The sequence below is a fragment of the Kitasatospora sp. NPDC048286 genome (assembly GCF_043201735.1).
GTDB lineage: Bacteria > Actinomycetota > Actinomycetes > Streptomycetales > Streptomycetaceae > Kitasatospora.
Map to the genome: position 1 here is coordinate 176312 of NZ_JBICZE010000003.1, position 57297 is coordinate 233608.

The following is a 57297-nucleotide window of genomic DNA, read 5'->3' on the forward strand; positions in this document are numbered from 1 at the left end:
CGTACGCCGTGTTTCCCGGCGCCGGCTCAGCCGGCCTCGCGTAGCTCGCTGTTCCTGGAGATGGCCGCTGCCCGGACATCTAGCAGCGCGAGCAGGACCGGTGGGTCGAGGGCGCGCACGGGGCGAAGGTGCAGTTCGAGGGGATCCACCGGGACGTTCGTCCGGATCTCGATGGGGCCGACCGAGCCGACGGAGGCCTCGTCGGTGAGGACCTCCTCGCAGGAGGCGGGGACGGAGTGCGCGAGCAGGTACCAGGTCCCGGCCGGCACGTGTTCGAGGAGGAAGGAGCCGGGGCGGGGGAGCACGGCGCAGGCGGCCGGCCGGCCCTCGGGGATGCGGGTGCGGAAGAGTCCGACGAAGACGCGGCCGAGTCGTTCGGCGTCGCACGCCCGTATCTCGCCGCGGACGGTGGCGAGTTCCGTCGGCTGGTTCCAGCGCCGGGTGTCGAGTTCGATGTGGTTGGTGAAGCCGCGTAACTGGCGGAACATCGTGGGTGAGGTGCCGACGCTGCTGGCGAACCGTGAGCTGAAGGTGCCGACGCTGTTGTAGCCGACGCGGTGGCTGATCTCGGTCACGGTGCAGTCCGTCTCGAGGAGCAGGCGCTTGGCAGCCTCGATGCGAATGGCGGACAGGAAGCGTCTCGGTGAGACGCCGGTCACCCGCTGGAATTCCCGGGAGAAGTGGAATTTACTGTAGATGGCCGCCTCTGCCATATCGTCTATGGTCAGTAATTCGCCGATGTTCTCGTGCATGATCTCGATGGCTCGGGCCACGGCTTCTTCGATTGCGGGTTTCAAGGTGACTCCAGATTCTCGCTGTACCCGGTGGACGACGGAAACTTCGCTCCGGCACTGCGTCCCGTGACGCAGCCGATCGGGGGGAGGAGATTCGGCTGCCGGAGCGTGCGAGGTATCCCGGCTCCCTTCGTTAAAGTGCCAGTGACACTGCGTGTTGTCGCGATTGCGATTGACGACCGTAGCAGGTGGACATGACAAGTACAACGGTGTGTTCACGCCCTTATTCGGCAAAGTCGAAGGGGGAGATACTCGCCGGTATATGTTTGAAATATCGCAGCAATTGAAGAGGTGTGGCGGAGGGGGGGACGACGTGGCCGTGGGTGGTGCGGATGGGGCGGGCGAGGCGCCAGTTACTGATGTGACGAACGTGCCGGGCCGGTGCCCGCGGAAGTCCTCCCCGGATCACGGCGGTTCCACCCCTCAATCCGCGTCGGTCGCCGAGTCCACCTCCTCCCGGAGCCGCTCCGCGGAGGCCGACACCGAGCTGACGGCGGCCTCCCGGGTGTCGCCGACGGCGACCATCAGCCCCACCAACTGCGCCTCCAGCAGGCTATCGGCGTTCCAGGGCTCGGTCAGGTAGTCGCCGAGCTCCAGAACGACGAGACCGTGAACGGCGGACCACATCTGGTGTGCGACCAGGTCGGCGTCCGCCGCCCGGAACCGGCCGGCCTCGATGCACCGGGCGGCGCACTCGGCCACGCCCGCCAGCGTGTAGCGGCCGTATTGCCGGTCCTCCTCGCCCAGTGAGAAACCGGCCAGTGAGGACCCTCCGAACATCACCGCGTACAGGTGGGGGTTGGCCAGCGCATTGAGCCGGTACGCACGACCCAGCAATGCCAGGTCGCTCACCGGGTCGTCGCTGAACTCCACCAGGGTGAAGTAGTGCTGGAGCCGGGCGAACCCTTCGTGAACCATGGCGCGCACCAGGCCGCGCATTCCGTTGAAGTGGGTGTACAAGGCCATCGTGGAGGCGCCGATCTCGCTCGCGATGCGACGGGCGGACAGCGCCTGCGGCCCTTCCTCCGCGAGCAGCCGGGCGGCGATGTCCACCAGCGCCGGACGGGTGCTGGGATCCGTGTGACGCGGACTCATTCCTTCAGTCAAGCAAAATGCCGTTATCCCAGGGCGGTTCGCGCCCACAACCCTCGGATCCCCGCACAATGCGAGAAGCAGCCCTTCGCTCGCCGGGCATAGCTTTCCAGTCACTCAGCGCGACATTCCAGGGCCCACCGGCGGCCGGAGAACAGCCGGGAAGATATGTCGAGGGCCCTCGCGCGATCACCCCACCCTTGGTCAACGGAGGTCGCTCTTGTCCACCACAGCCCCCGGCCGGACCACCGGCGCCACGCTGCTCCTCTCCCTGGGCAGCCTGATCGTGTTGGTCTCCTCGGCATTCGCCTTCCACCATTCCTTCGCCATGGATCCCTCGATGCCGATGGCCCACATGCCGGCCGACGACGGCCGGAAGCTGCACGGCATGGCACTGGCGGACATGCCGGAGATGTTCACCGCCCTCGGCGGACTGCTGCTCGTGGTGGCCGGCGCCGCGCTGCGCGGGCGGCCGAAATCCGTCGAGGCCGACTCCGGGTCCGGGCGGCGCGGCCGGCTGCTGGTCGCCGTCATCGGCACGGCCGCCCTCACCATCGACATCAGCAAGACCTCCACCCTGGGCTTCGTCATCCCCGGCCTGCGGGCCGAGTACGGGCTCGATCCCCGCACCGCCTCCCTGCTGGCGGTCTGCGGGCTGACCGGGACGGCGGCCGGGGCGCTGCTGTTCGGCGTGCTCACCGACCGGATCGGCCGGCGCAGCTCCTACCTGATCGCCACCCTCGGCTTCACCGCCACCAGCATGTGCGGCTCGATGCCCACCTTCGAGGGGAATCTGGTGATGTGCGGCCTGATGGGCCTGGCGGTCGGCGGCCTCGCCCCGCTGCTCATCACCCTGCTCACCGAGACCGCCGGCGGAAAGGTCCGCGGCTCCGTGGTGGTGGCGCTCTCCGTCGTCGCCACCGCGGTCGGCTACCTGGTCGCCGCCGGCTCGGCGCTGTGGCTGGAGCCGGTGTTCGGCTGGCGGATCCTCTGGCTGATCGGCGCCCCGACCGGCGCCGTGCTGGCCCTGCTCACCCCCTTCGTCCCCAACCGGGTCTCCGCGCCCGCCCCGGCGGCCGCGCCCGCCCCGGCGGCCGCGCCCGCCCCGGCGGCCGCGCCCGCCCCGGCGGCCGCGCCCGCCCCGGCGGCCGCGGACGCCCCGGCCGTCCGGCACCTGCCCAGGTCCTCCCGGGCCCTCACCCAGGGCCTGCAGCGCGCCTTCGCCACCCTGATCGGACTGCTCACCTTCGGCCTCACCACCTGGGTGCCGAGCCTGGCCAGGATCGGCGGCGTACCGGTGCACACCGCGAACCTGATGCTCACCGTCGCGGCGATCGTGATGATCCCGTGCGCCCTGCTGCTGATGCTGGGCTACCGCCGCTTCGGCCCGACCTCCATGGCCGCGGGCCTGGCCACCGCAACCGCCGTGCTGCTGCTGGCGCTCACGGCCAGCGGCGCGGTGGCCGAGGTGGGCTGGATCGCCGCGGGCGCGCTGGTGGCGGCGCTGTTCTCGGTGAACTCGATGGCGGCGATCTTCCTTCCGATCGCGGCCGACCTGGCGGAGCCGGAACGGCGCGGCCGGACCACCGGGTGGGTCTCCCTCTTCAACCGGCTGGGCGGCCTGATGGGGCCGCTGCTGCTGGCGAGCCTGGTCTCCTCGGCCTCCGCCGTCCTGGTGGCGGTCTCCGCCCTCGCCCTGCTGTGCGGCGCGGCCGCCTGGTACATCAGCCGCCGGCACCGCCTGGCGCTGGCCACCCTCGAACCGGCGACCGACTGACCGGCGACCGACCGACCGGCGGGCCGCCCGCGGGCCGCCCGCCGGTCGACCGCGGGGCGTCCGGGCGCACAGCACGAGCAGAGAAGCCCGCCGATCTCGGCCCGGCCGATACTGGGCAGGCCCCCGAATCCGACGCTCCGCAAAGCGAGTCGAGACGGCGTCGGCATCCGGACCCCCTGACGGAAGGAAGAGGCATGCCCGACTCACAGGACGTGATAGCCGCACTGGCGGCGGACGGCGACGCCGTCGAGGCCCTGGTGGCGGACCTGGCGGACGCCGACTGGGCGCGGCCCACCCCGGCGCCCGGCTGGACCATCGCCCACCAGATCGCCCACCTCGCGGCCACCTTCAAGCTGGCGGGCACCGCCGCGGCCGATCCGGAGGCGTTCAAGGCGATGGCCGCGGGCGTCGGGCAGGACTTCGACGGTGCGGTGCAGCAGTCCCTCAAGCCCTACCTGGCGCCCTACCTGGCGTCCGGCGCGCCGAAGGACCTGCTGGAGCGCTGGAACGCCGAGCGGAGGACCGCCGAGCAGGCCCTGGCGGCCGTCCCGGCCGGTCAGCCGGTGCCGTGGCTGGTCCGCCCGCTGCCGGCGCCCGTCCTGGCCGCCGCCGGGATGATGGAGCTGTTCGGCCACGGCCAGGACATCGCCGACACGCTCGGGGTGCACCGCGAGCACACCGACCGGCTCCGCTACCTGGTCGAATTCGCCGTCCGCACCTGGGACTTCGGGTACCAGGCGCGCGGACTCGCCGCCCCCGCCACGGAGTTCCGCTTCGAGATCACCGCTCCGTCCGGCGCCCGCTGGGAGTTCGGCCCCGCCGACGCCGAGCAGCGCGTCAGCGGCCCCGCCGTCGACTTCTGCCTCCTGGTGACCCGCCGCCGCCACCGCGACGACCTCGCCCTGACGGCCGACGGCAAGGACGCCGACGGCTGGCTCGACCTCGCCCAGGCCTACCGCGGCCCGGCCGGCGAGGGCCGCACTCCGGGCCAGTTCCGCCCGTCCGGGAACTGACCGCCGTACCCGTCCTGAATCCGTAGAGAGGGGACCTTCATGGCCACCCGTACCGACGAATGTGCCGTGGTTCTCGGCGGAAGCATTGCGGGCCTGCTGGCGGCCAGGGTGCTCTCCGAGTCCTATCCGAGGGTCGTGATCGTCGAACGCGACAAGATCCTCGGGGTCCGCGGGCCGCGCCGCGGTGTCCCGCACGGCAACCACGCCCACGGGCTGGTGGCCCGCGGCCACCAGATCATGGAGTCGCTGTTCCCGGGCCTCACCGACGAGTTGATCGCCGCAGGGGTGCGGCCCGGTGACTTCAGCGGCGACATCCGCTGGTACTTCAACGGGCTGCGGCTGCGCCCCGCCCGTACCGGCCTGCCGTCCGTGCCGGCCACCCGGCCGGTGCTCGAGTACCACCTGCGCGAGCGGGTGCGGGCGCTGCCGGAGGTGTCGTTCCTGGAGGAGCACGACGTCGTCGCCCCGGTGACCGACGCCTCCGGGCACCGGGTCACCGGGGTGAGGGTGCAGCAGCGCACCCCCGGAGCCGAGGAGCGGACGCTCTCCGCCCACCTGATCGTCGACACCACCGGCCGCGGCTCGCGCACCCCGCTGTGGCTGGCCGACCTCGGGTACCAGGCGCCCCCCGAGGAGCGGATCGAGATCGACCTGGCGTACACCACCCGCCACTACCGCCTGGAGAAGGACCCGTTCGGCAGCGAGATCGCCATCATCCCGGCCGCCACGCCCTCGCACCCGCGCGGGGGGTTCTTCTACCGGGTGCCCGGCGACGACAACCAGGTGGAGCTGTCGGTGACCGGGATCATGGGCGACCACCCGCCCACCGACCCGGAGGGGTTCGACGCCTTCGTCCGTTCGCTGCCCGCCCCCGAGATCCACGAGGCGATCCGCGACGCCGAACCCCTCGACGAACCGCTGCGCTTCCGCTTCCCGGCCAGCGTCCGCAGGGACTACAACCGGCTGGAGCGCTTCCCCGCGGGGCTGCTCGTCATGGGTGACGCGGTCTGCAGCTTCAACCCCGCCTACGCCCAGGGCATGACCTCGGCGGCGCTGCAGGCGCTGGTGCTGCGGCGGCACTCCGCGGGGCGCCGGCTGCCGCGCCCCCAGGACTTCTTCCGCGAGGTCGCGCGGGAGATCAAGACCCCCTGGGAGTCCGCCGCGGTGTCCGACCTCGGCTACCCCGGCGTCAAGGGCCGGCGGACCGCCCAGACCAACCTGGTCAACCGGTACGTCGCGCTGGCCCAGCGGGCGGCGGTGCACGATCCCCGGGTGACCGACGCACTGGTGCGGATCGCCGGACTGGTGGCCTCACCGCAGTCCCTGATGCACCCGCGCACCCTGCTGCGGGTCCTGCGGGCCTGCCGCCGCCCCGTGCCGCCCTCGGCCTTCGGATCGCCGACTTCCTGAAGCGGACGTCGGCGATCCGATTGGGAGGGAAGACACTTCTTCGCCACTATGTCGAGAGCGGCGCGTCGGCGCCGACGAAGTAGTGGAGGGGGGCGCAGCAGGCGCCTCACGTCGCAGGGAGCGGAACCATGAAGTACCTGATCATGATGTACCCGAACGCCGCGGTCCTGGACGCGATGTCGGAGGAGGAGCGCAACGCCCTCTTCCAGGGGCACGGCGGGTTCATGGAGAAGATCAAGGCGAGCGGCGAGTTCGTCGGGACCCTGGCGCTGGCCGGCATCGACCAGAGCGCCGTGGTGAGCGTCCGGGGCGGTGTGCCCGCGGTGACGGACGGTCCGTACGCCGAGGCCAAGGAGTACATGGGCGGAATCTACGTCATCGACGTCAAGGACGCGGAGCGCGCCCGCGAGGTCGCCGCGATGATCCCGGACGCCGCGGTCGAGGGCCTGGGCATCGAGCTCCGGCCGGTCGTCTACAGCGATGGTTTCTCTTCCTGACCGGTCGCCCGGGGGCCCTCGTGGCCCCCGGGCTTCCGGCTCTTCCGTGTTCTCACCCGTGCCGGCGGGTGATCAGGTCTGGAGCTGGGGCTCCGGGTCCGTGCGGTCGGGTGCGCGTCGGGCCGGTGGCCGGCCCCAGCGGCGCATGGCCGGCACCTCGACGGTCTTGTGCAGCACCCAGGCGAGCGCCACGCAGAGCGCGTAGAGGCCGAGGATGAACAGGATGGCGACGGGTGTGGAGAACGTCGTCGGGGTGTATCGGCCCGCGTAGCCCACGAACTGGCCCGAGAACGCCGCGTGCGCCGCGAAGATCACGGTGATGTGGATGATGTAGAAGGCGAAGGACAGCTCGCCGAGCCACATCATGAAGCGCCCGTCGAGGATCGTTCCCCTGCCGGAGCGGTCACCGGAGGCCAGCGAGCCGATCAGCAGCGCGGCCGGGATCGGGTAGAGCGCCGCGACCATGAAGACGGCGGGCAGGTGGGCCAGCAGCAGGAAGACGGCGAGGTTGAGCAGGACGGCCGGCAGGACGCGGATCCTCGGCCACCGCCCGTCGGCGACGATCCGGGCGAGGAGCATGCCCATCACGAACTCGATCGTCCGGACGGGCGGGAAGAAGCACAGCGCCCACATCTGGGGCCAGGACCCCGCGGGGTAGAAGCTCGGCGGGTACCCCGAGAGCAGCGGCTGGCTGATCACCGGGATCAGGGCGGCGGTCACGCCGAGGCCGATCAGCCAGGGCCACAGGGCCCGCTGGTCGAGCCGCCGGACGAACCGGAGCAGCAGCGGGAACAGGGCGTAGCACAGCAGGTCCACCGTGAGGGTCCAGCTCGGCCCGTTGAACTGGTACAGCATCAGGTCCTGGGAGGGCCACCAGGTCTGCACCAGGAAGAGGCCGGCGATGGCCGGGACCCATCGGACGGTGTCGCCCGCGGCGGCGAACTGGCTCAGGGCGAGGACCGCGATCAGGGCGTGGGACGGGCCGATGCGCATCAGTCTGCGCCGCCAGAAGTCGACGGTTCTGCGGCCCGGTCTGGCGGACCAGGTGAGGACGAATCCGCTGAGGACGAAGAAGACCGAGACCGCGAGGAAGCCGACCCGCCCGTTGCCCGTCAGGGTGTTGAAGGCGGAGTGGGCGGCGGGGTCCGAGAACACGGGGAGCAGGAGCGCGTGGTTGGCGAAGACGAAGACGACGGCGACGGCCCGCAGGCCCTCCAGCGACGGCAGCGTCATCGCAGGGGTGGGTAACTGGGATTTCACGGCAGTCCCTTCTCCGGGGTGGAGAACGCTCGGACGGTGCCGCCCGGTCTCTCGGCCGGTACGCGGCACCGGGCGGCGCCGGGCGGCACCGCCGGCCCCTACGTCGAACGGGGGCGGGGGGATTCGACACCGTCGTCCTCCTTCTTCCTCAAGTTGCGCCGGGGCGGCGGGAGTTGCCGGATGCGCCCGGAACGGACCGACGGCTGTGGCCGGGGCTTTCTGCCCCGGCCACAGCCGTCGGTCGTCGCGGTGGGTGGTGCGGTCAGCCGGTCGCGGGGACGGAGTCCTCGCTGCCCTCGGTGGGGGCCTCGGCCGCCGGCTGGCCGGTGGGCGGCACGTGCCGGAGCAGGGAGGTGACCAGGGCGGCGGTGGCGACCAGCAGGACGCCGGAGATGGTCACCACGGTGTGGAGCTCGGAGGCGAAGGCCGCCCGGGCGGGCGTGAGGAGGGTCTCGGCGACCTGGGCGGACAGCGAGCCGGCGGCCTCCGTCGCGCCCGCGAGGGAGTCCTTCGCCGTCCGGACCGCGTCGGCCGGCAGGCCGTCCGGAAGGCTGAGGGTGCCGCGGTAGACGGCGGTGCCGATGCTGCCCAGGGCGGCGATGCCGAGGGCGAACCCGAGCTGGCCGCTGGTCTCGTTGAGCGCGCCCGCGGAACCGGCCTTCTCCTGCGGCGCGGAGCCCATGACCAGGCCCATGCCGAGGGTGACCATCGGGCCGGAGCCGAGGAAGACCACGGCGAAGCCGGTGATCAGCACGACCGGGCTCGTTCCGGGCTCCGCCATGGTGATCACCAGCATGCCGACCGCGGCGAGGACCAGCCCGCCGCCGATGACGTACGCCGGGCGGAAGCGCTGGCCGAGCTTGGGAGAGATGCCGAAGCTGATCGTGTTGGCGAGGATCGCCGGCAGCATCCACAGGCCCGAGTGGAGCGGGTCGCGGCCGTACACCAGCTGCAGCGTCTGGGTGACGAAGAACATCACCGCGCCGGTGAGCATGGTGCCGAGGAACAGGCTGACCAGGGCCGCGGAGAAGGCGCGGCTGCTGAACAGGCTCAGGTCGAGCAGCGGGTTCGGCAGCTTGCGCTGGCGGTGGACGAAGAGGATGCCGAAGCCGATGCCGACCAGCACGGCCGCGATCGACAGCGGCTGCCAGCCGTCCTTGGCGATCTCCTTCAGCCCCCAGATGGCGAGCAGGACGGCCGCCATGGACTCCAGCGCGCTGATCGGGTCCAGGCGTCCGGCCTCGGGGTTGCGGAACTCGGGCAGGAAGGCCGGACCGAGCAGGAGCAGCAGCACCATCGGGGGGACGCCGAGCAGGAAGGCCGAGCCCCACCAGAAGTGGTCGAGCATGGTGCCGCCGATGATCGGGCCGATGATGGCGCCGGCCGAGAAGCACGCGCCCCAGATGCCGAACGCGGCGCCGCGCTGCTTGGGGTCCTGGAACATGGTGGTGATCAGCGAGAGCGTGCCCGGCGCGAGGGTGGCGCCGGCGATGCCGAGCAGGGCGCGCGAGGCGATCAGCATCTCGGGGCTGACGGCGTACGCGGAGGCGACGGAGGCGAGGCCGAAGGCACCGGCACCGATCAGCAGCAGCCGGCGCCGTCCGATGCGGTCGCCGAGCGACCCCATGGTGACGAGCAGGCCGGCGAGCATGAACGAGTAGATGTCGGTGATCCACAGCTGCTGCACACCGCTGGCGTGCAGGTCCTCCGACAGGCTGGGCAGGGCCAGCAGCATGACGAAGACGTCGATCGAGACCAACAGGGTGGGCAGGGCGAGGACGGCGAGTCCGATCCACTCTCGCCGTCCGGCCCGGGGCGCGGCCTCGCCGGGGGACGTGGTGTCGCTCATTACGGGGGTCCTTCCGCATTCTCGGGGCACTCGGCATCCGCGGGTGCCGTCACACCGGTACGTCGGACCCGTCGACAAGGTCTCGACATCTCCGGCGGAAACTCCGGCGCAGCGGCGTCATCTCGGCTTGGATGTCGAGGGCGGGCCGCCTGTGGCGACGTCTCAGGTGCAGAGCACCAGCCGACCGCGCGAAGGACCAAGGAATGATGGTATGAAATACATGCTTCTGATCCATATGAACCCGGTCATCTGGGACGGTCTGCCGGAGCGGGAGCGGAACGAGGTCTACTCCGGGCACGCCACGTTCCAGCAGAAGATCCTCGACTCCGGTGAGATGGTGACGACCCAGGCCCTCGCCGATCCGTCCGCCAGCGCCACGGTCAGAGTCCGCGACGGGCGGCCCGCGGTCACCGACGGCCCGTACGCGGACACCAAGGAGTTCCTGGCCGGCTACTACCTGGTCGACTGTGCGTCGAGGGAGCGCGCAGTCGAACTGGCCGGCCAGATCCCCGATGCCCGGTACACCGGCATCGAGGTCCGCCAGGTCGTCTTCGAAGCAGATGCGGAGAGTTGAGCCGATGAACCGTGACGCCCGGGTCGAGGGCCTGCTCCGATCGCTGGCACCGCAGGTCCTCGGCGCGGTCGTCCGCCGCTACGGACACTTCGACGCCTGTGAGGACGCCGTCCAGGACGCCCTGCTGGCGGCGACCGTCCAGTGGCCCGACCAGGGCGTCCCCAACAATCCCCGGGCGTGGCTGATCACCGTGGCCGCCCGCCGGGTGATCGACGGGCTGCGCAGCGAGCAGGCCCGCCAGCGCCGTGAGGCCACCGTCGCCGCGCTCACCCCGACCGACGAGACGGTGACGCCCGGCCCCGGCGAGGAGCCCAAGGCGGCCGAGCACGACGACATGCTCACCCTGCTCTTCCTGTGCTGCCACCCCTCGCTCACACCCGGCTCGCAGGTCGCCCTCACCCTGCGGGCCGTCGGGGGTCTGACCACCGCCCAGATCGCGCACGCCTTCCTGGTCCCCGAGGCGACCATGGCCCAGCGGATCAGCCGGGCCAAGCAGCGGATCAAGGCCACCGGCTCGTCGTTCCGGATGCCTCCGCAGAGCGAGCGCGAGGAACGCCTGGCGGTCGTGCTCCAGGTGCTCTACCTGATCTTCAACGAGGGCTACACCACCACCAGCGGCCCCGACCTCCTGCACCCCGAACTGGCCCGCGAGGCGATCCGGCTCAACCGTGAACTGCACCGGCTGCTGCCCGGGGAGGGCGAGGTCGCGGGCCTGCTGGCGCTGATGCTGCTGACCGACGCCCGCCGCCCGGCCCGCACCCGGCCCGACGGCAGCCTCGTCCCGCTCGCCGAGCAGGACCGCTCCCGCTGGGACCAGGCCGCGCTCAAGGAGGGGCTGGCGCTGATCGCCGAGACGCTCCCGCGGATGGTGACCGGGCCGTACCAGGTACAGGCGGCGATCGCGGCCGTGCACGGCGAGGCCGCGCGCGCCGAGGACACCGACTGGCCGCAGATCACGGCCCTGTACGAGGTGCTGGAGCGGATGTCCCCCGGCCCGATGGTGCGGCTCAACCACGCGGTCGCCCGCGCGATGGTCGACGGCCCGGCGGCCGGGCTCGAGATGCTCGCGCCCCTGGAGGCCGACGGCCGGCTCGCGGGCCACCACCGGCTCGCCGCCGTCCGCGCCCATCTCCAGGAGATGAACGGCGATCCGGCGGCGGCCCGGGAGAGCTACCGCGAGGCCGCCCGGCAGACCGGCAGCCTTCCCGAACGCCGCTATCTGGAGGCCCGCGCCGAGGCGACGAACAACCAGTGACGGGCCCGCCGGTGACGGACCGGCCGATGACGAGCCCGGGCCGCTGAGGCCCGCCTCAGCGCAGGCCGCCGCGCGGGCGCGGCATGAGCGCCAACAGCACGGTCATGCCGAGCAGGGCCCGCAGATCGGGGCCGATGTCCCGGCCGGCCGCCCGCTGCTGCTGCGCCAACTCGTGGGCCATCCGCAGCAGTTCGGAGTCGGTACGGGGGACCAGCTCCGCGACGGCGGACAGCGTCACACCGGCGAGCAGACAGGTCATCACGCCGTGCCGCCACCGGACCTGGTCGAGGTGCAGGGCCGCGAACGGGCCCATCGCCGCCGCGATCAGCAGCGGGTCCCTGCTGCGCAGGCCGTCGGCGACCAGCTCCAGGCCGAGCCGCGTGCAGGAGGCCGGCAGCATCGCCAACGCCCGTAGCACGCCACGCTGTTCGGCGTCGTCGCCGCGGCGGTAGAGCCGCTCGACCTCGTCCTCCAGGAGCCCGGGGGGCAGCACCTCGGCCAGCACCGTGAGCAGCCGGGCCCTGGCCCGGTCGTCGACGGTGCCGAAGACCAGGCCCTGCGGGTCGGCCTCCGGCCGGACGGGCCCCCGGCCGACCGCCCGGCCGACCAGCGAGAACTCCTCGTGGACGGCGGTGGGGCGCTGCCGGATGCGGCGTTCGGCACCGGCCAGCCAGCCGTTCTCCGGTGCGTGCAGGATGGCCACCGAGCCCCCTCGCGGGATGTCGGTGGCAGGCCAGGGATGTTCCTCGTGGTACTGCATGATCGACGGTCTCCGAATCGTGGACGACAGCGGTGCAGCCGTGGGCAGCAGCTGAACGGAAACGGTTTGTCCGGTGGCCGACTGGTGCCCGGCGGGCGGCGGTTGGTGCGCAGGCCTCAACCGCGGTCGGCGATGCTCGCTATGAAACAGCGGGGCGCGGAGCACGGTCAAGAACCGCCGCGGGGCCGCGAACCGGCCGGACGATCACGGGGGAGCACGCGTTCGCGCAGGTCGCGGCAGGCGCCAGGAGGCGCGGAGGGGGCCCGGAGCGGGCACAGGGAGCCCCGTGGACACCGCACGACACGAGAAGGGAGGCGTGCGGGGCCTCCCGCGGGGCGCCTGGTGCCGGGCGGCCGTCGGGACGGCGTCCACTCCGTCCCGGCGGCCGCAGCAGCCGGCATCTCTGCCCTGCACTTGGTAGTCGAAGCCGACGACGCGTCATCGACATCCGCGGGCAAGATTCTTCGGACTTCTCTCGAAGCCGCCGCCGGGCCGCCGCCGGGCCGCGACCGCGCCACCGCAGGGCCCCGGCACGACGAAACAGCGGTCACCGGCGCGGCGGTGGTACCTGCCGTGCCGGTGACCGCTGTGCTGCCCGAGGGGCGCTCAGAGCCGCTGCAGCGCCTTGCGGTCCACCTTGCCGTTGGCGGTCAGCGGCAGGGTGACGACGAACCGGACGTCCCGCGGGTACTTCTGCGGCGACATCCGGGCGCGGACGAAGTCCTTCAGCTCGGCGGCCGAGACCTCCGCGCGGGTGACCACGTACGCCCTGGTGAGGGTGAGGCCGTCCTCCTCGTAACCGACGACCGCGCACTGGTCCACGGCCGGGTGGTTCAGCAGGCAGTCCTCGATCTCGACCGGCGCGACCCAGACCCCGTGGACCTTCAACAGGTCGTCCGCCCGGCCCCGGTAGTAGAAGAAGCCCTCCTCGTCCCGGGTGAAGAGGTCGCCGGTGCGCACGGTGTGCTCCGCGGGGAAGGTCACGGCCGTCTGCTCCGGCGCCTCCCAGTAGCCCGACGCGGCGGTCTCGCCCACCACCTGGAGGACTCCGAGCTCGCCGTCCGGCAGCGGGTCGCCCTGGTCGTCGACCACGTTCACCCGGTACCCCGGCACGACCTTGCCCAGGCTTCCGATCCGGGCCTCACCGGGCCGGTTCGAGATGTAGGCGTGGTAGACCTCGCAGGAGCCGATGCTGTCGGTCACCTCGACGCCGAAGGTGTCCAGCCACCTGCGGTGCAGTTCGCCCGGCAGCGCCTCGCCGGCCGAGATGCAGAGCCGGAGCGAACTCAGGTCCCGGGTGCGGGCGTCGGGGTGGTCGACCATGGACTTGATCATGGTCGGCACGTTGACCAGGACGGTCGGCCGGTGCCGCTCGATCAGGTCGAAGATCCGCTCCGGCGTGCTGCGCTCCGGGAAGACGACCCCGGCGGCGCCGACGCCGAACGGGAACAGCACCGCCGTGTCCCGCGAGTAGCCGAAGAACAGCTTCGGCACCGGCAGCACGACGTCGTCCGGGCGCAGGCCGAGGACGCCGCGGGCGTACCAGTCGAAGCTCAGCACCGGGCTGCGGGCCGGCACCGGGACGGCCTTGGGCGCGCCCGTGCTGCCCGTGGTGAACTTCCACATGACGATGTCGTCCCGGTCGACGTCCACCGCGGCCAGCTCGTCCGACTGCCCGGCGAGCAGCGTCTCGTAGTGCAGCTCGCCCTCGCGCAGCTCCTCCGGCGCCAGGCCCATCACCAGGAGGTTGCGCTCCCCGGCCTCGCGCAGGGCGGCCACCGTCGCCCGGTCGACCAGCGTGAGCGAGGGCTTCACGTAGTCGAGGTAGTACCGGTAGTCCTTCGGGTGGAGGTAGCTGTAGACCTCCGCGGTGACGGCACCGATCTTCTGCACGCCGTACCAGGCGGCCACGTACTCGACGCCGTCGCTCAGCGCCATCATCACCCGGTCGCCGCGCCCGATGCCCAGGCCGCGCAGCAGGTTGCCCACCCGGTTGGCCAGCGCGCCCAGTTGGGCGTAGGTGGTGCGTCCGGTGTCGGTGATCAGCGCGGTGCGCTCGCCGTCGTTGCGGTCGACGAACCAGTCGGCGATGTTGAGTCGCTCCGGTACGTCCGCGTACCGCATCGGGCCCTGTGGCCCGGATGTCCCCGTCTCGGTCATTTGCCGGACCCCACCAGGTCGCGCAGCCGCTCTGCGGGGCGCTCGATGAGGTAGTGGCTCACCGTCGCGAACAGCACGCTGCCCGCGAGGACGAAGACCAGCAGCTCCCAGAAGCCCACCTTGCCGACGAACGCGCCGACCGGCATGGCGTGGTTGTCGAAGATGCTTCCGTTCTTGAACCAGGCGTGGATCATCGGCAGGTGCCAGAGGTAGATGCCGTACGACATCCGCCCGAGGAAGCGCACCGGCGGGTTGCCGAGCACGCCGTCCATCAGCCGCGAGCTGACGCCGGGGACGGTCAGCGGCAGCACCACCAGCATCGCGAAGAGGATGGTGAGGACCTGGACGGTCAGCTCCTGCGCCAGGGCGCCGTAGGTGCCGGTTCCCGGGATGCCGAAGGGCTTGGGGATGTTGAGCAGGAACACCACGCCCGCGCCGAGCCACCACAGGTTGGGCCGCGCGGCCACCATCCGGAAGAGGGCGGGCGGCTGGGACGTCGTCTCGGCGTAGGCCAGCAGCGCGGCGAGCGCCATGCCTCCGGCGAAGAAGCTGAAGGAGCCGAAGGGGAAGAAGGAGTAGTAGAAGACGTCGGCCTTCATGGCGGGCAGGTACGCGAAGGTGGTCCAGCCCAGGCTGGCCAGCGCGACCAGGGCCAGCGGCAGGGCGATCCGGCGGGCCCGGCGGCTCGGGTCGGCGGCGCGGGACGCGTACTTCTGGACGAGCCAGCCGATGAGCGGCAGGCTCAGGTAGAACACCAGTTCCGTGGGGACCGTCCAGGTCGGCTCCAGGCCGGCGATCCAGTCCATCGGGTTCCTGGTCAGCACGAAGTGCACCATCAGGAACGGCTTGAGTACGTACCAGGGGCCGTCGATGTTGTCGAAGTCGATCAGCAGCAGGACGGCCAGGACCATCGCCCAGTAGCCCGGCACGATCCGCAGCGCCCGCTTCCAGAGGAACGGGAGCGTGGCGGGTCGCCGGGTCCCGGATATCGTGGCGCGCGCGAACGGGCGGAACAGCAGCAGACCAGACAGCACGAAGAAGGGCGACAGGCACACCTCCAGGCCGTTGGCCAGCACGCTCCACAGGTCATGCCCCGGCTCGGCCATCGAGTGGCTGACGTTGGCCTCGTACGCGACGTGGTACGCGAGCACGCCGACGGCGGCCAGCCCGCGCAGCCCTTCGAGGGTCGGAACCCTCTTCGTCTTCTGTGCCCCCCCGGCGATACCGACGGATCTCTCTGTCACTGCCATGCGTGTGTCCCCCTCTGGTGACTGTGTTCCGGTGTTCGGGAGCCGTCGAGGGCCGGGCCGCCGAGGTGGCGACCCGGCCCGACCAGAGGTCTCAGTTGGCGGCGGCGTGCTGCGCGACCAGCTCGCTGAGCTGGTCGACGGCGGAGGCGGGGCCGGGGAAGAACCGGTTCTTCGTCAGTGCGAAGGCGATGCCGGTCTCGGTGTCGGCGTAGGCCGTGCTGCCACCCATGCCCGGCATGCCGAACGTGGTGAGCGTGTCCTGCGGGTTGGCACCCGGCCGGCCCAGGTTGTAGCCCAGCGCGCGCGGCAGCGGGAAGCCGATCATCTGGTCGACGTCGGCGGTGGCCACGGCCGTGACCTCGCGCAGCCGCTCGTCCGAGATCAGCCGGACGCCGTCGACCTCGCCGAGCAGCGCGGCGTACATCCGGGCCACGGCGCGGGCGGACATCGTGCCGCCGGAGGGGATGTCCGAGCCGAGCACCAGCGGGTGGTTGCCGTAGTCGGCGCTCGGGGTCACGGCCGCCGGGGTGGCCTTGAACAGCGGCATGTCGGCGGGCATCATCGCCAGCATCTCGGCGGTGCCGGGCGCGTCCTCCAGCCGGGCGAGCCGGCCGAGCTCGGACTCCGGGACGCCGAAGAACAGCTCGTCGGCGATGCCGAGCGGGCCGGTCACCTCCTCCTTGAGCACCTGGGAGATCGGCTTGCCGGTGGCCCGGCGGACGATCTCGCCCATCACGAAGCCCCAGGTCATCGCGTGGTAACCGGTCTTGGTGCCGGGCTCCCACCACGGCTCGGCGTCGGCGAGCAGGCCGACCATCCGGTCCCAGTCGGCCAGGTCCGGGATGGTGAGGTCGGACGGCACCGCCGGGACGCCGACCGAGTGGGTCAGCGCGTGGCGCACGGTCGCCTTGTCCTTGCCGTGGGCGCCGAACTCCGGCCACAGCTCGACGATCGGGGTGTCGTAGTCAAGGGCGCCGCGGTCGGCGAGGACGTGCACCACCGTCGCGGTGACACCCTTGCCGGTCGAGGCGCTGTAGAACGGGATGTCCGAGGTGACCGGACGGCCGCTGTCGGGGTCGGCGACGCCCGCCACCGCGTCCACGACCAGCTCGCCGTGCTGGTACACCGCGACCTGGATCCCCTGCTCGGCGCCGGACTCCACCATCTCGTCGATGGCCTGCTGGACGATCTTCTGCATGATGCTCATGCCCTTTCGACTTTCGCTCTGTGGATCCGGCGCCCCACGGGCACCGCTCACATGAGACATCGGTGCCGCCGTCGGGATCTCGACATCGGCCCGCCGGGTGCTCGAAGATTTTTTTCGGTTCACCCGGGTGGCGGCGGTCAGCCGGTCCAGCGGTGGCTGTAGAACTCGAAGTCCAGCGCCTGCCCGTCGAGCGCGGCGTGCAGCTCCGCGACCGCGGCCCGGGCCGCGGCCCGTACGGAGGGCACCCGGCAGTCGGCCGCCAGCCCGTGCAGCACGCGGTAGCAGTCGCGCAGCTGCCCCTCCTCCTCGGGCGAGAGCCGGGCCGCGGCGGCGGGGGAGTAGTCAACCGGCTCGTTCGTCATGGAATCGCGCTGCCTTCACTTCGAATCGGGGGAGGCTGCCGGGGTCGGCCAGCTCGACCTCGGGGCGCAGGCCGAGCTGGCGCTTCATCTCGGCGCTGATGCGCGCGCAGAGCTCGGCCTGCTCGGATCGGCGCGCGGCCGGGACGGGCCGCGGCTCGACGCGGACGACGACGGTGTCGAGCCCGCGCACCGTCCGCAGGACCGTCTGGTACTCGCTGACCTGGTCGAAGCCGCGCATGATGTCCTCGATCATCACCGGGGTGACCGAGATGCCGCGGATCTTGCGCATGTCGTCGGTCCGGCCGAGGATGCCGCCGTCGTACCAGTCCCAGTTTCGGCCGCAGCCGCACTCGTGCCACGGCCGCTTCACCACGAGGTCGTCGGTCCAGTACCGGAAGATCTGGATGCCCTCGCGGCCGAGCGCCGTCATCACGCGGACGCCCTGCTCGCCGTAGCCGACCGGCTCGCGGGTGACCGGGTGCAGGACCTCCTCGATCACCCCCGGCTCGATGATGTGGCAGCTGCCCGCCCTCGCCGGGCACTCGAACATGAAGACGGTGGCGAGTTCCGTCATCCCGGCGAAGTTGTACACCCGGGCGCCGAAGGCGTCGGCGATCGCGCGCGCGGTCGAGTCCGGGCGCGGTTCGGCGCCGGTCACCACGATCCGCACGTTCGCCTCCGCGGCCAGGTCGACGCCCATCTCCCGGGCCGTCTCCACGAGCCTCATCGCGTAGGTGGGCGTGCAGCCCAGGACGTCGATCCGCTGGTCGACCAGCAGCCGCACCCGGCTGCGGGAGTCCATCGAACCGACCGGGACGACCATGCTGCCCATCCGCTCCAGGGCGTAGTGCATGCCCCAGTAGCCCATGAACAGGCCGTACCCGAAGGCGACGCAGCCCCGCTGCCCGGCCCGCACGCCCGCGCCGTACAGGGCCGTGCACCACATGTCGACGGCCCAGGTCCAGTCGCGCGCCGTGTCGAAGGTGCGGAACGGCGGGTTGCCGCTGGTGCCGCTGGTCTGGTGGTAGCGGACGGCCAGGGCCGGATCCGTCGAGGGGATCGTGCCGTACGGAGCCGGCTCGGCCTGCTGGGCGGCGATCAGGTCGGACTTGTACACCAGCGGTACCCGCTCGGTGTACTCCTCCAGGGAGGCGATGCCCTTCGGCAGGCGCTCGCGCCAGAACGGCGAGTGCTCGGCGTGTTCCAGGGCGCGCCGCAGCTTCCGCCACTGCCACCGCGCCAGTTCCTCGCGCGGCATGGTCTCGGTTCTCGGGTTCCAGTACGGGGTGTCGGTCGGCAGGGGCGTCATGACACCACGCCGGTCTCGGTGGGCGCCGGGCGCAGCACGCAGAGGTCGGCCCAGCCGGCCGCGAGCACGGTGTGGATCTGGTCGAGGGTCCGCAGCGCGTCGTCCACCATGACCGCGATCCCGGCCTCGTTGCGTACCGCGTCGGCGAGTTGGAGGACGTCCGAGGGCTCGTCGGCGGCCCCGCGGGCCTCCAGGAGCAGCAGGTCCGCGCCGTGTTCGGCCAGCCGCCGGGCCAGCGCCACGAGCGGACCGGACCCGGTGGACCGCGGGCCGGCCGGGTCGGGGCCGAGCGCCACCGCGAGCGGGCGGGGGGAGGGCCAGGCGGCCCGCAGCGAGTCCAGTGCCGCGAGGACCCGCTCCGGCGGGCCGGCCGCGGGCTCCGGCCACGGCTCGGCGCAGAGGTCGAGCAGCAGCATCGCGCAGCCGTCGTCGACGGCCTGCCGGGCGAGCTCCCGGTAGCTCCCCGGGTCGTCCGCCAGGGGGAGCCGGCGGCAGGTCGGCGCGGCGGCCCGGTCCACCGGGCCGGGTTCCGGGTCGAGCACCAGGGCGCTGCCCAGTGTCCCGGGCGTCCCGGCCTCGCTGACCAGGCGGTTCTCCAGGTGCAGTCCGCCGATCCGCAGCGGGGCGAACGCCGGCGGCGGCGCCAGCTGCGCCTGCCGTCCGGTCGCCCGGCTGTGGAACCAGCCGTCGAAGCGGGCCGAGAACTCGGGGTCGCGGGCCGCGATGTCGGCGTGGGTGATCCGCCAGGACCGGGCCACCAGCTGGTACGCGAACTGGGTCGGCTCGAAGTCGGTGTAGCGGTGCAGGTTCTCGAAGTAGCGCTCGGACCTGCGCGCCGCCTGCTGGAACTTCTCGACCCGTGGCATCCGGGCCCGCTCGAAGCGGGCCAGGGCGTCGGTGAGGCTTCCGGAGCCCGCCCGCAGCTCGTCGGCCAGCACGATGGCGTCCTCGATCGCGAGCCGGGTGCCCGAGCCGATCGACCAGTGCGCGGTGTGGGCTGCGTCGCCGATCAGGACCACGTCGCGGTGGTGCCAGGTGGCGCAGCTGAGCTGCCGGAAGTTGGCCCAGGGCGCGCCGTTGGACCGGATCGGCCGTCCGTCGAGGTCCGCGGCGAAGATCTCCTCGCAGCGGCGCACCGACTCCTTCTCGTCCAGCTCAGGGAACCCGGCCCGCTGCCAGGTCTCCTCGGAGACGTGGATGATCATCGAGCTCCAGGGCTGCCCCGACGGGTAGCAGTACCCGTGGAAGCGGCCCCACTCGGTGTCGCGGAAGATGTAGGTGAAGTAGGGGAAGACCTTGTCGACCCCGTACCAGACGTAGCGGAACGCCGACTGTTCGAACTCCGGCCGGAAGACGTCCTCGTGGGCCCGCCGGACCACCGAGTTCACGCCGTCGGCACCGACCACGAGGTCGGCCCCGGAGTGGTCGTCGAGGCTCTCCACCCGGTGGTGGTGGTGCACCCGCGCGCCGAGCCCGGTGGCGGCGTCGCGCAGGATGGCGAGGAGGGCGGCCCGGGGGACGCCGTGGAAGCGGTTGCCGTTCACCAGCAGCCGGGAGGAGCGGTACCGGACGTCCACCGGGGTCCAGGTGGTGCCGGCGGCGACGATCGCGGCGTGCGTCGCCGGGTCCACCCGCCCCAGCTCGTCCAGTGCGCCCTCCGGGAAGACGACCCCCCAGCCGTATGTCGTCTCCGGGCCGTTGCGCTCGAAGACCCGTACGTCGTCCGCGATTTCGTACCGGCGCAGGAGTACGGCGAGGAAGAGCCCGCCGGGACCGCCGCCGATGATGTCGACCCGCATGTGTCTCACTGTTCCGTTGGGGATCCGTCAAGGATGGTGGCCGCCTTCCAGCGGCCGATGTGCTCGCGAAGCGCTTCCGGGCGGGCCGTGGGCGCCGCCCGGGACAGCACGCTGATCAGCCGGCTCCCGACCACCACGCCGGCCGCGTCCGGGGCGAGGGCCCGGATCTGCCGCTCGTCGCGGATGCCGAAGCCGACCAGGAACGGCCGGGCGGCCGTCGCGCCGAGCCGCCGGGTGAGGCGGGTGGCCTCGTCGAGGTCGAGGTCCGCCCCGGTGCGGTCGGCCAGGTTCCGGTACGTCAGGTGGGCGGCCGCCGACTCCAGCCGCCGGACCTGCGCCGGGTCGGCGGCCGGGGCGATCCCGGGGACGGCGCTGAGGCCGGCCGCCGCGACCCGCTCCAGGTCCTCGGGCCCGTCCGGGCGGGCGAGCACCAGCGCGTCCGCCCCGGCCGCGGCCGACCGCGCGAGGAGCAGGTCCCAGCCGAGGTCGGCGACGGTCTGCGGGTAGACCAGGAGCAGCAGTGGGAGGTCCGCCGCGGATCGGCGCAACTCGCCCAGCCACTCCCAGAGTTGCTCCTGGTCCGCCCCTCGGGCGCGGTCGAAGGACCGCGCGATCTCCGCACCGCGCGGGCGGGTGCCCGGAGTCGGGATGCCGAACTCCAGGATGTCCGCGCCCGCGTCGGCCGCCGCCAGGGCCAGGTCGGGCCGGTCGCCGGTCAGCGGGTCACCCAGCGTCAGGTAGATCGCCAGGGCCCGCTGTTGTGCGGCGGCCAACCGGTCCAGGCAGCGTCCGAGCCGGTCGCCGGGACCGCCGGACGAGGCCGGTGGGAGATCGTCGGACACCTCCTAGGCCCTCGCCGCGTCTCTCAGCGACCGGACGGTGGCCGCCGGGTCGGCGCTCTTGGCGATGGCCGTCCCGACGAGGATGCAGTGGGCCCCGGCGCTCGCGGCCCGGGACACGTCCGCCTCGGAGTGGAAGGCGCTCTCGGAGATCACCAGGAGGTCGTCCGGGCAGTCGGCGATCAGCTTCTCACTGAGGCTGACGGTGCCGTCGTCGAGTTCGAGCGCCGTGATGTCCCGGTTGTTGATGCCCACGGCGACCGCGCCGAGCTCGATCGCCCGCTCCAGCTGCTCGGCGTTGTGGACGCCGACCACGACCTCCAGCCCCAGGTGCTCCGCGCGGCTCTTCATCGCCCCGAAGAGCTCCGGATCGGGGACGGTGCTCAGCGAGATCTGGACCGCGTCGAAACCCGCCTCGTGCGACTCGTCCATCTGGTCCACCGTGCGGAAGAACTCCTTGCGCATCAGCGGAACCCCCGCCACCCGGCGGATCCTCCGGGCGATCGGGATGCTGCCGCCGAAGAAGTCGGGGTCGGTGGGGGTCGAGAGCGCGTCGGCGCCGCCGTCGAGCAGCACCCGGACGTAGGGCTCGAGCTGCTCGTCGGAGATCAGCTCCCCGTCCCGTGGGGACCGGCACTTGACGTCGACCATCAGGGCCGGCCGGCGGTCCCGGCGTGCGGTGGCGAGTACGTCATACAGGCTCAGGCTGTTCATGATCCTCCTCTCGGGTCGGTGCCACCACATTGTGGTCGGCCCCGGTGTGACGGACTTCTTCTGTCGTGCTGTGACGGATCCGGTCGGAGACCTTGACCCAGCGCGCCAGCAGGTCCGCCGCCGCCCCCGAGTCGACCGCCCGGGCGGCCTGCGCCAGCCCGGAGGCGAGGTCCTCCTCCAGGGATCCGGTGAAGCCGGTGTACGCGGCCAGGGCCGCGGCCGCGTTGAGCAGCACCGCGTCCCGCACCGCGCCGTGCTCGCCGCGGACCAGCCGGCGGACCGTCTCCGCGTTGGCCGCCGTGTCCCCGCCCCGCAGGTCCCGCGGCCGGGCCCGGGGGATGCCCAGCGCGACCGGGTCGAGGGTGCGCTCGGTCACCGTGCCGCCCTGGACCAGCCAGACCCGGCTGGTGGTCGTGGTGGTGAGTTCGTCCAGGCCGTCGTCGCCGCGGACCAGCAGCACGGTCGCGCCGCGCCGGGCGAACACCTCGGCCAGCAGCCGGGTCCGCTCCGGGAAGGCGCAGCCGACCAGGGCGTGCGACGGTCGGGCCGGATTGAGCAGCGGCCCGAGCAGGTTGAAGACCGTCGCCACGCCCAGGGCCCGCCGGGTCTCGGCGATGTGCCGCAGCGCGGGGTAGCACACCGGACCGAACAGGAACCCGATGCCGATCTCGGCCACGCAGCCCGCCACGGCCTCCGGTTCCAGGTCGATGGCGACCCCGAGCCGCTCCAGCACGTCCGCCGAGCCGGACCTCGACGTCGCGCTGCGATTGCCCACCTTGGCGACGGTGGCACCGGCCGCGGCGGCCACCAGCGCCGCCATGGTCGAGATGTTCACCGAGTCGGACCGGTCGCCGCCCGTGCCCACGATGTCGAGGGCACGGGCGGCGAGCCGGACCGGACGGGCGTAGCCGAGCGTCGTGTCGGCCAACGCGCCGACCTCGGCCGGGGTCTCGCCCTTCGCGCGCAGCGCCACCAGGAAGCCCGCGACCTGGGCCGGGGCCGCGGCACCGGACATGACGCGGCCCATCACCCAGGCGATGTCCTCGGCCGAGAGGTCGCGGCCGTCCAGGAGCTGCTCGATCAGCCGCTGCCAGCCGGGCACCGCCCGGCCGGCGACCGGCTGACTACGCGCCGGCAGCGCTCCCATTCCCGCCCCCCGGCTCGTCGTGCCGGGCGGCCGCACCGACGACCGCCGGAACCTCCGCCGGACGGGCCTCGATCAGCGACGACCTCGCCGAGCGGTCGATCCCGACGAACTCGAACCCGCTCTCGGTGAGCAGCCGCCGCCAGGAGCTCTCGCTCCGCTCGCGCCCCCCGAGCAGCACCAGCATGTGCAGGTCGAGCAGCTTCGCGGGGTGCGGCCGGGAGTCGTCCGGGATCACCTGTTCGAGGATGAGCAGCCGGGCCCCGGGCCCCATGGCCCGGTGACAGCTGCGCAGGATCTCCACGGCCCGGTCGTCGGACCAGTCGTGCAGGATCTGCGCCAGGACGTAGACGTCGCCCCCGGACGGGACCTCGTCGAAGAAGTCGCCGCCCACCACCCGGCAGCGCTCCCGCAGTTCGCCCCCGCCGAGCCCGGACAGCGCCTCGTCCGCCACCTTCGGCAGGTCGAACAGCACCCCGCGCAGCTCCCGGTGCCGGGACAGCAGGGTGCCCAGCAGCGTGCCGTTGCCGCCGCCGACGTCGACGACCGTGCCGACCCCGCTCCAGTCCCGGTCGAGCAGGGGCAGCAGTCGCAGCGTCACCAGCCCGGCCTGGCCCTCGTTGAAGGCGGCCAGCTCCGCGGGATGGTCGCCGAGCCAGTCGAACATGGGCTTGCCGAAGACGGTCTCGAAGGCCGCGCGGCCGGTGCGCAGCGAGTGGCCGGCCGCCGTCCACGCCTGGTACGCCTCGCCGGCCATCAGCGAGGCGAGGTGGTGCAGCGAGCCCGGCGCGTCGCGGTGCAGCAGGGCGCCCAGCGGGGTGACGGCGAAGGTACCGGCGGGCTGCTCCACGAAGAGCCCCTCGGCGGTGAGGACCCGCAGGAAGCGGTGCAGGGCGTCCGGGTCGGCGCCGACCCTGCCGGCCAGCTCCGCGGCCGGGACGGCCTCCTCGCCGAGGCTCTCGACCACCTTGAGTTCGGTGACGGTGAAGATCGCCTGGGAGACGATGTACCCCATGATCTTCCGGCGCAGCAGGCTGTTCTGGTCCTCGGGGTCGGGCATGGTGTTCTCCGTCGGTCGCGGCGGTCTCCGGTTGTGGTCGCGGGTGCGTTCCCCCGCGCCTTGCAGGTCCGGGAAGAGTGGTATCGCGGCGGTGGCCTTCAGGTAGTCGGCACCGGTGGTGCCACCGGTGCCGGGGGAGTCCTTGATGATCTTCCGGGTGATCCCCCAGTGGGTCCGCTTCATGGCGCGCCAGCTGTCGTCGAGCCGGGCCATCGCCGCGGCCACCGCCTCCAGCGCGGGCTCCCCGAGTACGGGTACCAGCTCCTGGTAGACCTCCTGGAGGGTGGGGCTCGGCACCTCGACCCGGGCGACCCTGTCGTCGGTCGCCGTACGGGGCCGCTGTGCGGTGATCCGCTCCACCTGCCGGTAGGCGCGGGACTGGATGGCGCTGCGCCCCTCGGTGTGCGCGCGGATGATCGCGAAGCCCTCGCGGGACATCGTGGTGAGCACCCGGTAGAGGATCGGGGTGCTCTCCACCCGCTCGGCCGCGGCCCCGAGTTCGGCGACCGCCGTGCCGAGGTCCGCGGACCGCAGCGCCGTCAGCGCCCGCTCCAGGCACCGGTACGTCCGCCGGTAGACCAGCTCGAAGAGCTGCACGCTGCGCACGAACATCAACTCGTCGTGGACGGGCGTGGACGGGAGCATCGAGATCTCGGCCGCCTGCCGGACGGCCTCCGGCGTCGCGTCCAGCGCCGCCTGCGCGAGCCGTCGGCCGAGCGCGGCCAGCGCCGGGTCGTCCCGGTCGAGCGTCCGGACGAACCCCGCCGGCGGCACCACGCCCCCGCGTGCCGTCGGCGCCAGTTCGGCCACCCGCGCCAGGGCCTGGGCGACCGCGTGGGTCCGCACCCGCTGCCAGTGCGCGTCCGGCGTCACCGCCAGGGCCTCGCTCTCGGCGAGCAGGAGGTCGGCCAGCAGGACGCGGATCTGGGTGTCGAGGCCCGGGTCGGTCTCCGACTCGCCGTCGGCCGCGGCCAGCCGTTCGAGCATCGGCACGAGGAGGTAGGAGTCGTAGTCGCCGTCGTCCTGGTCGAAGGTGCTCGGCAGCCAGTCGAGGAGCAGCCGCCGGCCGAGCGGCTGCCGGTGGTCCGGCGGCGCCGCCGCGGCCAGCCTCCGCTCCAACTCACGTAACGCGTCGACCAGTTCGGGGGAGGCGTAGTTCCGTCCCGCGGTCTGGAAGTGGTCGAGGATCTCCTTGAACGGGAAGCTCTCCGGTGACCCGCGCTCGCCGTCGGTCTCCAGCCCGGCGGTCCACTCGGCGAGGCGGGCCAGGGCCGCCGCGGGATCCGGTCGGTCGCTGGGGCGGGCTCCGCGGAGGCTGATTCCCGCCACGCCGGTGTGCTGCGGCCACTCGGCGGTCGGGCCGGCCGGGGTGCGGCCCTCGGTTCGGACGGACGGGGACTTGTGTTCCGATAGGTACATGCCACACCTCGTGGAATAGTGGCGGGATGGCCGCCGTGAGGTGGATCAGGGATCGGTCTCACATCTCGCTGCGGATCGCCCAGAGGTCCGGGAACACCGGCTGGTGCAGGGTGCCGCGCAGGTACGCGGCACCGGCGGATCCCCCCGTGCCGGGCTTGGCGCCGATGATCCGTTCGGCCATCTTGGCGTGCCGGTAGCGCCACTCCTGGATGAGTTCGTCGAGGTCGAGCAGCCGCTCGCACAGCTGCGCCGCCACGCCGTCGTCGCGGTAGACCCGCAGCAGCACCGACTGCACCGCCTCCGAAGGCTCCTGGGGCAGCGAGACGTCCCGGTGCAGGCGGTCCTGCGGCACCGGGTAGCCGTGCTGCGCCAGGTAGCGCAGGACGGAGTCGAACACCGGCGGCCGGGTCATGGCCGCGGTGATGGCGGTCCGCTCGGCACTGTGCCGCGGGTACTGGCTGACCATCGCGTCCCCGCGCCGGCCGAGCACCGCCTCGATCTCGCGGAACTGCGCCGACTGGAAACCGCTGCCGTTCAGCACCGACCGGAACGCGTTGAACTGGTCGGCCGTCATCGTCTCGATCAGGCCGACGTGACCGACCACCGCCCGGAAGACGGCGAGCAGCCGGTTCAGCCGGCGCAACGAGCCGCCGCTGTCGCCCTCGGACAGCGCCCGCTGCATTTCCGAGAATTCATGGAGGATCAGCTTGAAGAAGATCTCGTGCGCCTGGTGGACCACGATGAAAAGCAGCTCGTCGGGCACGTCGGTGCGCGGCCGCTGCAATGCCATGAGTTCGTCCAGTGCGAGATATGCGGAATAGTCCAGAACCGCCGTGTCTTCGCCCGTCACAACCCACATCCGATTCGAGTAGTGAATCTTGAGCTGGAATGTCCGACAGGCTAGCGGGCGGCGCCGAAGGTCAACAAGGCGAGGATGGGGAGTTCAGCAATCCGGAAGATGTGACGTGCCGTCAGGTCGGTGCCCCGCGGTCACCGTCAGGCCGGTGACCGCGGGGCACTGGACGACCGTCAGGTCAGTGACCGCAGGGCCAGGACGGTGGTCAGGACGTCCGCGTGCGAGACGTAGAGGCCGTTCAGACCGAAGCGCAGCAGGTTCGGCGGCCGCACGTCGCCGGTGATGCCGCGTTCGACCAGGGCCGCCATGAGCCGGGCCGCCTCCGGGTGGCCGAGGGTCAGCTGACTGCCCCTGCGTTCGTCCCGGCGCGGCGTCACCAGCTCGAAGCCCCGGCCCGCCAGGTGTTCGTCGACGCAGGCGATGAAGAACCGGCTCAGCGAGAGGCTCTTCCTCCGGAGCTGCCGGAGGTCGACGCCGTCGAAGACGTCCAGTGCCGCGTCCAGGGCCAGCAGCGACAGGATCGCCGGTGTGCCGATCCGGCAGCGGGCGATCCCCTCGGCCGGACGGTAGTCCGGCGTCATCGCGAAGGGGTCGGCGTGGCCGTTCCAGCCGGTCAGCGGCTGGTCGAGGTGGTCGTGGTGGCGGCGGGCCGCGTAGCCGAAGGCGGGAGCGCCCGGGCCGCCCGACAGGAACTTGTAGCCGCAGCCGACGGCGAAGTCGACGCCGTCCCGGTCCACCGCGAGCGGGACGGCGCCCACCGCGTGGCTGACGTCCCAGACCACCACGCCCCCCTCCCGGTGGGTGGCCGCGGTCAGCCGGGCGAGGTCCCACAGCTCGCCGGTGCGGAAGTCGACGGCGCTCGCGGTGACGACGGCCAGGCGCTCGCCGCAGTCGGCGAGCGCCTCCTCGAACCCGGACACCGGGGCCTCGCGCAGCTCCAGGCCGAGCATCCGGGCCACCGAGGCGGCCAGGTAGCGGTCGGTGGGGAAGCCCGCGTCGTCCATCAGCAGGATGTCGCGCCCGGGGCGCAGCCGGGCGGCGGCGGTCAGGGCGTTGAACAGCTGGACCGAGGTCGAGTCGCCGGCCACCGTCTGGCCGGGGGCCGCCCCGAGCAGCCGCCCGAGCCGGTCGCCGACCCGCAGCGGCGCGTCCCACCAGCCGTCCTCGTACCAGCCGCCGATCAGGTGCTCGCCCCACTGCTCGGCGACGACCCGGCGGACCCGCTCCGGGACGGAGGCCGGCAGCGCGCCCAGCGAGTTGCCGTCCAGGTACACCGTGTCCGGGGGCAGCAGGAACGCCTTGCGGGCGGCGGCGAGCGGGTCGTCCCGGTCGAGCTGCGCGGCGACCTCGTGCGTGGTCACAGGCCCACCTGCGCGAACACCGCGGCGCCGAGCCCGGTCGTCGGATCGGCCAGGTCGAACGGGAGGTCGAAGTGGTTGCGGTCGGCGGCGACGACCTCGCGCACCACGGCCGCGCGCGGGCCGACGGCCCGTACCAGGTCGTCGTGCTGCCGGGCGAACTCGTCCGTCTCGGCGCCGCCCCTGGCCACCACGAGGGCGGGCAGGCGCGCGGGCAGTCGCAGGATCGGGCTGAGCCGGGCCGCCGCCGCGGCGTCCAGCCCCAGTGGCGCGTTCACATAGGTGTGCCGCACCGGTTCGAGGTCGTAGACGCCGCTGAGCAGGAGCGCCCCGGCGAACGCGTCGGCCGGGTGGCGGCCGTCGGGCCGCCAGTCGTCCAGCAGCGCCATCAGGGCCAGGTGGGCGCCGGCGGAGGAGCCGCCGATGTGGACGCGGCCCGCGTCCACCCCCAGCTCCTCCGCGTGCTCCAGCAGCCAGAGCAGGCCGCGGCGGACCTGCGCGACGATCTCGTCCAGCCGGTACTCGGGCGCCAGCCCGTAGCCCAGCGCCGCGAACGCGGCGCCGGCCGGGACCAGGTCGCGGGCCGGGAAGGACGCGTCGTCCTTGCTCAGCTCCTGCCAGTAGCCGCCGTGCAGGAAAACCACCAGCGGCGCGTTCCGGGAGCCCGCCGGAAAGAAGTCCAGGGATTCCGCGGGGGCGGGGCCGTAGGGTATTCCACGGCGGACCTCGAAATCCGCCCGGGCTTTCTCGCTGTCGCCGGCGTACCGGTCCACGAAGACGTTCAGGTCGGGCACGCGGGAACTCGGCGAGTACTGCCGGTCCAGTGTGCGCTGGTCGTATCCGCGATACACCGGCGATTCCATAAGGGGCCTCTCCGTTTCTGCCCGGCGCCGCCACCGGCGCCGGGCGGGTTCGAGTTTCCGGTCAGCGCACCCGGCGCGGTCAGCGCACCCGGCGCGCGAAGGTCCGGACGTCGCCGACGAACAGCTCGGGCTCCTCCAGCGCCGCGAAGTGCCCGCCGCGCTCGAGCTCGGACCACTGGGCGAGGGTCGGCAGGATCTGCTCGGCCCACCGGCGGATCGGGCGGACGGCGTCCTCGGGGAAGACGGCCACCCCGACCGGCGCGGCGAGCGGCCACGGGCCGGCCCAGGTGCGGATGAAGTCGGCGTCCAGCCGGTTGGACTCGTAGTAGAGCTGGGCGCTGGAGCCCGCGGAGGCGGTGAACCAGTAGATCGCGGCGTTGGTCAGCAGCCGGTCGCGGGCCACCGCGTCCTCCGGGACCGTCTCCGCGGCCGTCCACTCCTTGAACTTCTCGACGATCCAGGCGAGTTGGCCCACCGGGGAGTCGGTCAGACCGTAGCTGAGGGTCTGCGGGCGGGTGGACTGGATCTTCCGCCAGCCGGCCCCGTCCTGCTCGAAGTTCGCGGCGAACTGCAGCCGGGCCAGGTCCTCCTCGCCCAGGTTCGCGAACTCGGCCGGGTCCTGCGGCGGGAAGGTGGCGAGCATGTTGAGGTGGACACCCGCGACGTGCGCCGGATCGGCCAGGCCGAGCTGGAGCGAGACCGGCATGCCCCAGTCGCCGCCCTGGACGAGGTAGCGGTCGTAGTCGAGCCGGTGCATCAGCTCGGCCCAGGCCCGGCCGACCCGGGCGGTGTCCCAGCCGGCCTCCTGGGGGCGGCCGGAGAAGCCGTAACCGGGCAGCGAGGGGATGACCACGTGGAACGCGTCGGCGGGGTCGCCGCCGTGCGCCCGCGGGTCGGTCAACGGCCCGATCACGTCCAGGAACTCCACCACCGAGCCGGGCCAGCCGTGGGTGATGACCAACGGCATGGCATCCGGCTCCGGCGAGCGCACGTGCAGGAAGTGGATGTCCACGCCGTCGATCTCGGTCAGGAACTGCGGGAACGCGTTGAGCTGCTCCTCGGCCTTGCGCCAGTCGAAGCCGGTGCGCCAGTACTCGGCCAGCTCCTTCAGATAGCCGAGCGGTACACCGCGCTGCCAGCCCACGCCCGGCAGCTCACCGGGCCAGCGGGTCGCCGCGAGCCGGCGGTCCAGGTCGTCGAGGGCTTCCTGCGGGATGTCGATACGGAAGGGGCGCATGGCGAGTCCTCTCGGTGGGACGGTCGGGGCGAAGGCGGGGGCAGCGGCGGGGCCGGGAGCCGACCGGGTCTCGGACGGCGAAGTCTCAGACGGCGGTGTCTCAGGCGGCGAGGGGGGTGTTCTGGTACGAGGCGATCCGCCAGTCGCCACCCTGGCGGGCCAGCACCCAGGTCGCCCGGATCGCGCGCTCGGCCGTCACCTCGGCGTCCCCGGGGGCCAGCACGCCGCCCCGGGTGACCACCACGGCGACGTCCTCGGCGAGCGGGCGGACCGACACCGGCTCGCCGGTGACCCGGGTCCCCTTGAACGGGCCGGCGAAGGCCTGGGTCATGAAGGCGCGGATCTGCTGACGGCTCGTCAGGAAAACGTCGCCGGGCAGGATCAGCGTCGCGTCCTCGGTGAAGACCTCGGCGAAGCCGTCGGCGTCCTGCGCGGCCCAGGCCGCGACGATGCGCTGCGGGACGGCGCTCAGGGCGGCGGCGTCGGGGGTGTTGGGCGCGGGAGTGGCGGACATGGTCTCTCCTTCTCCGGTGGTCCCGGCCGCGATCACGCGGGCCGGGTGACGGCCAGCCTCACAGCAGGCCGGGATGGGGGACAACTCCCGGATTGCGATGGTGTGTTGCCCGGAACCCGGGGCAGGACATGCCTCGGGTGCGCCGCAATCCGGGAGATGCGGGCACCCCGGCCGACTGCCAGCCTCGACAGGGCCGATCAACGACCGCGGCCCGGACGGCCAAGCCGTCCCGAGTGGGCCGCCCACTCCGGAGGAGCCCCCGATGACAGCCAAGGAATCCCCGTCCAGGGAAGAACTGGTAAGCCGTGCCGCCGAGCTGGTGCCGCTGCTGCAGAAGAACGCGCTGTGGCACGAGGAGCACCGCCGGCTGTCCGACGAGACCCTGGCGGCGCTGACCGACTCCGGACTGCTGCAGATCCGGGTGCCGCACCGCTACGGCGGCTACGAGTCCGACATGCGCACCGTGGTGGACGTGATCGCCGAGCTGGGCCGCGGCGACGGCTCCACGGCCTGGGTCATGGCGGTCTACGCGATCAGCTCCTGGATGGCGGGCCTGTTCCCGGACGAGGTGCAGGACGAGATCTTCGCCGACCCCGGCGTGCGGGTGAGCGGCATCCTCAGCCCGACCGCGGTCGCCGTGCCGGTCGAGGGCGGCGTGCTGCTGAACGGCAAGTGGACGTTCAACTCGGGCGCGCTGCACAGCTCCTGGAACACCAATGCGGCGGTGCTGATGACCCCGGACGGCCCGCAGCCGATCATGGTGGCGGTCCCGCTGGCGGACCTGGAGATCGTCGACGACTGGCACACCACCGGCCTGCGCGGCTCCGGCAGCGTCACCACCGTCGCCACCGACCTGTTCGTTCCCGAGCCGCGGGTGCTGCCGATGGTCCCGGTGCTCCAGGGGCAGCACCGCTCCCTGGCGAACGCCGACTCGCCCATCTATCGGGCGCCGTTCATGCCCACCGCGTGCGCCACCGTGGCCGCGCCGGCCCTCGGGCTGGCCCGGGCCGCCAAGGAGGCGTTCTTTGAGCGGCTCCCCGGCCGGAAGATCAGCTACACCGAGTACGCCAACCAGGCCGAGGCCCCGATCACCCACATCCAGGTGGCCGAGGCCATCACCCGGATCGACGAGGTGGAGTTCCACGCCCACCGCGCCGCCGCCCTGCTCGACACCAAGGGCCCCACCGGCGAGGAGTGGACGCTGGAGGAGCGCGCCCGGATCAGGCTCGACCTCGGCGCGGTCTGCTCGCGGGCCAAGGAGGCGGTGGACATCCTCAACACCGCCAGCGGCGGCTCCTCGATCTACACCACCGTCCCGATCCAGCGCATCGAGCGGGACGTCCAGACGCTCAACCTGCACGGCATCCTGCACCCCAACACCAACCTCGAGCTCTACGGGCGGGTCGCCTGCGGGCTCGGCCCGAACACGCTCTACCTGTAGCCGACGCTCTGCCCTGACAGGGCCGCCGCCACCAGCGGCGGCGGCCCTCTCAGGCATGCCGTCCGACCGTTCCCATCGACCGCTCGGAGACCTCCATGGCAATCCCCGAACCCGTCGTCATCGACCGCACCGGACGTGACATCCACGCCGAGGCCGCCCGGATCCGGGCGAACGGCCCGGTCACCCGGATCGAACTGCCCGGCGGCGTGCTCGCCTGGTCGATCGCCGACCACGAGACCGCCCGACAGGCGCTCAGCGACCACCGGCTGTCCAAGGACCCGCGCCAGCACTGGACGGACTTCGCCGAGGGCCGGATCGGCGAGGACTTCCCGCTCATCGGCTGGGTGCTGATGGACAACCTCACCACCCGGTACGGCGCCGACCACACCCGGCTGCGCCGGCTGACCGCCGGGGCCTTCACCCCGCGCCGGGTCGAGGCCATGCGCGCCGAGGTCCAGAAGGCCGTCGACGAGCTGCTGGACGAGCTGGGCCAGTGCGAACCCGGCGAGGTGCTGGACCTCAAGGCCCGCTTCGCCCGCCCGATGCCCGCCCGGGTGATCTGCGACCTGTTCGGCGTCCCGGCCGAGGACCGCGCGCAGATCCTGCGCGGCGGCGAGGCGAACATCGACACCAGCCTCACCCCGGAGGAGGCCGCGGCCAACGTCGAGCAGTGGCACCGGGAGATGCTGGAGTTCGTCGACTCCAAGCGCCGCGACCCCGGTGACGACCTGACCAGCGACCTGGTCCAGGTCCAGGAGGAGGACGGCTCCCGGCTGAACGACTCCGAACTGGTCGGCACCCTGCACCTGCTGCTCGCCACCGGCACCGAGCCGGTGATGAACCTGCTCGCCAACGCGACCCGGGCCCTGCTCACCCACCCCGAGCAGCTGGCGCTGCTCCGCAGCGGCGCGGTGAGCTGGGAGGACGTGATCGAGGAGACCCTGCGCGTCGAGGCGCCGGTCGCCCACCTGCCGTTCCGCTTCGCGGTGGAGGACATCGAGCTCGGCGGCGTCGTCATCGCCAAGGGCGACCCGGTCCTGATCAACTTCGCGGCGGTGGGCCGCGACGGCGCGATGCACGGCGACAGCGCGGACGCCTTCGACGCCGGCCGGCCGGACAAGGAGCACCTCTCCTTCGGCCACGGCGTCTACCGCTGCATCGGCATGCCGCTGGCCCGGATGGAGGCCGAGATCGCCCTCTCCGCGCTGTTCAGCCGCTTCCCGGACCTCGAACTCGCCGTCCCCGCAGGGGAACTGGAGCCGCAGGTCACCTTCATCATGAACGGCGTGCAGACCCTCCCGGTCCGCCTCACGCCGCGAACCCGCTGACACGAAAGGATGGTCGGGCCGATGTGGGCTGCCGTCGTACCGGAGGCCAAGGCACGCTGGGAACTGCGCGAGATCCCCACCCCCACGGCTGGACCGGGTCAGGTGCTGATCCGGGTCCACGCCTGCGGGGTCTGCCACAACGACCTCTGGGTCAGCCAGGGCGTCTTCCCCTTCCCGCCGCTCGACCCGGTGGTGGTCGGGCACGAGGCGGCCGGTGAGGTCGTCGAGGTCGGCCCGGGTGTGACCACCCGCCGGGTCGGCGACCGGGTCGGCACCACCTGGGTGCAGGCGACCTGCGGCCGGTGCGACTACTGCCGGCTCAACCTCCCGCTCACCGGGCAGTCCGGGATGAACTGCCCGCAGTCGGTGATGAGCGGCCTCACCGTGCAGGGCGGCCACGCCCAGTACGTCGCGGTGGCGGCCGACAGCACGGTGCTGCTGCCGGACGCCCTCTCGTACGAGACCGCCGCGCCCGTGCTGTGCGCCGGCTACACCGCGTGGAGCGCGCTGCGCGCCGCCGACCCCAAGCCGCACGAGCGGGTCGCGGTGCTCGGGATCGGCGGACTCGGCCACCTGGCCGTGCAGTTCGCCCGTGCGGCCGGCTTCGAGACCGTGGCCGTCACCAGCTCGCCGGACAAGCACGAGCTGGCCCGTTCGCTCGGCGCGGACCACGTGGTCGCCGACGGCGAGCAGCTGCGGGCGGCCGGCGGCGCCGACGTGGTCCTGGTGACCGGCACCTCCTACCGGGCGGCCACCGAGTCCCTCCAGGGGCTGCGGCCGAACGGCCGGATCGTGCTCGCCACCATCGACCCGGTCGACTCCTTCACCATCCCGCCCACCAGCCCGTTCTGGGCGCAGCGCCAGCAGGTGATCGGCGCCACCCACAACGGCCTCGACCAGCTCACCGAGGCCCTCGACCTGGTCGCGTCCGGGGCCGTCACGCCGATGGTCGAGATCTTCCCCAAGGAACGGGTGGCCGAAGCACTCGAACGGGTCGAACAGGGTGGGGTACGCTTCCGCGCGGTCGTCAACTATCTCTGATCAACCGTCAAATACCGCAACCTGCAAGAAGCGCACGGTCTGATCAACGATCAGGATGGCGACCTGGGACGCACCCGAACAACGTTTCGGGCGCGCGGATACCGACTTGGGGAGGACATCCTGAACAGGCGACACTTTCTCGGCCTGGCGGGCATCGCGGCGAGCACCGGCGTACTGATACCGGTGAGCGCGCTGGCCGCCGGGGAGTCGGAGCGCCCCGGGCAGGCCGCCCGGGGCGCGGCCTCCGGGCCGTTCTCCGTACGGATGCCGGTACCGCCGACCCTCAACCCCGTGGCCCGCACCGCCGACACCGACGTGTACCGGCTCGACATCCTGCCGGCCGAGCTCGAGCTGATCCCCGGCGTCAAGACCAAGTGCATGACGTTCGGCGGCAGCTTCATCGGCCCGACGATCCGGGCCAAGGAGGGGCGCCGGGCCCTGGTGACCTACCGCAACTGGCTGCCCGAGCACGCCAACGTGCACCTGCACGGCGGCCACGTCCCGGCGGCCAGCGACGGCCACCCGATGGAGGTCATCGACCCGGGTGCCGAGCGGCAGTACGAGTACCCGAACCAGCAGCCCGGCGCCACGCTGTGGTACCACGACCACAGCCACCACATGGAGGCCGAGCACGTCTACCGCGGCATGCACGGCTTCTACCTGATCGAGGGTCAGGGCGAGAGCCAGTACGGGCTGCCGTGCGGCGAGTACGACGTCCCGATCGCGATCCGCGACGCCGAGATCGACGCCAACGGGCAGCTGGTGGCCGGCGACCCGCGGAACCGGAACGTGATCCTGGTCAACGGCCGCCAGAAGCCGTACTTCCCGGTGGCCGCGCGCAAGTACCGCATCCGGCTGCTGAACAACTCCACCCTGCGGTTCCTGAAGTTCAACTTCGGCTCCCTGCCGGTGCTCCAGATCGGCTCGGACGGCGGTCTGCTGCCCGCGCCGATCGACCGGACGGGGACGGACTTCCCGCTCGCCGCCGGCGAGCGGGTCGACCTGGTGGTGGACTTCTCCCGGCAGCGGGTCGGCACCCAGTGCTTCCTCACCAACCAGGGCCAGTTCACCGGCAACGACGAGGTCGAGCAGGTGCTGCGCTTCGATGTGACCCGCCCGGCCTTCGACTTCAGCCGGGTGCCCACCGCGCTGCGCGCGATGCCCGCGCTGGCGCCGGCCACGGTCCAGCGCGAGGTGCGGCTCTCCTTCGACCTGACCGGCAACCCGGTCGGTCTGATCGACGGCAAGCCGTTCGACGAGAACCGGGTGGACCAGCGGATCCAGCGCGGTGCCACCGAGATCTGGACGATCATCAACGACGACGGTGCCACCAAGTACGGTCCGATCCAGCACTCGTTCCACATGCACATGACGCAGTTCCGGGTGCTCGACCGGGACGGCCAGCCGCCGCTGCCCGGTGACGTCGGCCTGAAGGACACCGTCCCGCTCCCGCCCGGCACCTCGGTCCGGGTCCAGGCGACCTTCGCCGACTACCTGGGCAAGTACATGTACCACTGCCACATGCTGGAGCACTCCTCGGCGGGCATGATGGCGCAGATGGAGATCGTCGACTGACCCCGCGCGACACGAAGGCGGCGGGTCGGGCTGACCAACAGCCCGACCCGCCGCCGCCGTTTCCGCGGGTGCTACCCGATCACATCTCCAGGCCCTGCTCGAACATCACCTGACGGACCTCGATGCCGGTGTGCTTGGCGTCCGGGATCATCCCGGCCAGCTCGATCGCGCGCTCCCGGGTCTCGACGTCGACCAGGTAGAAGCCGCAGACGAACTCCCTGTTCTCCAGGTACGGGCCTTCGCTCAGCGCCGGGGCGCCGTCACGGACCTTGACGGTCGTGCTCTTCTCGGGCTCCGCCAGCGCCTGGGTGTGGACCAGCTCGCCGGACTCGCGGAGGAGCTTCATGAAGTCGCCGTGGCCGGCGTAGACCGCCTGCTTCTCGTCCTCGGGCAGGCCCTCCCACAGCACGGGGTTCATGTGCATCGTCAGCATGTACTTCATGACTGTCTCTCCTTGGGGGTGGCGTCCCGGGCGCTTCCCGGGGCTTCCACCGGAGACGTCGGAGCCGGCGGCCCGTTCTCGACATCCCCGGTCGTGCGTACAGGACGAATCCCAGGCCGGACGGCCTGCGGGCGCTCCGGCGGGCGGTCCGGCGGTCCGACGGGCCGGCCCGGCCCGTCGGCCGGGGCCGCCGGGGCCGCACACGCCGGCGGCCGGCCGTGGTGTCCCACGGCCGGCCGCTCGCTCGTCGACGTCAGCGCACCAGTCGGGCGGCCCGCGGGGCCGTCCGCTCGAGCCACCAGTGGGCGACCAGCAGGTTGAACACCCAACCCGCCCAGTTGGCCAGGTCGAGGAGGGTCATGATGTCGATCCGGAAGCCCGGGACGTGCAGCATCAGTTCGGCCAGCACCCGGCCCCAGGTGGTGCCGAGGGCCAGCGCGAAGCTGTAGACCATCCACCGCCGGTGGTCGACGAACCGGCGCTGGAGCGCCGCCCGGAGCCCGAGCAGGGTGGTGCCCAGCCAGAGCACCGCCATCATGGCCAGCCCGGTCTTGCCGGACGGCGCCGCGGAGTACGGCACCAGCACCAGCGCCAGCACCCCGCTGGGCAGCGCTCCGGCGAAGATGTACACCCGGCCGCTCATCCGGTGCACGGCCGGGTGGTGGCGGCGGATCCACGGCAGGACCTGGAGGAGGACCGTCACCAGCGAGATGTTGCCGAGGACGACGTGCGCTACCAGGACCGCGTAGTGCGCCGGGAAGTCCGGGTCGAGCGGGATCCGGGCCTGATGGCTGTCCCCCGACAGGTAGCGCGGGAAGGCGTACAGCAGGTTGAACACCACGACGGCGGCCAGGGCCGCCGCCCACGGGCTCTGCCACCAGCTCGTCGCGGCCGTGGCCGGTTCCGTGCCGGGTCTCGCCCGCCGTGGTCCGGTGGCCAGCGCACCGGTCTGCTCCGTGTTCTCTGTCACCGCTGGTCCTCAGCTTCCGTGTCGTCGTCGTCCTGACAGGTTCAGTGGTGGTATTCGCCGGCGTTGACGTCCAGGCAGTGCCCGGTGACGGCGCGCGCCAGCGGGGAGGCGAGGAAGAGCACCGCGTCGGCGACCTCGTCCGGCTCGGGCAGCCGGCCGAGGTCCAGGGTGGCGGCGATCTCGTCGTAGATCTCCTGGACGGTGATCCCGCGCTGCGCGGCGACGTGCCCGAAGCCCTCGCGCAGCGCGTCCGCCCAGATGTAGCCGGGGGCGACGGTGTTCACCCGGACGCCCCGCGGGCCGAGTTCGGTGGCCAGGCTCTGCGCCAGCGACAGCAGGGCGGCCTTGCTCATCTTGTAGGCGCCGAACGGCCGCTTGGAGTGCCGGATCACCGCCGAGTTGATCATGACGACCGATCCCCGGTTCTCCGCCAGCGCGGGCGCGAACAGCCGGGTGAGCCGCAGCGCGGCGTACACGTTGGTCTCGAACCCGGCGCGCACGTCCGCGAGGTCGACCTCGCCGAGGTCGACCATCGGCGGTACCGCGAAGGCGTTGTTGACCAGTGCGTCGACCCGGCCGAAGGCCTCCGTCGCGGCCTTGACCAGCGCGGCGGCCGACGAGTCGTCGGTGATGTCGGTCGGCACCACGAGCGCCCGGCGCCCGGTCCGCTCGACCTCCGCGGCGATCTCGGCGAGCCGGGACTCGGTCCGGGCGGCGAGCACGACGTCCGCGCCCGACTGCGCGGACCGCAGGGCGATCGCCCGCCCGAGGCCGGGGCCGACCCCCGAGACCACGACGACCTTGTTCTCAAGCATCCTGATCCTCCTTCACATTCGCTTCACCGCCGGGGAGTTCGACCGACAGGGCGTGACGGAACACGTTCCGGGGGTCGTACGTCCGCTTGACCTGCTGCAGGCGCGGATAGTTGCCGCCGTAGTAGAGCGTCGACCAGGGCACCCCCGAGGTGTTCCAGGCCGGGTCGGCCAGGTCGCGGTCGGGGTAGCCGATGTAGGTGCCGTCGCTGTTCTCGTCGGGCACCGGGACGCCGCCGCTCGGGGCGTACGCGTCGCGGTAGAACGCCCGGACCCAGGCGATGTTGGCCTCGTCCTGGTCCTCGGACTGCCAGATGCCGGCGCAGTAGAGGACCTTCAGGACCGAGTCGCGCTGGACGGCGGCGGTGGCGTCGGGGGCAACCGTGTTGACCTTTCCGCCGAAGCCCGCGACCACGATGCACGACATCGGGTTGGTGTGCTCCGGATCGCTCAGGTAGCGCCAGATCACGTCGAGTTGGTGATCGGTGAACCCCTTCCGCAGGTAGGCCGCCTTGTCCTTGTAGCGCCCCTTCGGGTCGCTCGGGAAGCTGTACGAGGGCAGCCAGGAGCTGAACCAGGGGACGACCTCGGCGGTGTGCACCACCGGCTCCACGCCGACCCCGGCGGACACGGACTCGAAGTGCTCGGCGAACACCTTCTCGGCGTCCGGTCCGTCGTGGTCGATCACCACCGTCATCCCGAACATCCCGGAGTTGCGGTGGGTGACGATCAGGTTGCTCCACAGGCCGGCCGCCGGGGAGTCGGCGTCGTCGTTGTTCTCGTACCAGGTGGCGTAGTTGCGCAGCAGCGTGGTCAGGGACCGCTCGGTCATCCCGTCCCAGGGCCACATCACCGTCCGCTTCCAGACCCGGGCCGGCGCCTTGGGCAGCAGCCCGGCCGGGTCGTCGGTGTCCGCCCCCGGGGTGCGCAGCCAGTACCTGGTCACCACGCCGAAGTTGCCGCCGCCACCGCCGGTGTGGGCCCACCAGAGGTCCCGGTGCGGGTCGTCGGGCTCGGATGTGGCCACCACGGCCCCGGCCCGGCCGGACTCGTCGACCACCACGACCTCGACGGCGTACAGGTGGTCGACGATCAGGCCGTCGCGGCGCGAGAGGGGGCCGTAGCCGCCGACCGGGAAGTGGCCGCCGACGCCCACCTCGAAGCCGGTGCCGCCAGGGATCGTCACCCCCCAGCGCTTGAACAGGGTGCGGTAGACGTCACCCAGCAGGGCGCCGGACCCGACCTCGATCGCGCGGCGCGCGGGGTCGTGGGCGATGCGGTTCAGCTCGGACAGGTCCAGCAGGATCTCGATCTCGGGCGAGGTGGTGAAGTTCTCGAAGCAGTGCCCGCCGCTGCGGACCGCGATCCGCTTGCCCGCCGCCACCGCCTCGTCGACGGCCGCCACCACCTCCTCGGTGGTGGTCACCAGGCGCACCTCGTCGGGGCGTCCGACGAAGCGGTGGTTGAAGCCCTGCACGAGGTTCTCGTACCTCGGGTCCCCGGGCCTGATCACCGCCGGGCCGGTCGGATCAACGGTCTTGTCGGTCATGCTCGTTCGTCCCTCCGTGTTCCTGCGCCGCAGAGACGTTCGCACGGCACGGCCGGGCGGCACATCTCGCGGATTGCGGTGTGATCGGGCGGGTGTGATCAGGTGGGTCCGATCGGGCGCCGCGGTCGGGTGCCGAGGTCGGGCGCCGGGATCAGGTGACGGGATCAGGCGGCGCGTTCGGCGGTGATGACCGCGAAGGTGCCGGGGGTGTACTGGTCCCGGACGGTCAGGCCGGCGGCCGCCAGCCAGGCGCGCAGGTCGGCGAGCGCGAACAGCGGCATGCCGTCCGGGAAGCCGGGCCCCCGGAAGGTGCCCTGGAAGTGGCGGTCGACCGGGTCGGCGGCCTGGAGGAAGGTGAGCAGGGTGAAGCTGCCGCCGGGCCGCAGGCAGCGGCCGACCTCGGCGATCACCCCGGCCGGGTCCGGCATCGCCTGGAGGGCGTTCCAGCAGTTGACCGCGCCCAGCGTGGCGTCGCCGAACGGGAGCGCCTGCGCGCTCGCCCGCAGCGCGGGGACCTCCGGCAGCCGTCCGCTCAGCCAGGTGAGCATGGCCGGGTTGAGGTCCAGCGCGATCAGCCGCTCGGCGCCCACGGCCTCGGCCAGCACGGCGGTCCACCGGCCGGCTCCCGCGGCCAGGTCGAGCACCGGCCCGTCGACCGGATTGGTGTGTGCGGCGATGTAGCGGTCCTCGTCGGCCGGCGTCACCTGGCCGCCGAAGTTGCCGCCCATCAGCCGCAGGAAGGCCGGCCGCAGCACGGTCTCGTAGTGCAGCCCGATGTTGCGCATGGCGGCGGCGTTCTGGAGGACGTCCTTGGGGTCCGAGGGCTCGCTGCGCTCGAACAGGTCCAGGTGGCCCGCGGCGGACGAGAACTCGGCGGCGCAGTCGGCGCAGCGGGCGCCGCCGGGGGAGACGTCCAGGCGGCCGGTGCAGGCCGGGCAGCGCAGCACCTCGGCGTGGCGGGTGAGGTCGGCGGTGCCGACGGCGTCGGCCGACAGCGCGGTGGTCCGGTGCGGGCTGGTGTCGGCGACCACCTCGGTGGTGCCGTGGCGCAGCGCCCAGTACGCCTTGGCGCCGGAGTAGCCGATCAGCATCCGGGTGTCGCCGTCCCAGGTGGCGGCGAGCTGCGCGGGGGCGAGCGCGTCGACCCACGAGCGGTCGAAGGCGCGTTCGGCCTCGCTGAGCACCCACTCGGCCGGCGAGGGCCAGACCCGCCCCAGGACGGCGGTGGCCGGGTCCAGCGGTCGCAGCACCCGGTCGAGCCGGCTGAGGTCGTCCTGGGAAGGCTCCAGCGGCTCGACGGCCGCCAGGATGCGGTCGCGGTCGGCGGGGAAGTGCGAGAGCAGGTACAGCAGGGCGAGGGTGCGCCCGGGGTGGGCCCCGCGGTCCGCGAGCAGTTCGAGGAACCGGTCCAGCTCCTTGCCGATCGGCTCGGCCGACTCGCCGCCGACGGAGGGCGGTTCGGCGCCGGCCAGCAGGCCGAGCAGCAGGACCAGCCAGCCCTGGCGCTCGGGCGGGGCCTGGTCCAGTGCGGTCAGCAGCGCCGGCACGGTGGCCGGGGCGAGGTCGCTCGCCCGGCCGTCCTGCCACAGCGCGGCCACCAGGTGCCGGAAGGCGGCGTCGCGCTGTTCGGCGCCGGCCGTCGTGAAGGCGGTCAGCAACTCCACGGGGGTCTGGGTCATTTGGGTGTCCTGTTCGGGCTCTGGCCGGTGGCTTCGGTCATCGAGCGGGCCAGGGCGAGGGCGTCCTCGCGGACCTGGCCGCCGAGGCGCGGGCGCTGACCGGTGTCGGAGTACTGCCGGGGCCGGCTGCCGCTGGTGCGGCGCAGCACGGTCATGCTGTTCTGGCGCAGCTTGCGGCTCTCCAGCAGGTTCAGCATCTCGAACTCGCCGGGGGCCAGCCGCTGGGTCTCGGCGATGTAGTCGAGGATCGCCTCGCCCTCGGGGTAGGTCATCAGGTAGTGCATGACGACGATCCCGCCGTCCGGATCGATCAACTCCCAGAAGTTCTCGAAGAAGTAGAGGCAGTCCCAGGCGTCCACCCAGGCGAAGTCGATCGGCCGGAACTCCTCGGGGAGTCGTCCGACGGCCCCGCGCATGTCGGAGTTGACCACGGTGACCCGCTCGGCGAGGCCGAGTTCGCCCAGCACCTCCGTCACCAGCGGGGCCGAGGAGCCGCTGTCCGAGAGGTCGTCGATCGCCACGAACCGCGGCTCGTACGGCTCGCGGTAGCCGGCCGGCAGCAGCAGCGCGGGCTCGGTGTCGATCCACGCCTCGTCCAGCTCCCGGCCGTCCGCGAGGTACGGCCGGGTCTTGCGGACCAGCGCGGCGGCCTCGGCCGCGGCCAGTTCCTCGGCCTCGGCCAGGGCCTTCGCCAGGAACGGCGTGGTGTACCCCATGCCGACCTCCAGCACCCGGCGGGGCCGGGCCAGGTGGATCAGGTGGGAGAGCAGCGGCGCCACCACCTCGGTGCCCATGCCGGGCACCCGCAGCCGCTCCACGGCCGCCCGGAACCGGTCGTCGAAGATCCCGTCACGCGCCATCGGCCACACCCCTGCCCTTCTGGTACTCGATGGCCTGGTACAGCGCCTTGATGTTGCCGCTGCCGAACGAGCGGGCCCCCATCCGCTCGATGACCTCCAGGAAGAGGGTGCCGCGCGGGTGCACGGACTTGGTGAAGATCTGGAACAGCTGCCCGTCGTGGTCCTGGTCGATCAGGATGTTCAGCCGCTCCAGGTCCGCCACGGAGTGCCGCAGCGGGGTGAGGCGGCCGGAGAGCAGCCGGTAGTACGCCTCCGGGGTGCCCAGGAACTCCACGCCCCGGCCGGCGATCGCGTCGACGGACCCGACGATGTCGTCCGTGGTGAAGGCGATGTGCTGCACCCCGGGCCCGCCGTGGTCCTTCAGGAACTCGTCCAGGTGGCCGGTGACCTGGGACTGGTCCGGTTCGATCAGGGTGAAGGTGACGGTGCCGTTCTGCACCACCTTGGTGATCATCACCTGCCCGTTGACCTTGATCCGCTCCGTGAAGATCAGCTCGAAGTCCAGCACCTCCCGGTAGAAGGCGACCGTCGCGTCGATCTGCCCGGGCTCGACGCAGATCGCGAAGTGGTCGACCTCCCGCAGGCCGAAGTCCGGTGCGGCCGGGTCGGTGGCGACCGGCGCCAGCCCGGGCAGCGGCCGCTCGTCGGCCGGGTCCGGCCGCTGGACGAAGGTGTGGGCGATGTCGCCGACGCCCATGATGGTCGCGGTGACCAGCTCGCCGTGCGCGGCCGGCCCGGCGACGGGCCGGGCGCCGCGCCGCACGGCCTCCGTGAAGGCGGCCCGGGCGTCCGGGACGCGCAGCGCGATGTCGGCGACTCCGTCACCGTGCTTCTCCACGTACGCCGCTCCCGGGTGGTCGCCCGGCAGCGGCTGGCTGAGCACCACCCGGATGCCGTTGCGGCCGAGTGCCACCGAGCGGAGGTCCGGCGCCTGCGGGGCCGAACCCGCGTACACTTCCAGGCCGTAACCCCGGACCAGCCACTCGGTGGTGGCGGCGAGGTCGGCGACGTAGCAGGCGATGTGGTCGACGAGCATGCCGCCGAAGGTCTCCTGACCCGCGTCGAGGCTCATGTTCCAGACTCCTCGTCAGTCGTCGGGCTGCCCAAGGGGGCGCCCGGTGAGGCTCTTCGGCCTCAGATCGGTCCAGTGCTCGTTCACGTACGCGAGGGCGGCGATCCGGTCGACCGGGCCGTGCTCGGCCGTCCAGCCCGCCGGAACCTCGGCGGCGGCCGGCCAGAGCGAGAACTGGCCCCGCGCGTTGACCAGGACGGTGAACCGGCCGTCCTCGGCGTCGAAGGGACTGGTCATCCCCGCTCTCCTTCCGGTCGGTCCAGCAGGCTCTCCAGCGCGGCCACCGAGGGCACGTCGAAGAACTGGGTGACGGTGAGCCGGACGTCCAGCGCCGCCCGGATCCGGCTGACCAGCCGCATCGCGTCCAGGGACTGGCCGCCCACCTCGAAGAAGCTGTCGTCGATGCCGACCTCCGGCACCCCGAGCACCTCGGCGAACAGCGCGCACAGCTGCCGCTGGCGCTCGGTCGCCGGCGCCCGGCGGGCCGAGTCGGTCACCGGTTCGGGCAGCGCCCGCCGGTCCAGCTTGCCGTTGGGGGTCAGCGGGAGGGCCGGCACGCTCACGAAGGCCGTCGGCACCATGTACGCCGGCAGCTGCGCCACCGCGTGCGCCCGCAGCGCGCCCGCCTCGACCCCGTCGGACTCCGCGACGTAGTAGGCGATCAGGCGCTTCTCCCCGGACTCCGACTCCCGTGCCACGACGGCGACATGGGCCAGACCGGGGTGGCGCGCCAGCGCCGCCTCCACCTCGGCGGGCTCGATCCGGAATCCCATCACCTTGAGCTGGTCGTTGGCCCGGCCGAGGTACTCCAGCAGACCGTCCCGGTCGACCCGGACCAGGTCCCCGGTGCGGTACATCCGCTCGCCCGGCGCGTCGAAGGGGTTGGCCACGAAGCGTTCGGCGGTCAGGTCGGGCCGGTTGAAGTAGCCGCGGGCCAGGCCGCGTCCGGCGATGTGCAGCTCGCCCACCCCGCCGGCCGGCACCGGCCGCAGCTCGGCGTCCAGGACGTGCAGCCGGACGTCGTCCATCGGCCGGCCGACGCCCACCGGGCCGTCGGCCACGTACGGGGCGGTCATCGCCGCGCTGGTGCTGAACAGCGTGGCCTCGGTCGCGCCGTACATCGCCCGCACCACCAGGCCGGGGTTGTGCTCCAGCACCCGCTGGACGGCCGAGGGGGCGATGACGTCGCCGCCGGTGAGCACCTCGCGCACGCCGGCCAGGCAGCCCGGGTCCTCCTCGGCGAGCACCCGGAACAGGCCCGCGGTCAGGTGGATGCCGGTGATCCGCTCCTCGGCGATCAGCCGGCGCAGGGCGTGCACGTCGAGGTCGCCCGGCGGGGCCACCACGATCCGCCCGCCGTGCAGCAGCGGCACCCAGAACTCGTAGGTGGAGACGTTGAAGGCGTACGGCGCCACCATCAGCACCCGCTCGTGCCGGCCCTGCGACCAGATCGAGTCCAGGGCCAGGCCGAGCGCGTCCCGGTGCGCGACCGCGACGCCCTTCGGCTCCCCGGTGGAGCCCGAGGTGTGGATCACGTAGGCGAGCGCGTCCGGCTCGACCGGGACGGCCGGGTCCGTCGCGGGGTGGTCGGCGAGGCCCTTCTCGCCCTCGACGACGACCACCTCGGCGACGTCCGGCAGGCCGCGCCCGCGCATCGCCTCGTCGGTCAGCAGCACCGGCGCCGCGCAGTGCTCCACGATCCACTGCTTGCGTGCCAGGGGGTAGGCGCTGTGCAGCGGGAGGTAGCAGCCGCCGGCCTTGAGCACGGCCAGCACCGCCACCACCAGGTCCGCGGAGCGCTCCATCAGCACCGCGACCGGCGACTCGGCCCGCACGCCGAGGTCCCGCAGCCGGTGCGCCAGCCGGTTCGCCCGCTCGTCCAACTCGCGGTAGCTGAGCCGGACTTCACCGGACGATACGGCGATCGCGTCCGGTGTCCGCAGCGCCTGTTGTGTGAAATGCCCCTGAAGGGAAGGGGAAGCCACCATGCCCTCCGATCCTCATCGATTGGTTGTCGGCCGGTCGTCGGCGCCCGGATCAGCTGTCGAGCAGCCCGTGCACGGAGTCGCTCAGGTCGGCGAAGGAGGACAGATCGGGTACGGTCCACCCGTTCAGGTCGTACTCCGCCAGGCACTCGTCGACCAGGCCCTTGTAGGCGTCCAGCTGGCCGTTGGCGAGCTGGGCGAAGAGCAGCTCGATCCGGGTGTTCTCGTGACTGCCCGCGTAGTTGCGCTCGTAGAGCTCGTGGCGGCCGCCGAACTCGCTGCCGACGGCGTCCCAGAGCAGCTTCATCACCTTGACCCGCTCGACCGCGTCGACACCGCCGGAGCCGCGCAGGAACCGGTCCAGGTAGGGCCGGATCCCCGGGTTGTCGAAGTCCTTGGCGCTGGAGTTCACATAGATCAGCCCGCTGGCCACGTCCTGCAGCACGATCTCCCTGATCCGCGGGTAGCCCGTCTGCATGAACCACCGGTAGGCCAGGCCGTACTGGGAGTTGGGCAGCACCGCGCCGTTGTGCCAGGCGACCGGGTTGCGGGCGGCCGCGTCGGACAGCCCCCAGAACAGGTTGCGCCAGGCCAGCACCTCGCCGAGCCGGCTCTGCACCCCGCGGAAGTCGCCGGTGCCGGTGATGTCCAGGGCCTTGGCCAGCAGCCCGGCGATGAACTCCAGCTTCACCGCGAGCCGGGTGCAGCCGTGGAAGGTGAACCGCTCGATGAAGCCGGACTGCCCGGTGAACAACCGGATCTTCTCCGGCTGGCCGTAGACGAAGACGTTCTCCCACGGGATGAGCACCTTGTCGAGCACCAGGATGGTGTCGTTCTCGTCCAGCCGGGAGGAGAGCGGGTGGTCGAAGGGGCTGCCCATCGCCGCCGCCGTCGCGGTGTAGGACGGGCGGCAGATCAGCTTCATCCCGGGCGCGTCCATCGGCACGGTGGCCACCAGCGCGAAGGTGCGGTCCTTGATCGGCAGGCCGTAGTGCGCGATGAAGTTGTAGTGCGTCAGCGCGGAGCCGGTGGCGACCACCTTCGCGCCGGACACCACCAGACCGGCGTCCGTCTCCTTCTCCGCGTGGATGAAGACGTCCTTCACCTGGTCCGGCGGCAGGGAGCGGTCGACCGGCGGGTGCACGATCGCGTGGTTCCAGTACAGCACCTTCTCCTGCGACTCGGCGTACCAGCGCCGGGCGTTGTCCGCGAACGGCTCGTAGAAGTCCGCGTTCGCGCCCAGGGTGCCGAGGAAGGACGCCTTGTAGTCGGGGCTGCGGCCCATCCAGCCGTAGCTCATCCGCGCCCAGGCGGCGATCGCCTGCTGGTCGGCGACCAGGTCCTCCGCGCTGCGCGGGGTGGTGAAGAAGCGGTGGGTGTAGCCCTCGCCGCCGCTGTCGACCGGCGCGGTCAGCACCGGCCGGTGTCGCGGATCGTGCAGGGCGTCGTAGAGCCGCGCGGTCATCCGGACCGGGTTGTGGAACGCCGGGTGGGCGGTGACGTCCTTGACCCGGTCGCCGTAGAGGTAGATCTCCCGGTCGTCGCGAAGGCTCTCGATGTACTCCGCCCCGGTCAGCGGGCGGCTGCCGCGCGCATCTCCGGCGGTGGTCTCGCGGGCTTCGGCCATCAGACGCCTCTCCTTGCTGCCAGTTCACCGGACGAACCGAGCCTGACAGTTCCGCATGGGTGGCCGCTTCTCCCGACGTGCGCTCGCGCCGGACCGGGCCGCGAGGGGCCTGGGAGTCAGCACGAGCGGAGATGCCCGGGGCCCGCCGCCCCCGGAGCATGAGCATCTGGATTGCCCGGCCTGCCAGGAAGGATTCCGGAATGAGCAAGCGGATCGACCTCGACATCGTGGTGCCGCTCTACCCGTTGATGCCGTACTTCCAAGACCGGACCAGGGAGTTGGCGGAGAAGTTCACGGCCAACCACCCCGAGTACCGGATCCGGGTCACCGGCGCGGACTGGCTGTCGGTTCCGCAGACCATCCACGACGCCGCCCTGAAGGGCGAGGCGCCGACCATCGCGCAGTACTTCTACACCTCGACCCGGGACGCCCTCGACGCCCGACGGCCCGACGGCTCACCGCTGTTCACCTCGGTCGAGCGGGCGATCGCGGGCCGCACCGAGATCCTCGGCGAGCCGGTCGTGCTCGGTGACGTCGAACCCGCCGCCCGGCACTTCTACACCTACGACGGCGCGGTCGCGGCCATGCCGCCGCTCACCTCGACCACCCTGCTCTACGCCAACACCACCCTGCTGGAGCGGGCCGGGATCACCGAGGTGCCGCTGACCTGGGCCGGCATCGAGGCCGCCTGTCGGGCCGTCACCGCGCTCCCGGACGGGCCGGCCCACGGGATCACCTGGCCCAACCACGGCTGGTGGTTCCAGCAGTCGGTGGCCCAGCAGGGCGCGCTGCTCGCCGACCGGGACAACGGCCGCTCCGGCCGCGCCGAGAAGCTGTACCTCGACTCGGACGCGATGCTCGCCTACGTCGAGTGGTGGCGCGGGCTGCACCGGGCGGGCCTGTACCGCTACCACCCGAGCCGGGTGAACACCGAGGTGGACTGGAACCGCAACTTCCGTGCCTTCGCCGACCAGGAGGTCGCCTTCGTCCTCACCACCTCGGTCGAGGCGGCCCGGATGGCCCAGGCCGGCCACGACGGCGGCTTCGTCGCCCGGGCCTGCCGGATGCCGTACAACGACCGGGTGCCGTACGCGGGCAACGTGATCGGCGGGGACGCGCTCTGGCTGGCGTCCGGGCTGGACAAGGAGACCGAGGACGGCGCCCTGGCCTTCATGCAGTACCTGAACACGCCGCGGACCGCCGCCGAGCGGCACCGGGAGACCGGGTTCATCCCGGTCACCGGCGGGGCGATCGAACTGCTGGAGCAGGAGGGCTGGTTCGAGCGCAACCCGCACTTCCGCACGGCGCTGGACCAGCTCGCCGCCAACTCCGGCTCGCCGGCCGCCCGGGGCGCGCTGCTCGGCGAGTTCGCCGCGATCCAGAACGTCCTGACCACCGCCATGCACGACGTCCTGGCCACCGACATGGACCCGCGGGAGCGCTTCGCCCGGGCGAACGCCGAGGCCCAGCTGCTGCTGGACGGGTACAACGACGCCTACCGGGGCCTGCGCCCCCGCGGCCCGATCCGGGTCGGCTGAGCGGGCCGAACGATGAAGGGGCCGGCGGTTCCGCGCGGAGCGGAACCGCCGGCCCCGGCGTACTCAGGACTTCTCGGCACCGAGCTCCAGCGGCGCGTCCGGCGCGCCGACCAGCTCCCGCAGCACCTCGCGGAAGCGGTCCACCTGCTCCGCCATGGTGCTCTCGTCGTAGAGGTTGCTGTTGTACTGGATGCCGGCGACCACGTCACCGGCCGGGTCCAGGTTGAGCGTCCACAGCGCGCCGTTGGGCACGTCCGAGCCCACCGGCTGCGAGGTGAGCCGGCGGCGCACCTCGGTGAACTCCAGGTCCCCGATCAGCTCGCCGTCCAGCAGGAACGGGAACGGGAAGACCTGGAAGACGCAGGCAGCCCGCTCGTCCTCCAGTGTCGGCAGCATCAACTCCGGCGCCTGGGCGAGGATCTGGCCGAACGGGATGTCATGGGCGTACGCCTCCAGGCTGGTGGTGCGGATCCTGGTGACCACCTCGGCGAAGTCGCGGGCCCCGGCCAGCTCCGTGCACAGCGGGAGGAAGTTGAAGAACGGCCCGACCGTGTGGTGGAAGCGGTCCTCGCCGCGGCCCGGCGAGAAGGTCGGCACCACCACCCGGGTCGTCCCGGTGGAGCGCGCGACCATCACCGCGAACGCGCCCATCAGCACCATGAACGGGGTGCTGCGCAGCGCCCGGCCGATCTCCACGGCCCGGGTGGTCAGGTCCTCGTCGACGGTGAAGCGGTACACGGCGGTGGACTCCGGCAGGCCGGAGGACTTCGGCCGGTCGGTGGGCACCGAGAGGATCCGGGCGCCGGCCAGCTGCTCCCGCCAGAACGCGCGCGACTCCTCCAGCGCCGGGTTCTCGGCGAACTCCCGCTGCCACTGCGAGAACTCGCGGTACGGCAGGGCGTCCGGCAGCTCGGGCTGGCGGTGCCCGCGGCGCTCGGCGTAGCGGACGGCGAGGTCGCGGATGATCAGCCGGACCGACCAGCCGTCGGCCGCGGTGTGGTGGACGACCAGCGCCAGGATCGCGTCGTCCTCGTCGAAGCGCAGCAAGGTGGCCTTCAGCAGCGGGAGTTCACGCGCGCTGACGGTGCCCGACTCGACCTCGGTGATCAGCTCCTCCACCGCCTGCCCGCGGGCCTGGGCGTCCGCTCCGGACAGCTCCCGCAGCTCCAGCGGGACCGGGGTGGGCGGGTGGACCTCCTGGTACCGCTCGCCCTCGCCCCGGACGATGGCGGTGCGCAGGGCCTCGTGCCGGACCACCACGTCGTCCAGGGCCAGTTGCAGCGTCGCGGCGTCGACCTTTCCGCGCAGGCGCCAGCCGTGCACGATGTGGAAGTGCGGGCCGAACGGTCCCTCCTCGTCGCCGCGGTCGAAACCGCAGAGGAATTCCTGGTTGAAGGAGAGCTGCGTCCTGCTCTCCGGTGCGTTCGACTGCGGCTTTCCATCGGAGATCATGGGGAATTCCTCTCGCTGGTTCCGGGGCGAATTCGCCCCGGAACCGTAGCAACGGCCCCGCCGCCGTGGTTCTTCGATCGTGCTGGCAATCAGGGAGATGCGCCCCGCCCCCGCCGCGGGCGACAGTGGCCGGGAAATGTCCGCCCGGCCCCGGGCGGAACGCCCGCGCCAACCGTAGAGGAGCCGCGCCGCAATGACGGTCGCCACGAATGCCGCAGGGTCCGGCTCGCCGCAGCCGCCCGAACCCGGTCTGACGCCGAAGGAGGTCATCGCCAGGGCCGAGGCCATCGCGCCGCTCCTGGTGGCCCGGCAGGCCGAGACCGAACAGCGCACGTACTACGCCGAGGACACCCACGAGGCGTTCGCGGAGGCCGGCTTCTACCGGATCCTCGTCCCCAAGCGGTACGGCGGCTACGAGTTCGGCATCGACACCTTCCTGCGGGTGGCGATGACGCTCGCCCGCGGCTGCCCGTCGACCGGCTGGATGTACTGCCTCGGCGCCACCCACGCCCTGCCCGCGGCCTCGCTGTTCGGCGAGCGGGCGCAGGCCGAGATCTTCGCCGGCGGCGACTTCATCTGCCCGGCCACCATCGTGCCGAACGGCCGGGCCGAGCGGGCGCGGGACGGCGGCTGGCGGCTCGACGGCACCTGGAACTACTGCTCGGGCTCGCCGTACGCCACGCACTTCATGGGGCACGTCCCGGTGCCCGGCGAGGACGGCGAGCCGCCGGCGCCGATGCTCTTCGTCGCCCCGCGCTCCGAGTTCCGCCGGCTCGACGACTGGGGCGGCCAGCTGGGCCTCAAGGGCAGCGGCTCGCACAGCATCGTGATCGAGGACGGTCTGGTCCCGGACCACCTGACGCTGCCGCGCACCCACATGAGCGAGGTCCTCGTCGACGGCGGCACCCCCGGCTACCGGCTGCACGGCAACCCGGAGTACGGCGGCGGCTCGCTCAGCTTCATGGTGCTGGAGGTCGCCTCGCTCGCCGTGGGTATGGCCCAGGGCGCGCTGGACGCCTACGGGGAGCTGATGCAGTCCCGCACGACGCTCTTCCCGCCCGTGGTCACCCGCGCCGAGGACCCGGACTACCAGTTCTGGTACGGCGAGGCGGCCGGCATGATCGCCACCGCCGAGGCCGCCGTGCTGCACGCCGTCACCCAGTGGCAGGAGCTCTGCGCCCAGGGGCCCGGCGCCTTCACCCGGGAGCACGACCTGCGCCTCGCCACCATCTGCCGCGAGGTGATCCGGCTGTGCTGGCACGCCGTGGAGGGGCAGCTGTTCCCGACGGCGGGGTCGAGCGCGGTGCGGCAGGGCGAGCGGATCGAGCGGGTCTGGCGCGACCTGTCCACCCTGCACAGCCACTCCGGGATCGGGGTCTTCCTGTCCGCGGTGACGACCCGGGAGCTCGCCCGTGCGCGGTTCGGTGTCAAGTAGCCCGTCGAGTCGAGTAGCCCGTCGAGCCGAGGAGTTCGTGTCATGACCGAGACCGATCCGGTCGTCTCGCTGCCCGGGGAGCGCGCCTACGCCGCCGCGACCGCCGTGTTCAACCTGGCCGCTCCGGTCCGGCCCGCGGCGGCGGTGACCGTCCGCACCGTCGAACAGGTCCAGGCGGCGCTGCGGCACGCCCACCGCGCGGGGCGGTGGGTCCGGGTGCACACCACAGGGCACGCCTCCTCCTCGGCCCGGCCGATGGACGACGCCCTGCTGATCCGCACCGAGCCCGCCGGGCCGGTCGTGGTCGACCCGGTGGCCCGCACCGCCCGCGTCCCGGCCGGAACGCGCTGGGGCGCGGTGGTCGAGGCCGCCGCCGAGCACGGGCTGGCCGCGCCGCACGGCACGTCGCCCACCGTCGGGGTGGTCGGGTACCTGCTGCGCGGCGGGATCAGCTTCTACGGCCGCCGGGCCGGGCTCGCCGTGAACAGCGTCCGGGCGATCGAACTCGTCACCCCGGACGGCGAGTTCCGCCGCGTCTCGGCGATCGCCGACCCGGAGCTGTTCTGGGCCCTGCGCGGCGGCGGGGGAGGGCTGGGCGTCGTCACCGCGGTCGAGCTCGCGCTCTTCCCGGCGGCCCGGGTGGTCACCGGCGCGGCCTTCTGGCCGGCCGCGTACGGCCCCGAGCTGCTGTCCCGCTGGCTGCGCTGGACCGGGGACGCGCCCGAGACCGTCACCACAGCGTTCCGGGTGATGAACCTGCCGGCCGTGCCGGAGATCCCGCCGGTCCTGACCGGCGGCCCGGTGATCTGCCTGGCCGGCGTGGTGCTCAGCCCGACCGAGGACGGCCTGGCGACCGCCGAGCGCCAGGCCGCGGACCTGCTCGGGCCGCTGCGGGCCGTCTGCGAGCCGGTGCTGGACACCTGGTGCACCACCACCCCGCCGGCCGTGGTCCGCACGCACATGGACCCGACCGACCCGGTGCCGGTGCTCGGGGACCACCTGCTGCTCTCCGAACTCGGCCCGGACGGCGCCGAGACCTTCCTCAAGGTGCTCGGCGAGGGCTCGGGATCCCCGCTGGTCAACGCCGAACTCCGGCAGCTCGGCGGCGCCCTGGCGGTGCCCGACCCGAACGGCGGGGCGCTCAGCCACCTCGACGGGGCCTTCGCGTTCACGGCCGGCGGGCTGGCCGTCGACCAGGTCACCACGGCGGCGGTCCGGGCGCACTGCGCCGAGGTCCGTTCCGCCCTGACGCCCTGGGACACCGGCCGGACCGCGCCGACCCTGGTCGAGCGGCTGGAGCAGCCGCAGGGGCACCTGTCCGCGGCCGCCGTCGCGCGGCTGGACCGGGTGCGCCACCGGGTGGACCCCGCCGGGTGGCTGCGCCACGACGTCCCGCCCGGGTCCTCCAACCGCTACTGACCCGCCCCCGCCGCCGCCCGGCGGCACCGCACCGCACGCACCCGCCGAAGCGCCCTCCGGAGCACCTCCGGAGGGCGCTTCGGCGTTTCCCCGGCCCGCCGTGACGGAATGCGGCCGGCCGGCGGGAAGTCGCGCCTCCCGATTTCCGGCGCCGCCGGGATTCCCCCGCTCGGAAAAGTCTCGGCAAAGCCGGTATGGGTTCGGTGAGCAATGTGAGAGATGCCCCTGCGGGCGGCCGACGTCCATGCTCGTGGGGTAGACCTGCGAGTGAAGTGTGATTCACCGTCGCAATTCGGGAACGCGGATCCAGGACCCCGGGACTTCTTCCTCCCGCCGGAGTCGGCCGCGTCAGTGCACTCGATGCGAAAAGCAGGGCCGTACACGATCTGCCGAGAGGGGAATTCGGTGACATACGGTGAACGATTCCGCAGACTGGTACCTGGCCTGGTGGTGATCTTGGTGGCCACCTCGCTGTTCTTCGCGGCACGGAGCTCGGTCGCGGTGGCCGGGGCGGAACAGGTCGCGAAGCAGTACGGCTTCAAGGAGATGCCCATCGCGATGCCGCCCGGCTACGACCAGCGGCCGATGAGGACCGTGCGGAACGTCAACCCGGCCTACCAGAAGATCCGTTCGTGGATCTCCTCGGTCGGGGCCAGCATCGCGATCAACGACCTCACCGGGCACGGCGTGGCCGACAGCATGTGCATCGTCGACACCAGGACCGACAGCGTGGTCGTCACCTACACGCCGACCGCCCGGCCGGCCGACCGCTTCACGCCCTTCGTGCTGGACGGCAAGCCGCTGCCGATGGACGACACCATGGCGCCCACCGGCTGCACGCCCGGCGACTTCAACGGCGACGGCCGGATGGACCTCCTGGTGACGTACTGGGGCCGCACGCCGATCCTGTTCATGGCCAGGTCGGACGCCACGACCCCGGCCGCGAGCTCCTACGTGCCGCGCGAGCTGGTGCCCTCGGAGTCGCTGGACGGGAAGTACCACGGCCCGCGCTGGAACACCGACGCGGACTACGTCGCCGACCTCGACGGCAGCGGACGCCCGTCGATCGTGATCGGCAACTACTTCCCCGACTCCGACGTGCTCGACCCGAACGGCCTGAAGAACGTCGTGATGAACGAATCGCTGTCCAGCGCCAGGAACGCCGGCGGCGACCACGTCCTGCGCTGGCAGCAGAGCACCTCGGGCCCCGAGCCCACGGTGTCGTACGTGGAGGAGAAGGGCGCGATCCCCTTCGACGCCTCGACCGGCTGGACGCTGGCGATCTCCGGCGCCGACCTGACCGGCGACGGACTGCCCGAGATGTACATCGCCAACGACTTCGGCCACGGGCACCTGATGTACAACAGGTCGACGCCCGGGCACATCCGGTTCACCGAGGCCACGGGCGAGCGCACACCGAGCACCCCCAAGTCCTTCGTGCTGGGCAACGGCTCCTTCAAGGGCATGGGCGTCGACTTCGGCGACCTCGGCCGCAACGGCAACTTCGACATGATGGTCAGCAACATCGCCGTCGCCTGGGGCCTGGAGGAGAGCAACTTCGTCTGGATCAACAAGGCGAAGGACGAGGCCGACATGAAGGCCAAACTCGCCGACGGCGTCGCGCCGTTCACCCAGGAGGCCCAGGAGCACGGCATGGCCTGGAGCGGCTGGGGCTGGGACGCCAAGATGGGCGACTTCCTCAACAGCGGAGACCTCAACGTCCTCCAGGCGACCGGCTTCGTGAAGGGGAACATCAACCGCTGGCCGTGGCTGCAGGAGATGGCCATGACCAACGACGACCTGCTCTCCAACCCCGCGATGTGGCCCAACGTCCAGCCGGGCGACGACATCGCCGGGGACGAGGCCGTCGCCTTCTACGCCAAGACCCCCGACGGCCCGTACGTGAACATCAGCTCCGAGCTGGGCATCGCCGTGCCGACGCCCACCCGCGGTCTCGCCACCGGCGACACCACCGGGACCGGCCGGCTGGACTTCGCCGTCGCCCGCCAGTGGGGGCCGCCCGCCTTCTACGCCAACACCGCGCCCAGCGTGGGCAACCAGCTGAACCTGCGGCTCTACCGGCCGACCGCCGAGGGCGGGGCGGGCCAGGGCCTGGTGAACAGCGGAGCGCCCGCGTACAACGCCACCGTGTGCGTCATGACCCCGGACGGCCGCACCCAGATCTCCCAGCTCGACGGCGGCGGCGGCCACGGCGGCTACCGCAGCTTCGACGTGCGCTTCGGCCTCGGCTCCCAGCAGGGCCCGGTCACCGTCAAGCTGATGTGGCGGGACGCGAGCGGCGGGCTGCACGAGAAGACCGAGCAGATCGACACCGGTACCCACACCCTCATGCTGACCAGCGACGTCCAGGAGGTCCCGAACCGATGAGCGCGACCGCGCAACCCGTTCCCGGCGGCGCCCCGGCGGCCGCGCCGGCCGCCCCCGCGAAACCGAAGGACCCGCGCTACCTGGCGCTGCGGAACTTCGCCATCTCCATCAGCGTGTTCAACATCTTCGGCTACACCCTGCTCGGCTTCGAACAGCCCTGGCTCTGGCCGTTCATCGCGGTGGTCACCGCCTACACCTGCGAGATCTGCTTCGAGCTGATCAGCGCCTGGGCGCAGCGGCGCGCGCCGCGCTTCCGCGGCCGCGGGGCACGCGGGCTCTACGAGTTCCTGCTGCCGGCCCACATCACGGCGCTGGCGGTCAACATGCTGACGTACGGCAACAACCAGCTGCTGCCGTTGTTCTTCGGGGTGGTCATCGGCGTCGGCGGCAAGCACGCCCTGCAGGCGCCGATCGCGGGCCGGATGCGGCACTACATGAACCCGTCCAACTTCGGGATCACGATGTCGCTGCTGTGCTTCGGCACCTGGTTCAGCATCTCGCCGCCGTACCAGTTCACCGAGAACGCGAACACCTTCTTCCGCGTGATGATCCCGCTGATCATCGCCACCGCGGGAACGGTGATCAACGCCCTGCTCACCAAGCGCACGCCGCTGATCGTCGGCTGGCTCGGCGCGTTCGCCATCCAGGCGTTCGTCCGGCACTGGATCTGGGACGTCGCGCTGTACTCCGCGCTCGGCGCGATGACCGGCGTCGCCTTCGTGCTGTTCACCAACTACATGATCAGCGACCCGGGCACCACGCCGATGAAGGCCAAGGCCCAGTTCATGTTCGGCTCCTCGGTCGCCATGGTCTACGGGGTGCTGATGGTGTTCAACGTGGTCTACACCCTGTTCTACGCCACCACCATCGTCTGCGCCCTGCGCGGCATCGGGTGGTGGGTCGCGCACCTGATCCAGAAGTCCCGGCAGGCCAAGGCCGCCGGGGCGGGCGCCCCGGAGGGGACGGCCGCGCAGCCGCAGCAGGTCGGTGCGGTCGCGGCCTGAGGCACCGAGGGTGGCACCACGACGGCGCTGTGGCGCTGCCCGGACCGGGCAGCGCCACAGCGCCGTCGGGCCGGTTCTAGCGTTCGGCCGCCGCCTCGACGGGCCGCGCCGGCGGCCGGAACGGGCCCCAGGTGAACGCGGGCAGCCAGGCCTGCGGCGCGTCGCTCCACGCCAGTTCGGCGATCTGGTCGAGCGAGCGCCGGCCGGTGAGCGAACGCAGCAGGTCGTGCCGGTGCCCGCGCAGGACGGCGGCCGGCTCGCCGTCGCCGGCCAGCCACTCGGCCCCCGGCGCCTCGATCCGCAGCGCCGGAAGCCCCAGCGTGCGCACCGCGTTGGCGAAGCCCCGGACGACCAGGTCCAGCGACGAGGGGTAGGACGGGTGGTCCGGGAGCACCTCCGCCCCCAGCGCGGCCCGCAGGTCCATCTCGTGGGTGAACGCGTCCATCATCAGCATGGTGTGCCGCAGTTGGGGGGACTCGGTGAGCACCCGCTCCACCGGGGCGTCCAGCCGCGCCCACTCGGCGAGCAGGCCGTCCAGGCCGTCGCCGGAGTCGGCGTGCGGGACCTCCCACAGGTTGCCCGGCGCGTCGGCGGCCACCGTCCGGCAGACCTCCAGCAGGTGGCCGACCAGGTCCAGCACGGTCCAGTCCGGACAGGCGGGCACCGCGACCCCGGCCACCCCGGGCCGGTCGCCCAGCAGCGCCGTGATGTTCTCCCGGGAACCGCGGTAGGCGAGGTGGTCGGGCGCCCGGTCCCAGAGCGACCCGGGCGTGGCCTCGGCGTTCCGCTGATACGTGCTCATACGGCTCTCCTTCGGTGGGACGACCTTGACGGGGACGGACCGACGACGCCGGGAACCCGGTCTCGTACGGGCCGGTTCCATTGTGGCGCCCGGGATCCGGGCCGGGGCCGAACGGACGGAACGCGGAGCACTCCCGAAGACGCGGGTCCGAAGACGGCCCCGGAAACGCAACCGTGGAGATGCGGGCGGTGACGTGGCGTCAGGAGCATGGAGGAGCCGTCAATTCCCGATGTGAGCCTGGGAGGGATCGTGCCGACGACCTTGGGATCGCTGCGCCGACTGGTACTGACACCGTCACTGGCCTCGGTGACCTTCGCCGGGCGCGGGTTCCCGGTGACACCCACGGAGTCCACCGAACGGCTGGAGGCGGTGCCCCGCGCGGTGGTCTGCGGCTTCGAGTGGGGGATCGACGCCCGCAGCCAGTGGGAGGTCGAGCGCCGCCTCGCCCTGGTCGAGCCCGAACAGCGCGGATTCGCCTACGAGGGCGCCACCATGGCCTTCACCGT

The 57297-nt window shown here is 72.3% G+C and carries 47 protein-coding genes and 1 pseudogene (1 of these 48 running past the window's edge); 16 read left to right on the plus strand and 32 right to left on the minus strand.

Annotated elements, in window-relative coordinates:
- Positions 1-26: 26 nt before the first annotated feature.
- Together ACGF13_RS08595 and ACGF13_RS08600 are read right to left on the minus strand one after the other, a co-directional pair.
- Positions 27-797: a helix-turn-helix domain-containing protein gene (locus ACGF13_RS08595; protein WP_392870516.1), complete on the minus strand. Its 771-nt coding sequence runs from the start codon at positions 795-797 to the stop codon at positions 27-29.
- A gap of 420 nt (positions 798-1217) precedes the next feature.
- Positions 1218-1889 (minus strand): TetR/AcrR family transcriptional regulator, encoded by a 672-nt coding sequence (locus tag ACGF13_RS08600; RefSeq protein ID WP_392870518.1) that lies wholly within the window; start codon positions 1887-1889, stop codon positions 1218-1220.
- A gap of 217 nt (positions 1890-2106) precedes the next feature.
- Between ACGF13_RS08600 and ACGF13_RS08605 the strand changes: the two genes are divergently transcribed.
- The 4 genes from ACGF13_RS08605 to ACGF13_RS08620 all read left to right on the plus strand — a co-directional run bounded on the left by ACGF13_RS08605 (position 2107) and on the right by ACGF13_RS08620 (position 6583).
- Positions 2107-3663, plus strand: coding sequence for an MFS transporter (locus tag ACGF13_RS08605; RefSeq protein WP_392870521.1), 1557 nt, complete (start codon positions 2107-2109; stop codon positions 3661-3663).
- 194 nt (positions 3664-3857) lie between these two features.
- On the plus strand, positions 3858-4676 hold the full coding sequence (locus ACGF13_RS08610; RefSeq protein WP_392870524.1) for a TIGR03084 family metal-binding protein: 819 nt from the start codon (positions 3858-3860) through the stop codon (positions 4674-4676).
- A gap of 39 nt (positions 4677-4715) precedes the next feature.
- Positions 4716-6086: an FAD-dependent oxidoreductase gene (locus ACGF13_RS08615; protein ID WP_392870527.1), complete on the plus strand. Its 1371-nt coding sequence runs from the start codon at positions 4716-4718 to the stop codon at positions 6084-6086.
- A gap of 128 nt (positions 6087-6214) precedes the next feature.
- Positions 6215-6583 (plus strand): YciI family protein, encoded by a 369-nt coding sequence (locus ACGF13_RS08620; RefSeq protein WP_392870530.1) that lies wholly within the window; start codon positions 6215-6217, stop codon positions 6581-6583.
- A 72-nt stretch (positions 6584-6655) separates the two neighbouring features.
- Here ACGF13_RS08620 and ACGF13_RS08625 read toward each other — a convergent pair whose 3' ends face one another.
- Together ACGF13_RS08625 and ACGF13_RS08630 are read right to left on the minus strand one after the other, a co-directional pair.
- A complete protein-coding gene (locus ACGF13_RS08625; protein ID WP_392870533.1) occupies positions 6656-7816 on the minus strand; it encodes an acyltransferase family protein in 1161 nt (386 codons plus the stop codon).
- 289 nt (positions 7817-8105) lie between these two features.
- Positions 8106-9692, minus strand: a complete 1587-nt coding sequence (locus ACGF13_RS08630; RefSeq protein ID WP_392870535.1) for an MFS transporter — start codon at positions 9690-9692, stop codon at positions 8106-8108.
- Positions 9693-9903: 211 nt separating this feature from the next.
- Between ACGF13_RS08630 and ACGF13_RS08635 the strand changes: the two genes are divergently transcribed.
- Both ACGF13_RS08635 and ACGF13_RS08640 read left to right on the plus strand, forming a co-directional pair.
- Positions 9904-10266, plus strand: coding sequence for a YciI family protein (locus ACGF13_RS08635; protein ID WP_392870538.1), 363 nt, complete (start codon positions 9904-9906; stop codon positions 10264-10266).
- Positions 10267-10270: 4 nt separating this feature from the next.
- Entirely contained in the window at positions 10271-11521 is a 1251-nt protein-coding gene (locus ACGF13_RS08640) for an RNA polymerase sigma factor (RefSeq protein ID WP_392870541.1), read from the plus strand.
- 55 nt (positions 11522-11576) lie between these two features.
- Here the strand turns inward: ACGF13_RS08640 and ACGF13_RS08645 are convergent, their stop codons facing one another.
- From ACGF13_RS08645 to ACGF13_RS08720, 16 genes and pseudogenes are all read right to left on the minus strand, one after another.
- Positions 11577-12224, minus strand: a complete 648-nt coding sequence (locus ACGF13_RS08645; RefSeq protein ID WP_392870544.1) for an EboA domain-containing protein — start codon at positions 12222-12224, stop codon at positions 11577-11579.
- A 663-nt stretch (positions 12225-12887) separates the two neighbouring features.
- Positions 12888-14441 carry a benzoate-CoA ligase family protein gene (locus ACGF13_RS08650; protein ID WP_392870547.1) on the minus strand — a complete coding sequence of 518 codons (1554 nt, stop codon included), beginning with the start codon at positions 14439-14441 and terminating at the stop codon, positions 12888-12890.
- Positions 14438-15691 (minus strand): acyltransferase family protein, encoded by a 1254-nt coding sequence (locus tag ACGF13_RS08655; RefSeq protein ID WP_392870550.1) that lies wholly within the window; start codon positions 15689-15691, stop codon positions 14438-14440. Before ACGF13_RS08655 ends, ACGF13_RS08650 begins: the two co-directional genes overlap by 4 nt.
- Before the next feature lie 91 nt (positions 15692-15782).
- A complete protein-coding gene (locus ACGF13_RS08660; RefSeq protein WP_392870555.1) occupies positions 15783-16898 on the minus strand; it encodes a serine hydrolase domain-containing protein in 1116 nt (371 codons plus the stop codon).
- 137 nt (positions 16899-17035) lie between these two features.
- Positions 17036-17260: a DUF6052 family protein gene (locus tag ACGF13_RS08665; protein WP_392870558.1), complete on the minus strand. Its 225-nt coding sequence runs from the start codon at positions 17258-17260 to the stop codon at positions 17036-17038.
- On the minus strand, positions 17241-18569 hold the full coding sequence (locus tag ACGF13_RS08670; protein ID WP_392870561.1) for a phenylacetate--CoA ligase family protein: 1329 nt from the start codon (positions 18567-18569) through the stop codon (positions 17241-17243). The genes ACGF13_RS08665 and ACGF13_RS08670 overlap by 20 nt, the downstream gene beginning before the upstream one ends.
- Entirely contained in the window at positions 18566-20368 is a 1803-nt protein-coding gene (locus ACGF13_RS08675; protein WP_392870564.1) for an FAD-dependent monooxygenase, read from the minus strand. The genes ACGF13_RS08670 and ACGF13_RS08675 overlap by 4 nt, the downstream gene beginning before the upstream one ends.
- A 5-nt stretch (positions 20369-20373) precedes the next feature.
- Positions 20374-21210, minus strand: a complete 837-nt coding sequence (locus tag ACGF13_RS08680; RefSeq protein ID WP_392870567.1) for a tryptophan synthase subunit alpha — start codon at positions 21208-21210, stop codon at positions 20374-20376.
- A gap of 3 nt (positions 21211-21213) precedes the next feature.
- The gene (locus ACGF13_RS08685; protein ID WP_392870570.1) at positions 21214-21921 is read right to left on the minus strand and encodes an indole-3-glycerol-phosphate synthase; all 708 of its coding nucleotides are present in this window, start codon (positions 21919-21921) and stop codon (positions 21214-21216) included.
- An 82-nt stretch (positions 21922-22003) separates the two neighbouring features.
- Positions 22004-23068 (minus strand): annotated as a pseudogene (gene trpD, locus ACGF13_RS08690) (anthranilate phosphoribosyltransferase); the annotation flags it as partial.
- The gene (locus ACGF13_RS08695) at positions 23046-25544 is read right to left on the minus strand and encodes a methyltransferase (protein ID WP_392870573.1); all 2499 of its coding nucleotides are present in this window, start codon (positions 25542-25544) and stop codon (positions 23046-23048) included. The pseudogene trpD and the gene ACGF13_RS08695, both read right to left, overlap by 23 nt.
- Positions 25545-25602: 58 nt before the next feature.
- Entirely contained in the window at positions 25603-26403 is an 801-nt protein-coding gene (locus ACGF13_RS08700) for a tryptophan 2,3-dioxygenase (RefSeq protein ID WP_392870576.1), read from the minus strand.
- Between the two features lie 170 nt (positions 26404-26573).
- Positions 26574-27761 (minus strand): kynureninase, encoded by a 1188-nt coding sequence (locus ACGF13_RS08705; protein WP_392870579.1) that lies wholly within the window; start codon positions 27759-27761, stop codon positions 26574-26576.
- Positions 27758-28552: an alpha/beta hydrolase gene (locus ACGF13_RS08710; protein ID WP_392870582.1), complete on the minus strand. Its 795-nt coding sequence runs from the start codon at positions 28550-28552 to the stop codon at positions 27758-27760. Before ACGF13_RS08710 ends, ACGF13_RS08705 begins: the two co-directional genes overlap by 4 nt.
- A gap of 148 nt (positions 28553-28700) precedes the next feature.
- Positions 28701-29858 carry an epoxide hydrolase family protein gene (locus ACGF13_RS08715; protein WP_392870585.1) on the minus strand — a complete coding sequence of 386 codons (1158 nt, stop codon included), beginning with the start codon at positions 29856-29858 and terminating at the stop codon, positions 28701-28703.
- A gap of 100 nt (positions 29859-29958) precedes the next feature.
- Positions 29959-30372 carry an SgcJ/EcaC family oxidoreductase gene (locus tag ACGF13_RS08720; protein ID WP_392870588.1) on the minus strand — a complete coding sequence of 138 codons (414 nt, stop codon included), beginning with the start codon at positions 30370-30372 and terminating at the stop codon, positions 29959-29961.
- Positions 30373-30634: 262 nt separating this feature from the next.
- On the opposite strand from ACGF13_RS08720, the gene ACGF13_RS08725 reads away from it, so the two are divergent.
- The 4 genes from ACGF13_RS08725 (at position 30635) to ACGF13_RS08740 (ending at position 35757) form a co-directional block, all read left to right on the plus strand.
- Positions 30635-31813, plus strand: coding sequence for an acyl-CoA dehydrogenase family protein (locus ACGF13_RS08725; RefSeq protein WP_392870591.1), 1179 nt, complete (start codon positions 30635-30637; stop codon positions 31811-31813).
- 95 nt (positions 31814-31908) lie between these two features.
- A complete protein-coding gene (locus ACGF13_RS08730) occupies positions 31909-33141 on the plus strand; it encodes a cytochrome P450 (RefSeq protein ID WP_392870593.1) in 1233 nt (410 codons plus the stop codon).
- A gap of 21 nt (positions 33142-33162) precedes the next feature.
- Complete coding sequence (locus tag ACGF13_RS08735) at positions 33163-34182, plus strand: alcohol dehydrogenase catalytic domain-containing protein (protein WP_392870596.1); 1020 nt, start codon at positions 33163-33165, stop codon at positions 34180-34182.
- A 183-nt stretch (positions 34183-34365) separates the two neighbouring features.
- Positions 34366-35757, plus strand: a complete 1392-nt coding sequence (locus tag ACGF13_RS08740; RefSeq protein WP_392870599.1) for a multicopper oxidase family protein — start codon at positions 34366-34368, stop codon at positions 35755-35757.
- Positions 35758-35836: 79 nt separating this feature from the next.
- Here ACGF13_RS08740 and ACGF13_RS08745 read toward each other — a convergent pair whose 3' ends face one another.
- The 10 genes from ACGF13_RS08745 to ACGF13_RS08790 all read right to left on the minus strand — a co-directional run bounded on the left by ACGF13_RS08745 (position 35837) and on the right by ACGF13_RS08790 (position 46753).
- Positions 35837-36199 carry a YciI family protein gene (locus ACGF13_RS08745; RefSeq protein WP_392870603.1) on the minus strand — a complete coding sequence of 121 codons (363 nt, stop codon included), beginning with the start codon at positions 36197-36199 and terminating at the stop codon, positions 35837-35839.
- Between the two features lie 253 nt (positions 36200-36452).
- Positions 36453-37169: a DUF2306 domain-containing protein gene (locus tag ACGF13_RS08750; RefSeq protein ID WP_392870606.1), complete on the minus strand. Its 717-nt coding sequence runs from the start codon at positions 37167-37169 to the stop codon at positions 36453-36455.
- A gap of 41 nt (positions 37170-37210) precedes the next feature.
- On the minus strand, positions 37211-37984 hold the full coding sequence (locus ACGF13_RS08755) for an SDR family oxidoreductase (RefSeq protein ID WP_392870608.1): 774 nt from the start codon (positions 37982-37984) through the stop codon (positions 37211-37213).
- Positions 37977-39530 carry an FAD-binding oxidoreductase gene (locus ACGF13_RS08760; RefSeq protein WP_392870611.1) on the minus strand — a complete coding sequence of 518 codons (1554 nt, stop codon included), beginning with the start codon at positions 39528-39530 and terminating at the stop codon, positions 37977-37979. The genes ACGF13_RS08755 and ACGF13_RS08760 overlap by 8 nt, the downstream gene beginning before the upstream one ends.
- Positions 39531-39694: 164 nt before the next feature.
- On the minus strand, positions 39695-41209 hold the full coding sequence (locus ACGF13_RS08765; protein WP_392870614.1) for a class I SAM-dependent methyltransferase: 1515 nt from the start codon (positions 41207-41209) through the stop codon (positions 39695-39697).
- Positions 41206-42069: a hypothetical protein gene (locus tag ACGF13_RS08770; protein WP_392870616.1), complete on the minus strand. Its 864-nt coding sequence runs from the start codon at positions 42067-42069 to the stop codon at positions 41206-41208. The genes ACGF13_RS08765 and ACGF13_RS08770 overlap by 4 nt, the downstream gene beginning before the upstream one ends.
- Complete coding sequence (hppD, locus tag ACGF13_RS08775; protein ID WP_392870619.1) at positions 42059-43141, minus strand: 4-hydroxyphenylpyruvate dioxygenase; 1083 nt, start codon at positions 43139-43141, stop codon at positions 42059-42061. The genes ACGF13_RS08770 and hppD overlap by 11 nt, the downstream gene beginning before the upstream one ends.
- Before the next feature lie 15 nt (positions 43142-43156).
- The gene (locus ACGF13_RS08780) at positions 43157-43378 is read right to left on the minus strand and encodes an MbtH family protein (RefSeq protein WP_392870622.1); all 222 of its coding nucleotides are present in this window, start codon (positions 43376-43378) and stop codon (positions 43157-43159) included.
- A complete protein-coding gene (locus tag ACGF13_RS08785) occupies positions 43375-45129 on the minus strand; it encodes an amino acid adenylation domain-containing protein (protein WP_392870625.1) in 1755 nt (584 codons plus the stop codon). The genes ACGF13_RS08780 and ACGF13_RS08785 overlap by 4 nt, the downstream gene beginning before the upstream one ends.
- Positions 45130-45178: 49 nt before the next feature.
- Positions 45179-46753 carry a 4-hydroxyphenylacetate 3-hydroxylase family protein gene (locus tag ACGF13_RS08790; protein WP_392870628.1) on the minus strand — a complete coding sequence of 525 codons (1575 nt, stop codon included), beginning with the start codon at positions 46751-46753 and terminating at the stop codon, positions 45179-45181.
- Between the two features lie 200 nt (positions 46754-46953).
- Between ACGF13_RS08790 and ACGF13_RS08795 the strand changes: the two genes are divergently transcribed.
- Positions 46954-48291 carry an extracellular solute-binding protein gene (locus tag ACGF13_RS08795; protein ID WP_392870631.1) on the plus strand — a complete coding sequence of 446 codons (1338 nt, stop codon included), beginning with the start codon at positions 46954-46956 and terminating at the stop codon, positions 48289-48291.
- 63 nt (positions 48292-48354) lie between these two features.
- On the opposite strand, the gene ACGF13_RS08800 is transcribed toward ACGF13_RS08795, so the two are convergent.
- Positions 48355-49743: a condensation domain-containing protein gene (locus ACGF13_RS08800; protein WP_392870634.1), complete on the minus strand. Its 1389-nt coding sequence runs from the start codon at positions 49741-49743 to the stop codon at positions 48355-48357.
- A 193-nt stretch (positions 49744-49936) separates the two neighbouring features.
- Between ACGF13_RS08800 and ACGF13_RS08805 the strand changes: the two genes are divergently transcribed.
- The 4 genes from ACGF13_RS08805 to ACGF13_RS08820 all read left to right on the plus strand — a co-directional run bounded on the left by ACGF13_RS08805 (position 49937) and on the right by ACGF13_RS08820 (position 55989).
- The gene (locus ACGF13_RS08805; protein WP_392870636.1) at positions 49937-51178 is read left to right on the plus strand and encodes an acyl-CoA dehydrogenase family protein; all 1242 of its coding nucleotides are present in this window, start codon (positions 49937-49939) and stop codon (positions 51176-51178) included.
- A 42-nt stretch (positions 51179-51220) separates the two neighbouring features.
- Positions 51221-52597, plus strand: coding sequence for an FAD-binding oxidoreductase (locus ACGF13_RS08810; RefSeq protein WP_392870638.1), 1377 nt, complete (start codon positions 51221-51223; stop codon positions 52595-52597).
- Positions 52598-53047: 450 nt separating this feature from the next.
- On the plus strand, positions 53048-54985 hold the full coding sequence (locus ACGF13_RS08815; protein WP_392871642.1) for an FG-GAP repeat domain-containing protein: 1938 nt from the start codon (positions 53048-53050) through the stop codon (positions 54983-54985).
- Positions 54982-55989: an enediyne biosynthesis protein gene (locus tag ACGF13_RS08820; protein WP_392870641.1), complete on the plus strand. Its 1008-nt coding sequence runs from the start codon at positions 54982-54984 to the stop codon at positions 55987-55989. The genes ACGF13_RS08815 and ACGF13_RS08820 overlap by 4 nt, the downstream gene beginning before the upstream one ends.
- Positions 55990-56065: 76 nt before the next feature.
- On the opposite strand, the gene ACGF13_RS08825 is transcribed toward ACGF13_RS08820, so the two are convergent.
- Complete coding sequence (locus tag ACGF13_RS08825; RefSeq protein WP_392870644.1) at positions 56066-56791, minus strand: maleylpyruvate isomerase family mycothiol-dependent enzyme; 726 nt, start codon at positions 56789-56791, stop codon at positions 56066-56068.
- Positions 56792-57040: 249 nt separating this feature from the next.
- Between ACGF13_RS08825 and ACGF13_RS08830 the strand changes: the two genes are divergently transcribed.
- Positions 57041-57297, plus strand: the 5' end (the start) of a protein-coding gene (locus ACGF13_RS08830; protein WP_392870647.1) for a DUF1702 family protein. It continues 721 nt past the right edge of the window; the window shows 257 of its 978 coding nt (coding positions 1-257); it begins with the start codon at positions 57041-57043; its stop codon lies off the right edge, out of view.

Coding starts and splice junctions, on each gene's coding strand:
- ACGF13_RS08635 (WP_392870538.1), top strand. CDS start 9,904: ATGAAATACATGCTTCTGATCCATATGAACCCGGTCATCTGGGACGGT.
- ACGF13_RS08765 (WP_392870614.1), bottom strand. CDS start 41,209: ATGACCCAGACCCCCGTGGAGTTGCTGACCGCCTTCACGACGGCCGGC.
- ACGF13_RS08615 (WP_392870527.1), top strand. CDS start 4,716: ATGGCCACCCGTACCGACGAATGTGCCGTGGTTCTCGGCGGAAGCATT.
- ACGF13_RS08670 (WP_392870561.1), bottom strand. CDS start 18,569: ATGACGCCCCTGCCGACCGACACCCCGTACTGGAACCCGAGAACCGAG.
- ACGF13_RS08620 (WP_392870530.1), top strand. CDS start 6,215: ATGAAGTACCTGATCATGATGTACCCGAACGCCGCGGTCCTGGACGCG.
- ACGF13_RS08785 (WP_392870625.1), bottom strand. CDS start 45,129: ATGGTGGCTTCCCCTTCCCTTCAGGGGCATTTCACACAACAGGCGCTG.
- ACGF13_RS08650 (WP_392870547.1), bottom strand. CDS start 14,441: ATGACCGAGACGGGGACATCCGGGCCACAGGGCCCGATGCGGTACGCG.
- ACGF13_RS08730 (WP_392870593.1), top strand. CDS start 31,909: ATGGCAATCCCCGAACCCGTCGTCATCGACCGCACCGGACGTGACATC.
- ACGF13_RS08825 (WP_392870644.1), bottom strand. CDS start 56,791: ATGAGCACGTATCAGCGGAACGCCGAGGCCACGCCCGGGTCGCTCTGG.
- ACGF13_RS08675 (WP_392870564.1), bottom strand. CDS start 20,368: ATGCGGGTCGACATCATCGGCGGCGGTCCCGGCGGGCTCTTCCTCGCC.
- ACGF13_RS08695 (WP_392870573.1), bottom strand. CDS start 25,544: ATGTACCTATCGGAACACAAGTCCCCGTCCGTCCGAACCGAGGGCCGC.
- ACGF13_RS08770 (WP_392870616.1), bottom strand. CDS start 42,069: ATGGCGCGTGACGGGATCTTCGACGACCGGTTCCGGGCGGCCGTGGAG.
- hppD (WP_392870619.1), bottom strand. CDS start 43,141: ATGAGCCTCGACGCGGGTCAGGAGACCTTCGGCGGCATGCTCGTCGAC.
- ACGF13_RS08780 (WP_392870622.1), bottom strand. CDS start 43,378: ATGACCAGTCCCTTCGACGCCGAGGACGGCCGGTTCACCGTCCTGGTC.
- ACGF13_RS08760 (WP_392870611.1), bottom strand. CDS start 39,530: ATGACCGACAAGACCGTTGATCCGACCGGCCCGGCGGTGATCAGGCCC.
- ACGF13_RS08745 (WP_392870603.1), bottom strand. CDS start 36,199: ATGAAGTACATGCTGACGATGCACATGAACCCCGTGCTGTGGGAGGGC.
- ACGF13_RS08810 (WP_392870638.1), top strand. CDS start 51,221: ATGACCGAGACCGATCCGGTCGTCTCGCTGCCCGGGGAGCGCGCCTAC.
- ACGF13_RS08805 (WP_392870636.1), top strand. CDS start 49,937: ATGACGGTCGCCACGAATGCCGCAGGGTCCGGCTCGCCGCAGCCGCCC.
- ACGF13_RS08640 (WP_392870541.1), top strand. CDS start 10,271: ATGAACCGTGACGCCCGGGTCGAGGGCCTGCTCCGATCGCTGGCACCG.
- ACGF13_RS08610 (WP_392870524.1), top strand. CDS start 3,858: ATGCCCGACTCACAGGACGTGATAGCCGCACTGGCGGCGGACGGCGAC.
- ACGF13_RS08820 (WP_392870641.1), top strand. CDS start 54,982: ATGAGCGCGACCGCGCAACCCGTTCCCGGCGGCGCCCCGGCGGCCGCG.
- ACGF13_RS08720 (WP_392870588.1), bottom strand. CDS start 30,372: ATGTCCGCCACTCCCGCGCCCAACACCCCCGACGCCGCCGCCCTGAGC.
- ACGF13_RS08630 (WP_392870535.1), bottom strand. CDS start 9,692: ATGAGCGACACCACGTCCCCCGGCGAGGCCGCGCCCCGGGCCGGACGG.
- ACGF13_RS08700 (WP_392870576.1), bottom strand. CDS start 26,403: ATGTGGGTTGTGACGGGCGAAGACACGGCGGTTCTGGACTATTCCGCA.
- ACGF13_RS08625 (WP_392870533.1), bottom strand. CDS start 7,816: ATGACGCTGCCGTCGCTGGAGGGCCTGCGGGCCGTCGCCGTCGTCTTC.
- ACGF13_RS08685 (WP_392870570.1), bottom strand. CDS start 21,921: ATGAACAGCCTGAGCCTGTATGACGTACTCGCCACCGCACGCCGGGAC.
- ACGF13_RS08600 (WP_392870518.1), bottom strand. CDS start 1,889: ATGAGTCCGCGTCACACGGATCCCAGCACCCGTCCGGCGCTGGTGGAC.
- ACGF13_RS08725 (WP_392870591.1), top strand. CDS start 30,635: ATGACAGCCAAGGAATCCCCGTCCAGGGAAGAACTGGTAAGCCGTGCC.
- ACGF13_RS08655 (WP_392870550.1), bottom strand. CDS start 15,691: ATGGCAGTGACAGAGAGATCCGTCGGTATCGCCGGGGGGGCACAGAAG.
- ACGF13_RS08790 (WP_392870628.1), bottom strand. CDS start 46,753: ATGGCCGAAGCCCGCGAGACCACCGCCGGAGATGCGCGCGGCAGCCGC.
- ACGF13_RS08755 (WP_392870608.1), bottom strand. CDS start 37,984: ATGCTTGAGAACAAGGTCGTCGTGGTCTCGGGGGTCGGCCCCGGCCTC.
- ACGF13_RS08715 (WP_392870585.1), bottom strand. CDS start 29,858: ATGCGCCCCTTCCGTATCGACATCCCGCAGGAAGCCCTCGACGACCTG.
- ACGF13_RS08795 (WP_392870631.1), top strand. CDS start 46,954: ATGAGCAAGCGGATCGACCTCGACATCGTGGTGCCGCTCTACCCGTTG.
- ACGF13_RS08665 (WP_392870558.1), bottom strand. CDS start 17,260: ATGACGAACGAGCCGGTTGACTACTCCCCCGCCGCCGCGGCCCGGCTC.
- ACGF13_RS08735 (WP_392870596.1), top strand. CDS start 33,163: ATGTGGGCTGCCGTCGTACCGGAGGCCAAGGCACGCTGGGAACTGCGC.
- ACGF13_RS08800 (WP_392870634.1), bottom strand. CDS start 49,743: ATGATCTCCGATGGAAAGCCGCAGTCGAACGCACCGGAGAGCAGGACG.
- ACGF13_RS08660 (WP_392870555.1), bottom strand. CDS start 16,898: ATGAGCATCATGCAGAAGATCGTCCAGCAGGCCATCGACGAGATGGTG.